The organism is Pseudomonas sp. HD57-3 (assembly GCF_056113135.1).
This window is the reverse complement of record NZ_CM148568.1, coordinates 5,934,359-5,990,048: the sequence shown is the minus strand read 5'-3', so window position 1 is coordinate 5,990,048 and position 55,690 is coordinate 5,934,359. Positions and strand designations below refer to the sequence as shown.

53 protein-coding genes (1 of these 53 only partly in view) are annotated in these 55,690 nt (G+C 62.6%); 25 read left to right on the top strand and 28 right to left on the bottom strand.

From position 1 onward, the window contains the following. The 3 genes from AC0R79_RS27190 to AC0R79_RS27180 all read left to right on the top strand — a co-directional run. Positions 1-82: the end of a GlxA family transcriptional regulator gene (locus AC0R79_RS27190; protein ID WP_474732516.1), read on the top strand. It extends 896 nt beyond the left edge of the window; only the last 82 of its 978 coding nucleotides appear in the window; its start codon lies off the left edge, out of view; its stop codon occupies positions 80-82. 178 nt (positions 83-260) lie between these two features. Then, a complete protein-coding gene (locus AC0R79_RS27185; protein WP_474732515.1) occupies positions 261-1,367 on the top strand; it encodes a DUF3182 family protein in 1,107 nt (368 codons plus the stop codon). After that, positions 1,357-2,115, top strand: coding sequence for an alpha/beta hydrolase family protein (locus tag AC0R79_RS27180; RefSeq protein ID WP_007955615.1), 759 nt, complete (start codon positions 1,357-1,359; stop codon positions 2,113-2,115). Before AC0R79_RS27185 ends, AC0R79_RS27180 begins: the two co-directional genes overlap by 11 nt. On the opposite strand, the gene AC0R79_RS27175 is transcribed toward AC0R79_RS27180, so the two are convergent. The 5 genes from AC0R79_RS27175 to AC0R79_RS27155 all read right to left on the bottom strand — a co-directional run bounded on the left by AC0R79_RS27175 (position 2,103) and on the right by AC0R79_RS27155 (position 7,419). Continuing rightward, positions 2,103-3,104, bottom strand: a complete 1,002-nt coding sequence (locus AC0R79_RS27175; protein ID WP_474732514.1) for a lysylphosphatidylglycerol synthase domain-containing protein — start codon at positions 3,102-3,104, stop codon at positions 2,103-2,105. The genes AC0R79_RS27180 and AC0R79_RS27175 overlap by 13 nt on opposite strands. Further along, complete coding sequence (gene clsB, locus AC0R79_RS27170) at positions 3,101-4,387, bottom strand: cardiolipin synthase ClsB (RefSeq protein ID WP_085609124.1); 1,287 nt, start codon at positions 4,385-4,387, stop codon at positions 3,101-3,103. The genes AC0R79_RS27175 and clsB overlap by 4 nt, the downstream gene beginning before the upstream one ends. Further along, a complete protein-coding gene (locus tag AC0R79_RS27165; protein WP_127800171.1) occupies positions 4,384-5,181 on the bottom strand; it encodes an endonuclease/exonuclease/phosphatase family protein in 798 nt (265 codons plus the stop codon). The genes clsB and AC0R79_RS27165 overlap by 4 nt, the downstream gene beginning before the upstream one ends. After that, positions 5,178-6,104 (bottom strand): DUF72 domain-containing protein, encoded by a 927-nt coding sequence (locus AC0R79_RS27160; protein ID WP_474732513.1) that lies wholly within the window; start codon positions 6,102-6,104, stop codon positions 5,178-5,180. The genes AC0R79_RS27165 and AC0R79_RS27160 overlap by 4 nt, the downstream gene beginning before the upstream one ends. Before the next feature lie 103 nt (positions 6,105-6,207). Then, positions 6,208-7,419 (bottom strand): MFS transporter, encoded by a 1,212-nt coding sequence (locus AC0R79_RS27155; RefSeq protein WP_474732511.1) that lies wholly within the window; start codon positions 7,417-7,419, stop codon positions 6,208-6,210. Positions 7,420-7,773: 354 nt separating this feature from the next. Here AC0R79_RS27155 and AC0R79_RS27150 point away from each other — a divergent pair, with 354 nt between their 5' ends. Then, positions 7,774-9,879, top strand: a complete 2,106-nt coding sequence (locus AC0R79_RS27150) for a mechanosensitive ion channel family protein (protein WP_474732508.1) — start codon at positions 7,774-7,776, stop codon at positions 9,877-9,879. Here AC0R79_RS27150 and AC0R79_RS27145 read toward each other — a convergent pair. Next, on the bottom strand, positions 9,873-14,168 hold the full coding sequence (locus AC0R79_RS27145) for a DEAD/DEAH box helicase (RefSeq protein ID WP_474732505.1): 4,296 nt from the start codon (positions 14,166-14,168) through the stop codon (positions 9,873-9,875). The genes AC0R79_RS27150 and AC0R79_RS27145 overlap by 7 nt on opposite strands. Before the next feature lie 178 nt (positions 14,169-14,346). Here AC0R79_RS27145 and AC0R79_RS27140 point away from each other — a divergent pair, with 178 nt between their 5' ends. Together AC0R79_RS27140 and AC0R79_RS27135 are read left to right on the top strand one after the other, a co-directional pair. Further along, positions 14,347-15,231: an NAD(P)-dependent oxidoreductase gene (locus AC0R79_RS27140; RefSeq protein ID WP_258712403.1), complete on the top strand. Its 885-nt coding sequence runs from the start codon at positions 14,347-14,349 to the stop codon at positions 15,229-15,231. Continuing rightward, a complete protein-coding gene (locus tag AC0R79_RS27135; protein WP_474732503.1) occupies positions 15,224-16,153 on the top strand; it encodes an NAD-dependent epimerase/dehydratase family protein in 930 nt (309 codons plus the stop codon). Before AC0R79_RS27140 ends, AC0R79_RS27135 begins: the two co-directional genes overlap by 8 nt. Before the next feature lie 189 nt (positions 16,154-16,342). Here AC0R79_RS27135 and AC0R79_RS27130 read toward each other — a convergent pair whose 3' ends face one another. The 5 genes from AC0R79_RS27130 to AC0R79_RS27110 form a co-directional block, all read right to left on the bottom strand. Beyond that, positions 16,343-17,041 (bottom strand): OmpW/AlkL family protein, encoded by a 699-nt coding sequence (locus AC0R79_RS27130; protein WP_007955593.1) that lies wholly within the window; start codon positions 17,039-17,041, stop codon positions 16,343-16,345. 222 nt (positions 17,042-17,263) lie between these two features. Next, positions 17,264-17,782 carry a DUF3299 domain-containing protein gene (locus AC0R79_RS27125; RefSeq protein ID WP_064384123.1) on the bottom strand — a complete coding sequence of 173 codons (519 nt, stop codon included), beginning with the start codon at positions 17,780-17,782 and terminating at the stop codon, positions 17,264-17,266. Positions 17,783-17,793: 11 nt separating this feature from the next. Beyond that, positions 17,794-19,059 (bottom strand): ABC transporter permease, encoded by a 1,266-nt coding sequence (locus AC0R79_RS27120; protein WP_474732501.1) that lies wholly within the window; start codon positions 19,057-19,059, stop codon positions 17,794-17,796. Between the two features lies 1 nt (position 19,060). Further along, the gene (locus AC0R79_RS27115; protein ID WP_007955587.1) at positions 19,061-19,771 is read right to left on the bottom strand and encodes an ABC transporter ATP-binding protein; all 711 of its coding nucleotides are present in this window, start codon (positions 19,769-19,771) and stop codon (positions 19,061-19,063) included. Positions 19,772-19,785: 14 nt separating this feature from the next. After that, the gene (locus AC0R79_RS27110) at positions 19,786-20,379 is read right to left on the bottom strand and encodes a DUF2796 domain-containing protein (RefSeq protein WP_258712401.1); all 594 of its coding nucleotides are present in this window, start codon (positions 20,377-20,379) and stop codon (positions 19,786-19,788) included. A 135-nt stretch (positions 20,380-20,514) separates the two neighbouring features. Here AC0R79_RS27110 and AC0R79_RS27105 point away from each other — a divergent pair, with 135 nt between their 5' ends. Then, entirely contained in the window at positions 20,515-20,874 is a 360-nt protein-coding gene (locus AC0R79_RS27105) for a hypothetical protein (protein WP_474732497.1), read from the top strand. Positions 20,875-20,878: 4 nt separating this feature from the next. On the opposite strand, the gene trxA is transcribed toward AC0R79_RS27105, so the two are convergent. The 3 genes from trxA to AC0R79_RS27090 are packed head-to-tail and all read right to left on the bottom strand — an operon-like array spanning position 20,879 to position 22,908. Continuing rightward, on the bottom strand, positions 20,879-21,751 hold the full coding sequence (trxA, locus tag AC0R79_RS27100) for a thioredoxin (protein WP_007955581.1): 873 nt from the start codon (positions 21,749-21,751) through the stop codon (positions 20,879-20,881). Between the two features lie 39 nt (positions 21,752-21,790). Then, on the bottom strand, positions 21,791-22,447 hold the full coding sequence (locus AC0R79_RS27095; protein ID WP_085747612.1) for a class I SAM-dependent methyltransferase: 657 nt from the start codon (positions 22,445-22,447) through the stop codon (positions 21,791-21,793). Next, positions 22,444-22,908: a YbaY family lipoprotein gene (locus AC0R79_RS27090; protein ID WP_273897666.1), complete on the bottom strand. Its 465-nt coding sequence runs from the start codon at positions 22,906-22,908 to the stop codon at positions 22,444-22,446. The genes AC0R79_RS27095 and AC0R79_RS27090 overlap by 4 nt, the downstream gene beginning before the upstream one ends. Positions 22,909-23,036: 128 nt before the next feature. On the opposite strand from AC0R79_RS27090, the gene nrdR reads away from it, so the two are divergent. The 12 genes from nrdR to AC0R79_RS27030 all read left to right on the top strand — a co-directional run bounded on the left by nrdR (position 23,037) and on the right by AC0R79_RS27030 (position 31,731). Continuing rightward, on the top strand, positions 23,037-23,501 hold the full coding sequence (nrdR, locus tag AC0R79_RS27085) for a transcriptional regulator NrdR (RefSeq protein ID WP_003228656.1): 465 nt from the start codon (positions 23,037-23,039) through the stop codon (positions 23,499-23,501). Continuing rightward, positions 23,498-24,631 carry a bifunctional diaminohydroxyphosphoribosylaminopyrimidine deaminase/5-amino-6-(5-phosphoribosylamino)uracil reductase RibD gene (gene ribD, locus AC0R79_RS27080; RefSeq protein ID WP_127800151.1) on the top strand — a complete coding sequence of 378 codons (1,134 nt, stop codon included), beginning with the start codon at positions 23,498-23,500 and terminating at the stop codon, positions 24,629-24,631. The genes nrdR and ribD overlap by 4 nt, the downstream gene beginning before the upstream one ends. Positions 24,632-24,678: 47 nt before the next feature. After that, positions 24,679-25,344 (top strand): riboflavin synthase, encoded by a 666-nt coding sequence (locus tag AC0R79_RS27075; protein WP_474732492.1) that lies wholly within the window; start codon positions 24,679-24,681, stop codon positions 25,342-25,344. Between the two features lie 16 nt (positions 25,345-25,360). Further along, positions 25,361-26,452, top strand: a complete 1,092-nt coding sequence (ribBA, locus tag AC0R79_RS27070; protein ID WP_065259547.1) for a bifunctional 3,4-dihydroxy-2-butanone-4-phosphate synthase/GTP cyclohydrolase II — start codon at positions 25,361-25,363, stop codon at positions 26,450-26,452. Positions 26,453-26,543: 91 nt separating this feature from the next. Then, entirely contained in the window at positions 26,544-27,020 is a 477-nt protein-coding gene (ribH, locus tag AC0R79_RS27065; protein ID WP_003228649.1) for a 6,7-dimethyl-8-ribityllumazine synthase, read from the top strand. After that, positions 27,017-27,517 carry a transcription antitermination factor NusB gene (gene nusB, locus AC0R79_RS27060; RefSeq protein WP_007955566.1) on the top strand — a complete coding sequence of 167 codons (501 nt, stop codon included), beginning with the start codon at positions 27,017-27,019 and terminating at the stop codon, positions 27,515-27,517. The genes ribH and nusB overlap by 4 nt, the downstream gene beginning before the upstream one ends. A gap of 27 nt (positions 27,518-27,544) precedes the next feature. Further along, positions 27,545-28,510 carry a thiamine-phosphate kinase gene (gene thiL / locus AC0R79_RS27055; protein ID WP_127800149.1) on the top strand — a complete coding sequence of 322 codons (966 nt, stop codon included), beginning with the start codon at positions 27,545-27,547 and terminating at the stop codon, positions 28,508-28,510. Further along, positions 28,507-29,010, top strand: a complete 504-nt coding sequence (locus AC0R79_RS27050; protein ID WP_007910933.1) for a phosphatidylglycerophosphatase A family protein — start codon at positions 28,507-28,509, stop codon at positions 29,008-29,010. Before thiL ends, AC0R79_RS27050 begins: the two co-directional genes overlap by 4 nt. 28 nt (positions 29,011-29,038) lie before the next feature. Continuing rightward, entirely contained in the window at positions 29,039-29,764 is a 726-nt protein-coding gene (locus tag AC0R79_RS27045) for a substrate-binding periplasmic protein (protein ID WP_474732488.1), read from the top strand. Positions 29,765-29,897: 133 nt separating this feature from the next. After that, positions 29,898-30,515 carry a GTP cyclohydrolase II gene (gene ribA, locus AC0R79_RS27040; protein WP_007955551.1) on the top strand — a complete coding sequence of 206 codons (618 nt, stop codon included), beginning with the start codon at positions 29,898-29,900 and terminating at the stop codon, positions 30,513-30,515. Further along, on the top strand, positions 30,512-30,931 hold the full coding sequence (locus AC0R79_RS27035; RefSeq protein ID WP_007955550.1) for a hypothetical protein: 420 nt from the start codon (positions 30,512-30,514) through the stop codon (positions 30,929-30,931). Before ribA ends, AC0R79_RS27035 begins: the two co-directional genes overlap by 4 nt. Continuing rightward, positions 30,931-31,731 carry a cobalamin-binding protein gene (locus AC0R79_RS27030; protein WP_127800145.1) on the top strand — a complete coding sequence of 267 codons (801 nt, stop codon included), beginning with the start codon at positions 30,931-30,933 and terminating at the stop codon, positions 31,729-31,731. The genes AC0R79_RS27035 and AC0R79_RS27030 overlap by 1 nt, the downstream gene beginning before the upstream one ends. Here AC0R79_RS27030 and AC0R79_RS27025 read toward each other — a convergent pair. The 5 genes from AC0R79_RS27025 to AC0R79_RS27005 all read right to left on the bottom strand — a co-directional run bounded on the left by AC0R79_RS27025 (position 31,728) and on the right by AC0R79_RS27005 (position 38,104). Next, positions 31,728-33,611 (bottom strand): TonB-dependent receptor domain-containing protein, encoded by a 1,884-nt coding sequence (locus tag AC0R79_RS27025; protein ID WP_474732485.1) that lies wholly within the window; start codon positions 33,609-33,611, stop codon positions 31,728-31,730. The two genes, AC0R79_RS27030 and AC0R79_RS27025, sit on opposite strands and share 4 nt — an antisense overlap. A gap of 151 nt (positions 33,612-33,762) precedes the next feature. Beyond that, a complete protein-coding gene (gene dxs / locus AC0R79_RS27020; protein WP_375747966.1) occupies positions 33,763-35,661 on the bottom strand; it encodes a 1-deoxy-D-xylulose-5-phosphate synthase in 1,899 nt (632 codons plus the stop codon). Positions 35,662-35,752: 91 nt separating this feature from the next. Then, positions 35,753-36,640 carry a (2E,6E)-farnesyl diphosphate synthase gene (gene ispA, locus AC0R79_RS27015; RefSeq protein WP_064599720.1) on the bottom strand — a complete coding sequence of 296 codons (888 nt, stop codon included), beginning with the start codon at positions 36,638-36,640 and terminating at the stop codon, positions 35,753-35,755. Beyond that, complete coding sequence (locus AC0R79_RS27010) at positions 36,637-36,879, bottom strand: exodeoxyribonuclease VII small subunit (protein ID WP_007894317.1); 243 nt, start codon at positions 36,877-36,879, stop codon at positions 36,637-36,639. The genes ispA and AC0R79_RS27010 overlap by 4 nt, the downstream gene beginning before the upstream one ends. A gap of 79 nt (positions 36,880-36,958) precedes the next feature. Further along, on the bottom strand, positions 36,959-38,104 hold the full coding sequence (locus AC0R79_RS27005; RefSeq protein WP_375747965.1) for a Fic family protein: 1,146 nt from the start codon (positions 38,102-38,104) through the stop codon (positions 36,959-36,961). A 277-nt stretch (positions 38,105-38,381) separates the two neighbouring features. On the opposite strand from AC0R79_RS27005, the gene AC0R79_RS27000 reads away from it, so the two are divergent. The 6 genes from AC0R79_RS27000 to AC0R79_RS26975 are packed head-to-tail and all read left to right on the top strand — an operon-like array spanning position 38,382 to position 48,554. Next, positions 38,382-39,173, top strand: coding sequence for a YfaP family protein (locus AC0R79_RS27000; RefSeq protein WP_007955537.1), 792 nt, complete (start codon positions 38,382-38,384; stop codon positions 39,171-39,173). Between the two features lie 35 nt (positions 39,174-39,208). Next, a complete protein-coding gene (locus AC0R79_RS26995; RefSeq protein ID WP_474732481.1) occupies positions 39,209-40,921 on the top strand; it encodes a DUF2138 domain-containing protein in 1,713 nt (570 codons plus the stop codon). Then, entirely contained in the window at positions 40,891-41,556 is a 666-nt protein-coding gene (locus tag AC0R79_RS26990) for a DUF1175 domain-containing protein (protein ID WP_064382202.1), read from the top strand. Before AC0R79_RS26995 ends, AC0R79_RS26990 begins: the two co-directional genes overlap by 31 nt. Beyond that, complete coding sequence (locus AC0R79_RS26985; protein ID WP_474732479.1) at positions 41,553-46,118, top strand: alpha-2-macroglobulin family protein; 4,566 nt, start codon at positions 41,553-41,555, stop codon at positions 46,116-46,118. The genes AC0R79_RS26990 and AC0R79_RS26985 overlap by 4 nt, the downstream gene beginning before the upstream one ends. 1 nt (position 46,119) lies before the next feature. Then, positions 46,120-47,739, top strand: a complete 1,620-nt coding sequence (locus AC0R79_RS26980; protein WP_474732477.1) for a DUF2300 domain-containing protein — start codon at positions 46,120-46,122, stop codon at positions 47,737-47,739. Positions 47,740-47,741: 2 nt separating this feature from the next. Next, a complete protein-coding gene (locus AC0R79_RS26975; RefSeq protein ID WP_085608781.1) occupies positions 47,742-48,554 on the top strand; it encodes a YfaP family protein in 813 nt (270 codons plus the stop codon). 59 nt (positions 48,555-48,613) lie between these two features. Here AC0R79_RS26975 and AC0R79_RS26970 read toward each other — a convergent pair whose 3' ends face one another. The 9 genes from AC0R79_RS26970 to AC0R79_RS26930 all read right to left on the bottom strand — a co-directional run bounded on the left by AC0R79_RS26970 (position 48,614) and on the right by AC0R79_RS26930 (position 55,652). Beyond that, positions 48,614-48,910 (bottom strand): type II toxin-antitoxin system RelE family toxin, encoded by a 297-nt coding sequence (locus AC0R79_RS26970; protein WP_474732475.1) that lies wholly within the window; start codon positions 48,908-48,910, stop codon positions 48,614-48,616. Further along, the gene (locus AC0R79_RS26965; RefSeq protein WP_085608779.1) at positions 48,900-49,139 is read right to left on the bottom strand and encodes a type II toxin-antitoxin system RelB/DinJ family antitoxin; all 240 of its coding nucleotides are present in this window, start codon (positions 49,137-49,139) and stop codon (positions 48,900-48,902) included. Before AC0R79_RS26965 ends, AC0R79_RS26970 begins: the two co-directional genes overlap by 11 nt. A gap of 409 nt (positions 49,140-49,548) precedes the next feature. Continuing rightward, entirely contained in the window at positions 49,549-50,289 is a 741-nt protein-coding gene (locus AC0R79_RS26960) for a S24 family peptidase (protein WP_474732472.1), read from the bottom strand. 221 nt (positions 50,290-50,510) lie between these two features. After that, positions 50,511-51,038: an inorganic diphosphatase gene (gene ppa / locus AC0R79_RS26955; protein WP_007990564.1), complete on the bottom strand. Its 528-nt coding sequence runs from the start codon at positions 51,036-51,038 to the stop codon at positions 50,511-50,513. Between the two features lie 114 nt (positions 51,039-51,152). Continuing rightward, on the bottom strand, positions 51,153-51,965 hold the full coding sequence (locus AC0R79_RS26950) for a M90 family metallopeptidase (protein WP_262159690.1): 813 nt from the start codon (positions 51,963-51,965) through the stop codon (positions 51,153-51,155). A 4-nt stretch (positions 51,966-51,969) separates the two neighbouring features. Next, on the bottom strand, positions 51,970-52,620 hold the full coding sequence (locus tag AC0R79_RS26945; protein ID WP_375747958.1) for a DedA family protein: 651 nt from the start codon (positions 52,618-52,620) through the stop codon (positions 51,970-51,972). Between the two features lie 227 nt (positions 52,621-52,847). Beyond that, positions 52,848-53,309: a GNAT family N-acetyltransferase gene (locus AC0R79_RS26940; protein ID WP_007958617.1), complete on the bottom strand. Its 462-nt coding sequence runs from the start codon at positions 53,307-53,309 to the stop codon at positions 52,848-52,850. 118 nt (positions 53,310-53,427) lie between these two features. Then, positions 53,428-54,261, bottom strand: a complete 834-nt coding sequence (gene eutC / locus AC0R79_RS26935; protein ID WP_474732464.1) for an ethanolamine ammonia-lyase subunit EutC — start codon at positions 54,259-54,261, stop codon at positions 53,428-53,430. Further along, positions 54,258-55,652, bottom strand: coding sequence for an ethanolamine ammonia-lyase subunit EutB (locus AC0R79_RS26930; protein ID WP_474732462.1), 1,395 nt, complete (start codon positions 55,650-55,652; stop codon positions 54,258-54,260). The genes eutC and AC0R79_RS26930 overlap by 4 nt, the downstream gene beginning before the upstream one ends. Positions 55,653-55,690 lie beyond the last annotated feature (38 nt).

The following is a 55,690-nucleotide window of genomic DNA, read 5'->3' as shown; positions in this document are numbered from 1 at the left end:
GGGAGCCTTTCGCGCGACGTTCAAGAAAATCACCGGGCTGGCGCCGAGTGAATACCGCACGCGATTCGGCGTGGCGAAGTAGTAAGCACCTGTCGTGCAAAATGCCGGAGCCCACAGTGCAGTCGTGCAGATTGAAACAGGCGCGGTGCCAGCACGGGTTTTTCAAGTGGCTGATTTGCAGGGCGTTTCAGGCAAGCCCCGGTTGGCCTGATCTCTGCACCCTCTGACCTACATTCAACCCGCCGTTGGAAGGGGGACGCATGACCCCGACATCCCGCAGGAAAGTGGTCGTCGCCCACTCGGTTCGACCCGGCGCGCCACAACATGAAGTGCAGACCAACAAAGCCCTCGCGCGATGGCTGGCGCAGATCCTTGGCCTCAAGTTCGGCGGCAGTTACGACGCCGAAAAGCATCGCGGCCGGGATATTTATCTGTTGCCGACCCAGACCCTCGTCGGCGCGGCGGCCCGCGAACTGGGCGTGAGCGGTCCGGATGATCTGTGGGGCGGTTTCGTCGAGCACGATTTCATCTGCACCAAAGCCATCAGCCACGGTTTGCGCAGCCATCAGGCCCATGCGCCGCAAGGCTGGTCGCCGCTGTTTTCCGAGCGGGTGCGCACCGTGGTGCTGGACGGGCTCAGCGTCTTTGCGCTGGAGGATGCACGGCCCGCCGCCGAACATCTGTTGTACAGCGGACCGATCCGGATCAAGCCGATCCACGCCTGCGCCGGGCGCGGTCAGGAAGTAATCAAGAGCCTGGATGCGTTCGACGAAATCCTCGCCCGACCCGAGGCCGGAGAACTGTTCAGCGATGGCGTGGTGCTGGAGCAGGATTTGAGTCAGGTGGTCACCCACAGCGTCGGCCAGTCGTTCATCGGCGACCGGGTGCTGAGTTACTGCGGTGATCAATACTTGACCAAAGATGCCCACGGCGAGGAAGTGTACGGCGGCTCGAACCTGCTGGTGGTGCAGGGCGGTTATGAGGATCTGCTGACGCTGGATCTGCCCGACGACGTGCGTCTGGCGATCCAGCAGGCGCAGGTCTTCGACCGGGCGGCGGACGAAGCCTATCCGCGTTTTTATGCCTCGCGGCGCAATTACGACATCGCCCAGGGCCTGGACAGCGAAGGCCGGCCGCGCAGTGGCGTGCTCGAACAGTCCTGGCGCATGGGCGGTGCCAGCAGCGCGGAAGTGGCGGCGTTGCAAAGTTTCGTCAACGATCCCTCGATGCGCGCGATCCGCGTGTCGTCGGTGGAAACCTATACCGATCAGGCCCTGCCGGCGGATGCCATCGAGGTGTATCGCGGGCCGGCCGAGAACAGCGACTTTCTTCTCAAATACGTAACGGTCAAATCCTATGACGGCTAGAAGCGAAAGCATTCAAATCGACATTGATGATGAACAGATGAGCGGGACGTTTCTCAGTCCCAAATCGAAAGTCCCCGGCGTGTTGTTCGTGCACGGCTGGGGCGGCAGTCAGGAGCGGGATCTGGAACGGGCCAAAGGCATTGCCGGCCTGGGCTGTGTGTGCCTGACGTTCGACCTGCGCGGGCACACCGGCGGCACCGGCATCCCGCTGAGCCGGGTCACCCGCGAAGACAATCTGCGTGACTTGCTGGCGGCCTACGACCGGCTGCTCGCCCATCCGGCGCTGGACACCTCGGCTATCGCGGTAGTGGGCACCAGCTACGGCGGTTACCTCGCCTCGATACTCACCTCGCTGCGCCCGGTGCGCTGGCTGGCGCTGCGGGTGCCGGCGCTGTACCGCGACGAGCAATGGCACACGCCCAAGCGCGATCTGGACAAGGCCGACCTGCGCGACTATCGCGGCACCCTGGTGCGCGCTGACAGCAACCGCGCCTTGCATGCCTGCTCGCAATTCACCGGGGACGTGCTGCTGGTGCAGTCGGAAACCGATGACTACGTGCCCCACGCGACGATCATGAGTTACCGCGCCGCGTGTCAGCAGACCCACTCGCTGACTCACCGCATCATCGATGGCGCCGACCATGCCCTGAGCGATCCGACCTCGCAGCAGGCCTACACCTCGATCCTGGTCGACTGGATCACCGAAATGGTGGTGGGCGAGCGGTTGAGCATCATTCAGTCGCGCTGATCAGATTTGGGTTTCTTCTCGATCCGCAACGCCTTGGCCTTGGCTTCCACCACCAGGTACATCAGCACGGTGATCAGCAGCGGCAGCAGGAAATAGATCGCCCGGTACGCCAGCAACCCCGCCACCAGACTGCCGCGCGAAGCCTCGTGTTGCAGCAGTGCCACGAACACCGCTTCCAGTACGCCGAGCCCGGCGGGAATGTGGGTGATGACACCGGCAATCGCGCTGATCAACAGCACCCCGAGCACCAGCGGGTAGTCGAGCTTGCTCGGCAGCAAAGTGAAAATCACCGCCGCCATCAGCGACCAGTTCAGTGCCCCGAGCAGCAATTGCAGGACCGCCATGCGCAGCGACGGCAGGTTGATTTCCACCCCGCGAATCGACCACTCGCGCCGCCGGGAAAACTGGCAGGCGACCAGATACCCGGCGCTCACCAACAGCAGCAGCACACCAATGCCCTGTAACGCATCGCTGCTGACTTTCCAGCCCGGTGGCATGCGCACCAGCCCGCTGCTGAACACCACGCCGGCGATGGTCATGTAGCCGAACCAGTTGGTCGCCAGGCTCAGGCCGAGGATCTTGGCGATGTTGCTTTTGCTCACCCCGAGCCGCGAATACAACCGATAGCGCATGGCGATCCCGCCGACCCAGGCGCTGAGATTTAGGTTGAACGCATAGCTGATGACGCCCACCGGCAGGATCTGTTTCCACGTCAGGTCCTGACGAATATAGGTGCGACCGATCAGGTCGAAACTGGCGTACACCAGAAAGCTCAGCAGGGTCAGGCTGGAGGCGATGATCAGCGTGCGCACCTTGAAGTCGGCGAGGGTTTGCAGCACCTCGGCCCATTCGATACGGCTGGCGAACATCGTCAGCAAAACGATCAGCGCGAGAAAAAACAGCAGGGTCAGCGGACGTTTCCAGCGGCTCCAGCGGGACTTGCTCGCCGGTGCCGGATGCACCGCCGCGTGGGCTTCGGAGTGGCTCATGACGGATCGCTCCCGGCGGCGTGGGTGAAGGGTTTGAGCCGTGGCTTGTGCGCCGGCAGCCAGCCGGCCATCGCCGGGAAATGCCGCAGGAAGTGAAACACCAGAAAGCCCACGGTCATGTGCCAGATCCGCCCGCGCGGCGACTTCGCGGCGTCCATCGCCTTGCAGTGGTTGTGGCTGAGATCTTCGAGGCGTTCGAACAAGTGGCGATTGAAGGCGCGGTCGCGAATCAACACGTTGGCTTCCAGGTTCAGCGACAGGCTCAGCGGGTCGAGATTGCTCGAACCGACGGTGCTCCATTCCTCGTCCACCAGCGCCACTTTGCCGTGCAGCGGCCGCTCGCAATATTCGTGAATCTGCACCCCGGCCTTGAGCAGGTAGTCGTAGGTCATGCGCGCGGCGAGTTTGGCCACCAGCATGTCCGGCTGGCCCTGCAGAATCAGCCGCACTTCGACTCCGCGCCGGGCCGCATTGCGGATTTCGCGCAGCAGGCGATAGCCGGGAAAGAAGTAGGCGTTGGCAATCACCACCCGCCGTTGGGCGCGGCGCAGCACCTGCAAATAAACGTCTTCGATGTCGGTGTTGTGCCGGTCGTTGTCGCGAAACACCAGCCGCACCTGACCGTCGTGATCATCGAAGGCCATTTCGGCGCGACGCTGCCGGCGCCTTTGCCACCAGAACCGTGCGCGTCCCGGTCGGCCGCTTTGCAGCAGGGCGAAATGATGGATGTCGGCCACCGCCGGGCCCTGAACCTCCACCGAATAATCCTGCTTCGCTTCGGGGCCGAAATCGGCCAGGTGATCGCCGGAAAAATTGATCCCGCCGATGAACGCAATCAGCCCGTCGACTACCACGATCTTGCGGTGCAAACGACGGAACCAGTTGGTGCGAATGCCCAGGCGTTTGGGGGCCGGATCGAAGATTTGCAAATGCACGCCGGCATCGCTCAACGCGGTCAGATAACCGGTGCTCAACTCACCGCAACCAAAGCCGTCGAGGCTGACGGTGGTGCGCACGCCACGGCGGGCGGCATCGATCAGGATTTCCTGCAATTCCATGCCGACCTTGTCTTCGAAGACGATGAAGGTCTCCAGCAGGATTTCGCTTTTCGCCGCGCGCATCGCTTCGAACACCCGGGGAAAATATTCCTCGCCGTTTTCCAGCAGCTCGAGCCGGTTGTTGCCCTGCCAGCGATACTCGACATCGACGGTGCCAGGCTCGCGCACGGGCGGGGTGATGCTGACTGGTTCCACGGCGGATTTCTCCAACGGTGCACTGCTCATAGTTCAATCTCCACCGATAGCGGTGCGTGGTCGGAAAGGTGTGACCAGGGACGGTTCGCCAGCACTTTGGGTTGACTGGCTTTTAGGTTGCGCACGTAGATCCGGTCCAGGCGCAGCAGCGGCATGCGCGCGGGAAAACTGCGCGCCGGTTTGCCGTGATGCGCCGCAAACACTTCACGCAGGCCACAGGGTTCAAGCAAGGCATCGGCGCGCTGGCGCCAGTCGTTGAAATCGCCGGCGACGATCACCGGCGCGTCATCAGGCAGTTCGGCCAGACGTTCTCGTAGCAGGCGCAGCTGATCGTTGCGATGGCTTTCGCGCAGGCCCAGATGGACGCAGATCGCATGCACTTCACGGTCGTCTCCCGGCAGGCGCAGCACGCAATGCAACAGGCCGCGGTTTTCATGGCCGCTGATCGAAACGTCGAGATTGTCATGGCGCACGATCTGGAATTTCGACAGCACTGCATTACCGTGATCGCCGTCCGGATACACCGCGTTGCGCCCATAGGCGAACTGCGGCCAGAGGCTGTCGGCGAGAAACTCATACTGCGGCATCGTCGGCCAGTTTTCGTAACGTTTGGGATGGTGCTCGTGGGTGCCGTGGACTTCCTGAAGAAACACCACATCGGCGGACACGCTGCGCACCGCTTCGCGCAATTCCGGCAGGATGAAACGCCGGTTCAGTGCGGTGAAGCCCTTGTGGGTATTGACCGTCAGCACGGTGAAACGGCGCACCGTGGTGATGACCGTGGTCTGCTCGTCGGTGAAGCCGACCGGCTCGGGAATGCTCATGCGAGTACCCCTTCGGCGACCGGTTCACCGGGCATGGTCTCGAGGTTTTTATCCAGGTCGAATCGCTGCAACAGGCTGCGGGCATCGAACGGCGCGCGGACCTTGATGTCGTTGTCGAAGTAGCAGAAAACCTCGCGGGATTTGCGCGCACGAGGCTTCAAGCGCGGCGCGATCAAATGGGCGTCGCCCGGTTGCCGGCCATGGTGCCAGGCGTCGATCCGTTCGGCCCAGCGTTGCAGCGCGGCGCGGGTGTAGCCGCTGGCATAAAGCTCTTCGGCACCGTGCAGGCGCAGGTAGACGAAATCGCTGGTGAGGTCTTCGCGGTACGGCCATTTGCCGGCGGTGTCGGCGATCACCAGCGCGGTGTTGTAGCGTTTGAGCAGGCGCACGAAGTCGGGGTCGATGAAACTGTCGTTGCGGATTTCCACGGCATGGCGCAGCGGTTTTTTGCCGTAAGCCTTCATGCTCGCGTGGCCGTGCAGGTGTGAGTCGTGTTGGCGGGCGAGCTCGGCGGCAGCCTGGGTGTCGTGGGGCAACTGGTCGAGAAAGGCTTCGAAGCGTTCGGGGTCGAACGTGAAGTTGGGCGGAAATTGCCAGAGGACCGGGCCGAATTTTTCCTTCAGTTCCAGCACCCCGGAGGCGAAGAAATTGGCCAGGGGTTTTTCGATATCGCGCAGGCGGCGGATGTGGGTGATGAAGCGGGGCGCCTTGATGCTGAACACGAAGTCATCCGGTGTTTCGGCGTACCACTGGGCGTAGCGTTCCGGCCGTTGCAGGGCGTAGAACGATCCGTTGATTTCGATGCTGTTGACCGCCCGTGAGGCGAACTGCAATTCGTGTTTCTGCGCCAGCCCCTTCGGGTAAAAGTCCCCGCGCCACGGGGCGTAACGCCAGCCTGAAATACCGATATGAATCGTTGCCATGCCGCCCTCCCGTCGAAAGTCCCCGTACGGCCTCTGTCTGTGGATGACTGCGGGCGGTTCGGGAAAGTTTCGACGGGATTACGGACGGTCAGGCTGCGCCGGATCAGTGCCCGGTGACGATTCGAACCGAGCCTTCGGCAGGTTCGGCGTACACCGGGCCCAGGCGATCGAGGCGACCGCTCCATGCCGTCAGGGCCAATGCCACCAGCACCACCAGTCCGCCGATCCACGCGGTATGGATCAGACCAATGTGCTCGACGATCAAACCGCCACCCCACGCGCCGCCGGCAATCCCGAGGTTGAACGCGGCAATGTTCAGCCCCGATGCGACGTCCACGGCGTGCGGCGTGTGATGTTCAGCCTGACGCACCACATACACCTGCAAACCCGGCACGTTGCCGAAGGCAACTGCGCCCCAGACCAGCACGGTGGCCAGCGCCAGCCAAGGGTTGCCAGCGGTGAAGGTGAGCACGAACAGCACGGCGGCGAGCAGGGCGAAGATGATTTTCAGCGCGCTGATCGGCCCGCGTTTGTCCGCCAGTTTTCCGCCCCAGATGTTACCGACTGCCACTGACACGCCGTACACCAGCAACACAAGGCTGACGGTGCCGGCGCTGAAGCCGGAGATGTCCTGAAGGATCGGCGCCAGGAACGTGAAGGCGATGAACGAGCCGCCGTAACCGATGGCCGTCATGGCGTACACCAGCAACAGACGCGGTTGCTTGAGCACCTGCAATTGCTGCAACAGCGAGGCCGGTTTGCTGTGGGCGATGTTTTTCGGCACGTACAGCAAGCTGCCGATGAACGCGATTACGCCGAGTGCCGACACCGCGAGGAAGGTTTCACGCCAGCCGAAATGCTGACCGATGAACGTGCCCAGCGGCACGCCGGTGACCAGGGCCACAGTCAGGCCGGTGAACATGATCGCAATCGCACTGGCGGCTTTTTCCTTGGGCACCAGGCTGGTGGCGATGGTCGAGCCGATGGAGAAGAACACGCCATGGGCCAGACCCGTGACGATCCGCGCCAGCACCAGCGATTCATAACTCGGCGCCAGCCAGGCCAGCAGGTTGCCGAGGGTGAACAGCACCATCAGCGACAGCAGCAACAGTTTGCGCGGGACTTTGCCGGTGAGGGCGGTCAGCACCGGCGCACCGATGGCTACGCCGAGGGCATACAGACTGACCAGCAGACCGGCGGACGGCAGGCTGACGCCGAGATCGGCGCCGATGGTGGGAAGCAGGCCAACGATGACGAACTCAGTCGTCCCGATGGCGAAAGCGCTGAGGGTCAGCGCGAGCAGGGCAATGGGCATGACGGCACTCCGGTTGAGGATTGAATGGAGCGCAGTGTCGGGGTTTGGTGGGGGTGGAAAAATACAGGGATGGGCATTTGATATTTGCTTGCCACGCAAATATCAGCCCCTAAGGTGATCGCAAGGTGATCGTTCCCACGCTCTGCGTGGGAATGCCTCCGTGGACGCTCTGCGTCCGCTCTTCGAGACGCGGAGCGTCTCTGGCTGCATTCCCACGCGGACGGTTCGACGCCTCGACGTGGGAACGATCAACGAGGGGAGTGGAGCGTGGGAGAGATCAAAAGGGCGCTCTTGAACTTTGCCGGTCAAATGTCGATCAGTTCCTTACAGGTTCAACCAAGGGAGCTCTGCGTTTTGACCAGGTTCAGGATCGCGATTCTATTGGGGGCATTGCTGTTGTTCGGTGGCAATGCAGTGCAAGCCGCCAGCCTGCCGGGCGTTCCGGCGGCCAGTGAAGAGCCGGCCGAGCCGGAACCGATCGTGCAAGGCGGACTGCTCGGCGCCATCAGTTCCAGCATCGACGACGTGCAGGACAAACTCGATCTTAACGAGCATCTGGTCGACGCCTGGCGCCTGCGTGCCGACCGGGCGGCGGATGAAGTCGACAGGCTGGTCAATCAACCTTCGAACCGCTCCGGCTGGAGCGTGGCGGGGGATTTCCTGATGCTCTCCGGCGTGTGGCTGGGCACCTTTGCCGTATTGACGGTGCTCGGCAGCGTGCTGGGCAAACGTCTGCGCGAAGGGCGCTGGTTGCGCACTCGCCAGCGCAGTCAGGACCTGCTCGGTTACCTGTTGCCCTACACACTGCCTGCGCTGATCTGCCTGCCGCTGACCCTATACGTCAGCCATTTTCTGTCGGCCTCGGTCGGTCGCGCGCTGGCGCTGTGTTTTGCCTACGCCACCAGCAGCGGGATATTTTCCACGTCGATGCTGTTGTGTGTGGTGGTGATGTTCAACACCGGCCACAAGCGCCGTGCCGTGCAGATCATTCGCGACTACTGCCCGAAACCGCTGTTCCTGATCGGTTTTCTCGCCGCCCTCAGCGATGCCCTGACCAGCCCGCAGATCGCCCGGCAACTGGGCGGCAACATCACCAGCAGCATCGCGGTGTTCACCGGTCTGCTGGCGTCGATCATCTTCGGTCTGCTGGTGATTCGGCTGCGTCGGCCGGTGGCGCACCTGATCCGCAATCGCCCGCTGGCCCAGCGTCTGAAACAGCCGTCGCTGCAGGAGTCGCTACGGATTTTTTCCGGGCTCTGGTACTGGCCGATCGTGCTGATGGTGCTGGTCTCGGCGGTCAATCTGATCGGCATCGGCGAGGACAACCAGAAAGCCCTGCGCTGCGCGTTGCTCACCACGGTGTTGCTGATCGGCACGGTGTTTCTCAGCACCGTGCTGCAACACCTGTTCAAGTCGCGCAAGGCCGAGGCGATCCAGCGCAGCAGCGCCTACAAGGAGCGTTTTCTCAGCCTGTTGCACGCCTTGTTGCGGATCGTCATCGCGATTGCTTTCATCGACATTCTCGGGCGGATCTGGGGCGTGTCGCTGCTCGACTTTGCGCAAAGCAGCACGGTCGGCCGGGCGATCAGCAATGCCCTGAGCAGCATCGGCCTGATCTTCCTCGTGACGTGGCTGCTGTGGGTGGTGCTCGACACGGCGATTCAGGAAGCGCTGAAACCACCGGTCAGCAAACGCTCGGCGCGCCAGCCCAGCACCCGGGTGAAAACCATCCTGCCGCTGTTGCGCAACGCGATCAAAATCATCCTGGTGGTGATCTGCGCGATCACCACCATGGCCAATCTCGGGATCAACGTCGCACCGCTGCTGGCCGGTGCCGGGGTGGTCGGCCTGGCCATCGGTTTCGGCTCGCAGCAACTGGTGCAGGACGTGATCACCGGGCTGTTCATCATCATCGAAGACACCCTGTCGATCGGCGACTGGGTGGTGCTCGATTCCGGGCACGCCGGCACGGTCGAAGGCCTGACCATCCGCACCCTGCGCTTGCGCGACGGCAAGGGCTTCGTGCACTCGGTGCCGTTCGGCCAGATCAAGGCCGTGACCAATCAATCGCGGCAGTTTGCGTTCGCGTTTTTCTCGGTGCAGTTCACCTACGACACCGATGTCGACAAGGCCATCGAGCTGATTCGCGAGGCAGGGGATTCGATCCGCGAAGACCCGTTCCTCAAGTACAACCTGCAAGGGCCGCTGGATGTGTTCGGGGTGGACAAGATGGACCTGAACGGCGTGGTGCTGACCGCGCAATTTCGCACGGTTTCCGGTGGGCAATATGCGGTGAGCCGCGCGTTCAACCAGCGTTTGAAAAAGCTTGTGGATAACAGCCCGTGGGTGCATTTCGCGCAGACTTATCCACAGCAGGTTTTGCTGCCCAAGCGCCAGGAAGAGGAGGTGGTGCCGGCGCATTCGTCGGTGGTGTTGCCGGAGCAGGCGCGCACTCAGTGACGGGTCAGCCTGTTACGAATTTCGCTCATGGCGGTGGGGTCCAGCTCCAACCAGAATTGCTGTTTGCCCGCGACCTCGGCAGCGACCGGCAGGCCGTCGCGATACACCAGCCGATTGCTCGCCAGCGCCGGTACTTTCGCGCCCGGTAACAAGGTGCCGGCGAGGTTCAGCGGATCGACGCCGCACACTGCAATCAGGCTGCCGTCATGGGGGCGACGGCGGACTTCGCGCAACAGCGGAATCGCCTCGGGCAGGGCGAATTGCTCGCCCGCCAGACCGCTGACAAACCGCCCGCCACGAATCTCGCCCCGGGCTTCCAGCCGATGGAATGTGCGCAGCAGTTCGCGCCAGCTCGGCAGCCAATCAGCCTCGCGTTCCAGCAGGCGCCAGAACACCACGCCGTAGCGACGCAACAAGGTCATGGCGACGTGTTCAAGTGTTTCGGGCGACGCTGTTTGTCTGTTTTCCACAACCGGCCCGCGACGCAATAACGCCCAACGCCCGGCATCGTCCATACCGCCGACAAACGCCCCGCGCCCGCGTCGACTGCTGCGTTGCTGGCGCTTGCTCGCCGGAGTGATCAATGCCCGCAATCCGGCAAAGCTGTCGGCATTTACCAGACCGGCGCCGACCAGTTCCTGCAAGGCGATTTCCAGCTCGGTGCGCAGCAGGTGCGCGTCATGGATCAGCTCATCGAAAAACAACGCGCCGTGTTGGCTCAGCGAGTCGAAAACCTTGCGGGTCTTGGGCGAGAGTTCGCTGACCGGCGTCTGCTCGCCCAGTGCACTCCACAAGCCGACCTGACTGCGCGGCAGCAACACGATCGGCGTGCTGCGCAATGCCGTTCCGCTGATGTTTTGCCGGGCGCTGAGTCGCGTCCACACCAGTTTGCCGCTGCGGCACAGATCGTCCAGCCAGCTCGGTGAGTAGTCCTTGAGCCGCGCGGGAAGGAGGTCGCTGTCCCACGCCGAAGCGGCAGCCGGGTAGCCTTCGAACTGACCGACAATCGCCGGCAACGCACCGCTGCCCTGACCACGGGTTGACGGGGACAAGTGCTGCCAGTCGAACAGAAACCGCATGAAATCCTGCAACGCCACCGGCTCGATTTCCCGGCGCAGACGCTTGACCGTGTAGCGGTGAATGCGCGCCAGCAGATGGCGTTCGCACCACTCTTTAACGGTCGATCCGGGCGTGAACTGGCCGCGCAGTACGTAACCTTCGCGCTCCAGATGAGCGAGGGCTTGAAGAGCAGAGGCCGGCATCAAGGCCAGGGGTTCGGCAATCGCCGCCAGCGGTAGCGGGCCGAAGGCGCCGAGCCGCGCGCGGATCACTTCGATCAGTGCCTCATCGGCGGTCCATGCTTCGTCGAAACCGGGCAACGCGGCCAGTTCAGAATGCGCCTGTGGATAAAGCGCTTGCAGGCAGGTCAGGCGTTCTCTCGCCAGCCACAGTGAATGCTCGGGATCGATCTGCAACTGGCAGGCTCGCCCGGTTTCGGCCAGGGCATTCAGCCAATCGCGCCACTGCGGATTGGCCTCGGCTTCGCGGTCGCTGATGCAGGCCAGGCTCATCAGCGCTTCGTGCATTTCATCGGCACTGTTCGGCGTCGGCCACGCTTCTTCGCGCACGGCTTCGATCGCATCGGCGTCCAGCGCGCCGAGGTCATCGGTGGATTGCGGATCGCTCCAGCGACGGTTGAGCACAGCCTGGGTGCGACGCTCTTCCAGCGGCGCATCGTCGAGAAAGGTGTAGGGCCGGGCGCTGAGGATTTCCGCCGCCAGCGGCGAGGGCGCCGGAAGGTCACGGGCAATCAGGCGCACTTCGCCGCGCTCCATGCGTCGCAGGAGTTCGAGCCAGCCTTCGCTGTCCATTGCCTCGTGCAGGCAATCGTCGAGGGTCTGTTCCACCAGCGGATGCTCGGGAATTTCCCGTTCACCGGCGAGGTTTTCCAGGCAGGCGATCTGATCGGGAAACACGTTGGCGATCAGGTCTTCGCTTTTCATCCGCTGCAATTGCGGCGCGACCTTGCGTCCGCCCGTGTAACGCGGCAGGGCCAGCGCCACCCCGGCATTCCAGCGCCAGCGCACACCGAACAGCGGCGCATCCAGCACCGCTTGAATCAGGATGTGCTCGGCGCTGTTGCTGTGCAGGTAACGCCAGACCTCGTCGAGTTCGAAACTGTGGCTGGTGGACAGCGACAGCACGATCGCGTCTTCGCTGGCGGCGGCCTGCAATTCGAAGTTGAAGGTGCGGCAGAAACGCTTGCGCAGGGCCAGGCCCCAGGCGCGGTTGATACGACTGCCGAACGGCGAATGGATGATCAGCTGGGTGCCGCCGGACTCGTCGAAAAACCGCTCCATCAGCAGCGTGTCTCGCGACGGCAAGGCGCCGAGGGCGAGGCGGGCGCGGGCCAGGTAATCCACCAGTTGTTCGGCGCTGGCCAGGTTCAGGCCGAGGGTGTGGGTCAGCCAGTCGAGGGCCGGTTGCAAGACACCGGGGCTGGCGCTGAGCAATTGATCGAGCTGCGCGTGCAGGCGCGCCACGGCCGCCGACAATTCGTCACTACGCCCCGGCGCCTCGCCGAGCCAGAACGGAATGGTCGGCGGCTGACCCTGGGCGTCCTCGACCCGCACCTTGCCGGTTTCCACCCGCAGGATGCGATAGGAGGCGTTGCCGAGCTGGAACACGTCGCCGGCAATGCTTTCCACAGCGAAGTCTTCGTTGACGCTGCCGATGTTCAGGCTCTGGGGTTCGAGCAATACGCTGTAGTCGGCGTTGTCGGGGATGGTGCCGCCGCTGGTGACGGCGGTCAGCCGAGCGCCGCGTCGTCCGCGCAGGGTTCGGCTGACGGCGTCACGATGCAGATAGGCGCTGCGGATGCCCTGACGGCCGTTGTAACCCTCGGCGAGCATGCCCAGCAGCGCCTGATAATGTTTTTCGTCGAGACGGGCGTAGGGCTCGGCCCGGCGGAACAGCGCGAGCAAATCGTCCTCAGCCCATTCCTGGCAACTGACCTCGGCGATGATCTGCTGCGCCAGCACATCGAGCGGTGCTTCGGGAATGTGCAGCGTATCGAGTTCACCCCGGCGCACGCAGTCGAGCAGGGCGGCGCATTCGATCAGATCGTCGCGAGTCGTGGCGAACAGTCGCCCCTTGGGCGTGCCGCCGACCTGGTGCCCGGAGCGGCCGACCCGTTGCAGAAAACCGGCGATCGAACGTGGCGAGGCGATCTGGCAGACGAGGTCGACTTCGCCGATGTCGATCCCCAGTTCCAGCGACGCGGTGGCGATCAGCACTTGCAGTTCGCCACGCTTGAGCCGCTGCTCGGCGTCGAGGCGGAATTCCTTGGCCAGACTGCCGTGGTGCGCCGCCACCGCGTGTTTGCCGAGGCGTTCGCTCAGGTGCCGGCTCAGGCGTTCGGCCAGACGCCGGGTGTTGACGAAAATCAGCGTGGTGCGGTGTTCACGGGCCAGTGCGGCGAGGCGGTCATAAACCAGTTCCCAGACGTCATTGGCCATCACGGCTGACAACGGCACCGGCGGCACTTCGATGCCCAGATCCCGTGGGCGCGCGTGGCCGATGTCGATGATTTCGCACGGGCGCTCATGACCCACCAGAAAACGCGCCACCGCATCGATCGGTTTCTGCGTGGCCGACAGGCCGATGCGGGTCAGTGGTTCAGGACACAGCGCCTGCAAGCGTTCGAGGCTCAAGGCCAGGTGGCTGCCGCGTTTGCCGGCGGCGATGGCGTGGATCTCGTCGACGATCACCGTGCGCGTGGTGCCGAGCATTTTTCGGCCGGACTCGGAGCCGAGCAGCACGTAGAGCGATTCCGGGGTGGTCACCAGAATGTGCGGCGCGCTCTTGCGCATGGCGGCGCGGTCTTTTTGCGGGGTGTCGCCGGTGCGCACGGCGGTGGTGATTTCCAGCGGCGGCAGGTTCATTTGGCGTAACTGGTCGGTAATCCCCGCCAGCGGATTCTGCAGGTTGATGCGAATGTCGTTGGACAGCGCCTTGAGCGGCGAAACGTAGACCACCAGGGTTTCGTCCGGCAAACCGTCCGGGGTTTCCAGGCCACGATGGACCAGATCGTCGAGCACCGCGAGGAACGCGGTGAGGGTCTTGCCGGAGCCGGTGGGCGCGGCGATCAGTGTCGAGCGGCGCTGGCGGATCAACGGCCATGCGCGGGCCTGGGCGGCGGTCACCGTCGGGAATGTGCTGCTGAACCAGGCGCTGACGGCGGGGTGGAAGCCTGCCAGGGCCGCGTCCTTGGGGAGGGGCAGATTCATGGCTTCAGTTATGCGGGTGGGCGGGCGAAGTTGCAAGTACCGCTCGGGATCTACACTTTACGGGTGACGGTTGCGCACTAAACCCGCAAAATGCAACGATTCCGGCAATTATCGACGACGCTGCCACGAGCATCGTCGCCAAAGCCATCGTTCCAATCAGACTGGGCCTGCTGACTCTATGCGAATGCGCCTTATGTTACTGGGCGGCGGAAATGCCCTTGGGCAGGCGCTGATTCGCCTCGGTGCAGAGGAAGACATCGGTTTCCTCGCCCCCCGCCCGCCCGAAGACGGCTGGGATGCCGCGAGCCTGACCCAATTGCTCGACGACACCCGTCCCGATGCATTGATCAACCTTGCCTACTATTTCGACTGGTTCCAGGCCGAGGCCGTCAGCGAAAGCCGTCTGGCCGGGCAGGAACGCGCCATCGAGCGACTGGCCGAACTGTGCCAGCACCACAACATCGTGCTGGTGCAGCCGTCCAGTTATCGGGTGTTCGACGGTTCCCGCGCCACCGCCTACAGCGAAAAGGACGAGCCAGTGCCGTTGGGCCTGCGCGGTCAGGCCCTGTGGCGGATCGAGCAGAGCGTACGTGCCACTTGCCCGCAACACGTGCTGTTGCGCTTTGGCTGGCTGCTCGACGACAGCCCGGAAGGCACCCTCGGGCGCTTCCTGGCCCGTGCCGAACAACCGGAAGAATTGCTGCTGGCCGATGACCGCCGTGGCAATCCGACCCCGGTCGACGATGCCGCGCGGGTGATCATCTCGGTGCTCAAGCAACTCGATTGCGCTGCGCCGCTGTGGGGCACTTACCACTACGCCGGCCACGAGGCGACCACGCCGCTGGCGCTGGGCCAGGCGATTCTCTCCGAAGCGCGCAGCCTGCACCCGCTGGCCATCGAAGCGCCGACCGCCCAGGCCCACGCCGCGCGGCCGGATGCCGCCGAAGAACCGCAACACGCGGTGCTCGCCTGCAAGAAAATTCTGCACACCTTCGGGATCAAGCCGCGCGCCTGGCGTGCCGCGCTCCCGGGCTTACTGGATAGGTTTTATCGTCATGGCTGAAGGCCCTGTTCTCATCACCGGCGGCGCCGGTTTCATCGGCTCGCACCTGACGGACGCGCTGCTTGCCAAGGGCCATTCGGTGCGGATCCTCGATGATCTGTCGACCGGCAAGCGCAGCAATCTGCCGCTGGATAATCCCAAGGTCGAGTTGATCGTCGGCGATGTGGCCGACGCCGCTTTGGTCGCGCAAGCGATGCAGGGTTGCAGCGCTGTCGCCCATCTGGCCGCCGTGGCCTCGGTGCAGGCGTCGGTGGACGATCCGGTGAAAACCCACCAGAGCAATTTCATCGGCACGCTGAACGTCTGCGAAGCCATGCGCGAGGCCGGCGTCAAACGTGTGCTGTATGCCTCCAGCGCAGCGGTCTACGGCAACAATGGCGAAGGCGAGTCGATTGACGAAGACACACCCAAGGCGCCGTTGACGCCTTATGCGTCGGACAAACTGGCCGGCGAGCAGTACTTTGATTTCTACCGCCGCCAGCACGGTCTGGAACCGGCGATCTTCCGTTTCTTCAACATCTTCGGCCCGCGTCAGGATCCGTCCTCGCCGTACTCCGGGGTGATCAGCATCTTCAGCGAACGCGCGCAGAAAGGCCTGCCGATCACCGTGTTCGGCGATGGCGAGCAGACCCGGGATTTCATGTACGTCGAAGATCTGGTCGATGTGCTGGTGCAGGCGATCGAAAAGCCGCAAGTGGATGTCGGTGCGGTGAACGTCGGCTGGAATCAGGCGACCAATCTCAAGCAGATGCTGGCCGCGCTCGAAGCGGTGGTCGGCGAGTTGCCGCCCGTCAGCTACGGCCCGGCGCGATCCGGTGACATCCGTCATTCGCGGGCGAACAACAGTCGGTTGCTTGAGCGATTCAAGTGCCCGACGCCAACGCCGATGAACGTCGGCCTGGCCCGTTTGCTCGGCCGCTGAGCTTCTCGCAGACATGAAAAAGGCGCCTTTTGACAGGCGCCTTTTTCACGGCCGGAATTCGGGTTTCACACCGGTTTCCTGTAGCGAGGGAGCTTGCTCCCCGGTCGATGGCGTAACATCGCCGTCAGTTCTGAGCCTGCCCGCCACCAAGCCTCATTCACCACCACGTGAACGTTCTTTGATTGCTGCTTAGAACTTGTAGCCCAGACCGACCATGTACACAAATGGATCGACGTCGACATTCACTTTTGCGCGAGTGCCCGGAGCCACGGCGTTGTTCTCGACTGTGGCGCGGGTATCGATGTCGATGTAGCGCACCTGGGCGTTGAGCATGATGTTGTCGGTCAGCATGTAGTCGGCGCCGACCTGCCAGGCCAGCCCCCAGGAGTTTTTCGCCTTGAAGTTGCTGAAGCCGTTGGACTGGGCTTCGCTGCCGACGTGCTCGTCGTAGATCCAGGTGTAGTTGATGCCGCCGCCGATGTACGGCTGGAAGGCCGACTTCGCGTCCAGCGGGTAGTAGACGACGCTCAGGGTCGGCGGCAAGTGTTTCAGAGTGCCGAGCTTGCCGTTGGCGGCTGGCAGGGCAGTGCCCTTGAGCTTCACGTCATGTTCGAACGGGGACGCGGCCAACAGCTCGATACCGATGTTGTTGGTCAGCATGTAGGCGAAGTTCAGACCCAGTTGGGTGTCGCTGCTCATGGTCGCCTTGCCGCCCAGGTTGGTGCCGCTCAGCGGACCCTGATCGACCTTGACGCTGGAGCTGTCGGCCTTCGGGTTGACGGTGATCGCACCGGCACGAACGATGATGTCGCCGGCTTCGTGGGCGTGGGCGAGCGGGGCTGCGAGCGCGAGGGCAAACAGCGAGGCGCTGAGCAAGGACTTGTTCATGGAAGCTCCCAAAGGACGTTAAAAATGTTTGATGTCCTATGGTACGAATCCGTCTGATACGGTCTTTTGACTCAGCTCAATGAAACAGTGATGGCGGGTTTATTTGTGGAACCTTTGCCGACTCCTTCGCGAGCAAGCTCGCTCCCACATTAGAGCTCGGTCAACTGTGGGAGCGAGCTTGCTCGCGAAGACAATGGGCCAAACAGTACAGAATTACCGGAGTTACTCCGGCAGTTCGTAGACGTAAATCTTGTCCGCTTCCATCTGATACCCGGCGTCGGCCAGTTCGCTGGTGGACTGCTTGACCTGTAACGGTCCCTCGACCCAGTACGGCTGATACAGCTCGTCGAGCTTCACGCCGAGTTCGCTTTTTACGTGCACGATCTGGTTCGACGGCGGTGGCGGCACGTGGATGCAGGCGCCGAAGTACGGCACCAGCAGGAAGTCCGTGGTGCGGCCTTCTTCGCTTACTTCCAGCGGCACGATGTAACCCGGCAGGCGGATGTTCTGGCCGTCGAGGCTTTGCACCACCGGAGCGTTGGGCATGTCCTGTTTCGCCGCTGGCGCGGACTCGGCTGATAGTGCATCGCTCATCTTCGACAGGTCGTGCAGCGGCGTCATGTTCGGCACTTCGGGCGCCGCGTCCGGCGGGATCATCTCCGACCAGGTCAGGTCTTTCGGCGCCGCCGCCCACACGGGCAGGGCGACCAGCAACAGCAGCGCAAGCACGGCGCGGGGCATGGTGAACATCCTCATAAACGGATCGACAGGCCATCGGCCAATGATTGGCGATACGCGCGCCAGGCCGGTACGCTGCCCATCAGCAGCGCGGCAGCCAGAATGCCACCGAGCAGCGTCCATTCATACTCGCTTGGCCAGGCCAGCGGCAGATACAGCCCGTAATTGGCCTGCACATAACCCTGAGCAGCGGCGATGCCGAGGTACAGCAACGCCAGCCCGGCGATTACCCCGGTCAGCGCCAGAGCAAATGCTTCCAGCACCAGCAGGCTCGCGATATGCCACGGCCGCGCGCCCACCGAACGCAGGATCGCCATCTCGCGGCGGCGTTCGTTGAGGCTGGTGAGAATCGCCGTGAGCATGCCGATCAACCCGGTCAGCACCACGAACAGCGAGACCACGAACAACGCTTTTTCAGCGGTGCTCATCAGGCTCCACAACTCCTGCAAGGCCACGCCCGGCAGGATCGCCAGCATCGGCTCGCCACGGAATTCGTTAATCTCCCGTTGCAGGGCGAAGGTCGAAATCTTGCTGTTGAGGCCGAGCATGAACGCAGTGATCGCTTGCGGCGTCAGGTCCATGTTGCGCGCCTGATCGGCGCTGATCCGCCCGTTGCCACGGGCCGGCACACCGTTGTGCCAGTCGATGTGGATCGCCTCCATGCCGCCGAGGCTGATGTGCAGCGTGCGGTCCACCGGGGTGCCGGTGCGCTTGAGAATCCCGACCACGGTGAACGGTTTGTCATCGTGTTTGACCAGGCTGATCGCCGCCACGCCGTGGGCCAGTACCAGTTTGTCGCCGAGCTTGTAGTGCAGCGCCTCGGCCACTTCGGCACCGAGCACCACTTCGAACGGATCGGTGGCGAAGGCGCGTCCGTCGGCCAGTTCCAGATGCTGCTGGCGACCGTACTGGTAATGCTCGAAATAGGCTTCGGTGGTGCCCATCACCCGGTAGCCGCGATGGGAGTCGCCGAGGGACATCGGGATCGTCCACTTCACCTTGGGGTTGCTGGCGAAGTGTTCGAAGCTGTCCCAACGGATGTTGTTGGTGGCGTTGCCGATGCGAAACACCGAGTACAGCAACAGGTTCACCGAGCCCGAGCGGGCGCCGACGATCAGGTCGGTGCCGCTGATAGTGCTGGCAAAACTGGCTTTGGCTTCAGTTCGCACCCGCTCGACTGCCAGCAGCAGGCAGACAGAAAGCGCGATGGCGAAAGCGGTGAGCAGGGCGGTGAAACGCCGGTTGGCGAGGCTGGCCATGGCCAGACGGAACAGATACATCTCAGACCTCGGCAGACGTGGCGGCGCGATTGAGTTCGGCCAGGGACAGGTGACGGTCGAACAGCGGCGCCAGACTCTGGTCGTGGCTGACGAACAACAGGCTCGAGCCGGCTTCGCGGCACTCGGCGAACAGCAGGCGAATGAAGTTTTCCCGGGCGTCGTAATCCAGTGCCGAAGTCGGTTCGTCGGCGATCACCAGTTCCGGCTGACCGATCAACGCGCGAGCAGCGGCGACCCGCTGTTGCTGACCGATCGACAGCGAATCGGCGCGGCGACTCAGGATGCTTTCGTCCTTCAGACCCAGGTGGGCGAGCAGGGTGGCGGCGGCCTGATCGACGCTGCCGTGGCGTTGCTTCGCACGTTCTGCACGCAGCTTCGAAAAGTGGCACGGCAGCTCGACGTTCTCGCGCACCGAGAGAAACGGCAGCAGGTTGAACTGCTGGAAAATGTAGCCGGTGTGATCGACGCGAAAGCGATCACGGGCGCCGGCACCCAGTTCGGTCAGTTCCTGGCCGAGCAGGCGAATGCTGCCGCGACCGGGTTTCTGCACCCCGCCGAGCAGGCCGAGCAGGGTGGTCTTGCCGCTGCCGCTGGGGCCCTTGAGGAACAGGGTTTCGCCGGCTTCCAGACGAAACGCCGGGATGTCCAGCAGCGGCGGGTGACCGGGCCAGTTGAAGCCCAGGTCGGACAGTTCGATGAGTGCTTGGGTCATGGCGCCGTTTCGTGTCAGAACTTCAGGGCGGCGGCCTTGGCCGTCACTTCCGTGCCTTGCTGGCCGCTCGGGCTGATCAGTTGTACCTGAATTTTCTGGGTGGCCGGGAAGGTATTGAACAGGTTCGCCAGATCCAGGGTTTTCAACGCACCCGGCGCCGCGCAGCTGAACTGGTAGTGGGCGTGGATTTCGCTGTGGTCGTGATGATGCTCGTGACCGTCCTTGCCGGCTTCCTCTTCGTCATGGTCGTCGGCATCCGGCTTGCCGCCGAACAGCGGGCTTTCCAGTTCCTGGCTGGTGACTTTGCAACCGGCGGCGGCCGGTAGGCTGAACAGCGCCAGCGGTTTCTCGAGTTGCGCGCGAGCGGCTGCGACCTTGGCCTTGTCGGCATCGCTGGTGGCGACGTGCTCAAAACCCACGAGGTTCATCGCCGGGCTTTCCAGTTCCAGCTCCAGGGTCTGGCCGTCGAGTGCGGCGTTCAGGCGACCAACGCCATGTTCGTGGGCACCGAGGCTGCCGTGCTCATGGTCGTGATCATGCTCATCGGCGGCATGGGCGATGGCCAGCGGCAACAGGGCAAACGGCAAAGCGAGCAGCAGACGACGCATGGCGGTCTCCGGGAAGTAAAGTGAAGAGTTTGTTATGTAATCTTATAACGAAAGTGCGCAGAGTTTGCCCGCCCGCTTGGCGTTACACAAGTCCCATGGGAGCATGCAGGTCAGAAATGTGCGGGAGCGAAGCTTATGTTGCGGATACGCGGAACCGTCGGCGAGTTGCCGGTGGATTTGACCCTGGAACTGGATGAAAGTGACTGGGCGCGGCTCGGTGCGCAGTTTGGCGTGCAGGTGCAGACGGCCCAGCCGCAGGCAGCAGCGGCGGCGCCGGTGGCGAAACCGGTGAATCAGGATGACGCGTTGTGGCACGTCGCCAGGGATCTGTTGCGCAAGGCCGGACAACTCAGCGGGCCGGAATTGCTGGATCAGCTCGAAGGGCTGACCGGCAGCGCGGCGGCGGGCAAGCGCCTGCTGGTGCGCCTGCGTCATTCATCCGATGTGAAAGTGCTGAGCGGCGGGGACACGCCGCTCTACAGCTGGATCGAGTAAGCGCTTAGTACAGCGCCGCAAACACCTTGCGCCGGTAAGCGGTCACCAGCGGGTGATCGTTGCCCAGCAGTTCGAATACTTGCAGCAAGGTCTTGTGCGGCAGGCCTTCGCCGTAGCTGCGGTTGCGGATGAACAGCTTGAGCAGTGCGTCCAGTGCCGCTTCGTATTGCTGACGGGCCAGTTGCTGGATCGCCAGTTGATACACCGCTTCGTCGTCCTGCGGGTTTTGCGCCAGACGGCTTTTCAGGTCGGCGGCATCCGGCAGGTCACGGGCCAGGCCGAGGAACTTGATCTGCGCCTTGGCGCCGGCCAGTGCAGCCTTGTGCTCGTCACTCTTGACCGCGTCGAGCACGGTTTGCGCTTCGCCCAGCTCACCGCGTTCGGTCAGGCAGCGAGCGTAGAGGATCAGCGCCTTGGCGTTGGTGTTGTCTTCGCCCAGCAGCGTAACCAGTGTCGCTTCCGCGTCGGCGTAACGGCCTTCATCGAACAGTGCCTGAGCCTGTTCGAACGGATCGGCGGCGGACGGCGCCGGCATCTGCACATGCGGTTCGAGCAGGGCGCGCACGGCGGATTCCGGTTGCGCACCGGCAAAGCCGTCCACCGGTTGACCGTCCTTGAACAGCACCACAGTCGGCAGGCTGCGGATGCCGAAACGGGCGACGATGTCCTGCTCGATATCGCAATTGACCTTGGCCAGCAGCAACTCGCCCTGGTAGCTCTCGGCGATGCCTTGCAGCATCGGCATCAGCGCCTTGCACGGCGCACACCATTCGGCCCAGAAATCCACCAGCACCGGTTTTTGAAAGGAAGCCTCGATCACCGACTGGTCGAAGTCGGCCGTCGTGGCGTCGAAGATGTACGGCGTTTGCTGACTCATGGGATATCTCGTAAAAGCGTGAATGGGGCAACTATACGGTCAGGCGCGGGCCGCATGGTAGAGGCTGACATGGCGAAACTCTTCGGGCTCGGCCAGATCCGGCAGGGTCATGGCTTCAAGCATTTCGATGCGCCGATACAGCGGATGACGGAAATCCCGAACCCGCGAATCCGCCACCAGCGCTTCGCGGCCACGGCTCAGGAAGGCATCGAGCAGCGGCAGGTTTTCCCGGTCGTAGAGAACGTCGGCCACCAGGATCAGATCGAAGCGATCCGCCTCGGCGAAGAAATCCGTGGAATAGCTCATCTGCACATCATTGAGTTCGGCATTCGCCCGACAGGCGGCAATCGCCAGCGGGTCGAGGTCGCAGGCCACCACTTCCAGCGCTCCGGCTTTCACCGCGGCGATGCCGGCGATCCCGGAACCGGCGCCGAAATCCAACACCCGCTTGCCTCGAACCCACTCGGGAAACTCCGCCAAATAGCGCGCCACCGCCAGACCGCTGGCCCAGCAGAAACTCCAGTACGGCGGTTCATGCAGGATGCGTTGGGTTTCCTCCTGGCTGAATTCGCGCGCCATGTTGTCGCCGTCAATCAGCCACAGCTGCAAATCGGTGTCCGGCAACGCACAGGCTTTCAGTCGGGCGTCGCCGAGCAATTCGCCCAGCGACTGTTGCAGGTCTAGCGGAGCATTCATGGTGCTTTGACAAATTGCAGCTGGCCCAGCGCCTGGGTGGTCGGCTGAGTGATGGTCTGCGACGGCAGGTGCAGGATCAACTGGCCGGACTGGCTGGCGCGGCCGCGCAATTCAACCCGCGCCCCGGCCGGAAAGGCCTCGGGGTTGAAGCGCAGATGGAACGGCAGAATCTGGTTGTTGCCGATCAGGCTGGAACTGGCGAGCAATTGTTGCGGGCGATCCTTTGCGTCGATCACCAGCAGCGCCAGTTCGACTTCGGCACCGGCCGGCACGCCTTGCAGGGTGCCGCTCAGTTCCCGTTGATACGCGGGCAGCGGGCCGAGGTCGGCGGCTTCGCGGGCTTTTTTCTGCGCCTGTTGCGGCGCCGGGCCCGGCGTGGGCGGCTGAGGCTTGGGCGCATCGCTGCCACAGGCCACCAGCAGGCTGAAAACACTGAGCAAAACGAGCGGTCGTAGGGACATTGGCGGCTCCAGCAAAATGAAATCCATGGATCAAACGATCATGGCAGTCTGTATACCGCAAAGCCTATGGCTTGTCTTGCCACCGGGATGCGCTACCATGGCCCTCCCTTTTTTTGTTGCCAGCCACCATGCACTGTCCCTTCTGCGGTGCCAACGACACCAAGGTCATCGACTCGCGTCTGGTCGCCGAGGGCGAACAGGTGCGCCGCCGGCGTGAATGCCTGGCCTGCGGCGAACGTTTCACGACGTTCGAGACGGCCGAACTGGTGTTGCCGCGCCTGATCAAAACCGACGGCAGCCGCCAACCGTTCGACGAAGAAAAACTCCGCGCCGGCATGCAACGCGCCCTGGAGAAACGTCCGGTGAGCGTCGAGCGCCTCGAATCCTCGCTGGTCCATATCAAGCACAAGCTGCGCGCCACCGGCGAGCGCGAGGTCAAGTCCCTCGTGGTCGGCGAACTGGTGATGGCCGAGCTGCAAAAGCTCGATGAAGTCGCCTACATCCGTTTCGCTTCCGTGTACCGCCGCTTCCAGGACCTCAACGAGTTCCGCGAAGAGATCGACCGCCTCGCCCGCGAACCGGTGAAAGAATGACCACCGCCGCCGAGCAGGCCATTCTCGACGCCCACTTCATGGCCCGGGCCCTGGAGCTGGCGCGCAAGGGGCATTACACGACGCACCCCAATCCACGGGTTGGCTGCGTGATCGTGCGCGACGGGCAGATTGTCGGTGAAGGCTGGCATGAACGGGCCGGCGAACCCCATGCCGAAGTCCACGCCCTGCGCGCCGCCGGTGAACTGGCCCGGGGCGCCACGGCTTACGTGACCCTCGAACCTTGCAGCCACCACGGCCGTACGCCGCCGTGCGCCGATGCGCTGGTGAATGCCGGTGTTGGCCGGGTGGTCGCGGCGATGCGTGATCCGAATCCACAAGTCGCCGGACGTGGTCTGCAGCGTCTGGCCGATGCGGGCATCGCCACCGAAAGCGGCGTGCTGGAAGGCGAAGCCCGCAAGCTCAATCAAGGTTTTCTGAAGCGCATGGAACACGGCTTGCCGTTCGTGCGGGTCAAGTTGGCCATGAGCCTCGACGGCCGCACGGCGATGGAAAGCGGCGAGAGCCAATGGATCACCGGCCCTGCCGCGCGTTCGGCGGTGCAGCGTTTGCGCGCTCAGGCCAGCGTCGTGCTGACCGGCGCCGACACGGTGCTGGCCGATGGCGCACGCCTGACTGTTCGCGGTGACGAGCTGGGACTGGATGCCGAACAAACCGCGCTGGCCCTGAGCCGTCCGCCGCTGCGGGTGCTGATCGACGGGCGTCTGCGGGTGCCGCTGGATGCGCCTTTCTTCAAGGCCGGTCCGGCGCTCGTCGCCACCTGCGTGGCCATCGAAGAACAGTACGCCCACGGTCCGGAATGCCTGATCGTGCCGGGCGATGACGGTCAGGTCGATCTGCATCAACTGCTGATCGAGCTGGCCAACCGTGGCGTCAACGAAGTGCTGGTCGAGGCCGGTCCGCGACTGGCCGGCGCGTTTGCCCAGCTCGGTCTGGTCGACGAGTTCGTGATCTTCATCGCCGGCAAGTTCCTCGGCTCCACGGCGCGTCCGCTTCTGGACTGGCCGCTAGCCTATATGAAGGATGCGCCGGAGCTGAAAATCACTGAAATTCGCGCGGTTGGCGATGACTGGCGAGTCACTGCAATCCCTGTCCCATCGGCGAGCGTATAATTCCCGGCCATCGCGTTAGCGCTGGCTTCGTTCTCAAGGAGAACCCCATGTTTACCGGCATCATCGAATCCATCGGCAGTATCCGCGCACTGACCCCAAAGGGCGGTGATGTGCGGGTGCATGTCGCAACCGGCAAGCTCGACCTGAGCGACGTCAAACTCGGCGACAGCATCGCGGTCAACGGCGTGTGCCTGACCGCGGTTGAACTGCCGGGCAACGGCTTCGCCGCCGACGTCAGTCGCGAAACCCTCGACTGCACCGCCATGAATGACCTGAAAAGCGGCAGCCCGGTCAACCTGGAAAAAGCCCTGACCCCGACCACCCGTCTCGGCGGCCATCTGGTCAGCGGTCACGTCGACGGTGTCGGCGAAGTGGTTTCGCGCAGCGACAATGCCCGCGCCGTGGAATTTCGCATCCGCGCGCCGAAGGAGCTGGCCAAGTACATTGCCCATAAAGGCTCGATCACCGTCGACGGCACCAGCCTGACCGTGAACGCGGTCGATGGCGCCGAATTCCTGCTGACGATCATTCCGCACACCCTGAGCGAAACCATCATGGCGTCCTACAAGCCAGGTCGCCGGGTGAACCTGGAAGTAGACCTGCTGGCGCGTTATCTGGAGCGTCTGTTGTTGGGCGACAAGGCTGCCGAGCCGGCTGCCGGCGGAACGATCACTGAAAGCTTTCTGGCCGCCAACGGCTACCTCAAATCCTGACTGAAGGGGGTGCCTTGTGGCGCTCAATAGCATCGAAGAACTGGTTGAAGACATCCGCCAAGGCAAGATGGTCATTCTCATGGATGACGAAGACCGCGAGAACGAAGGCGACCTGATCATGGCCGCCGAATGCTGCAAGGCCGAGCACATCAACTTCATGGCCAAGCACGCCCGTGGCCTGATCTGCATGCCGATGAGCCGCGAGCGCTGCGAAACCCTGAAGCTGCCGCTGATGGCGCCACGCAACGGTTCCGGTTTCGGCACCAAGTTCACCGTCTCGATCGAAGCCGCCGAAGGCGTGACCACCGGCATCTCCGCCGCTGACCGCGCACGCACCGTGCAAGCGGCCGCCGCGAAGGACGCGAAGGCCGAAGACATCGTCAGCCCGGGCCATATCTTCCCGCTGATGGCCCAGGCCGGTGGCACCCTGGCCCGCGCCGGTCACACCGAAGCTGCCTGCGACCTGGCGCGCATGGCCGGTTTCGAGCCGAGTGGCGTGATCTGCGAAGTGATGAACGATGACGGCACCATGTCCCGTCGCGCCGAACTGGAAGCTTTCGCCGCCGAACACAACATCAAGATCGGCACCATCGCCGACCTGATTCACTACCGGATGATCCACGAACGTACCGTTCAGCGGATTGCCGAGCAGCCGCTGGACAGCGAACTGGGCCAATTCAACCTGGTGACCTATCGTGACTCCGTGGAAGGCGACGTGCACATGGCACTGACCCTGGGCACCGTTTGCGCCGAAGAACCGACCCTGGTTCGCGTGCACAACATGGACCCTTTGCGCGACCTGCTGATGGTCAAGCAACCGGGCCGCTGGAGCCTGCGCGCCGCCATGGCTGCGGTCGCCGAGGCCGGCAGCGGTGTGGTGCTGTTGCTCGGTCACCCACTGGATGGCGACGTGTTGCTGGCGCACATCCGCGAAACCGGCGATCAGGCGGCGGTGAAAAAACCGACCACCTACAGCATTGTCGGTGCCGGTTCGCAGATCCTGCGTGACCTCGGCGTGCGCAAAATGCGCTTGATGTCTGCGCCGATGAAGTTCAATGCGATATCCGGTTTCGATCTGGAAGTTGTAGAATACGTGCCCTCCGAATAATGACCGGTTGTTTCCGGATCCGAATTCGCGGCAAATAAATCACTGAGGGACGCGAAACAGACGCGTCCCGGCTCTTTAAGAGATCTGACGAATGACCCTGAAGACCATCGAAGGTACCTTCATCGCCCCTAAAGGCCGCTACGCTTTGGTAGTGGGCCGCTTCAACAGCTTCGTGGTTGAAAGCCTGGTCAGCGGTGCAGTTGATGCCCTGGTTCGCCACGGCGTGAGCGAAAGCGACATCACCATCATCCGCGCACCTGGCGCCTTCGAAATCCCGCTGGTTGCGCAGAAAGTCGCCCAGAAAGGCGAGTTCGCAGCAATCATCGCCCTGGGCGCGGTCATTCGTGGCGGTACTCCGCACTTCGAATACGTGGCTGGCGAGTGCACCAAGGGCCTGGCCCAGGTGTCCATGGAGTTCGGCGTACCGGTCGCTTTCGGCGTCCTGACCGTTGATTCCATCGAGCAGGCCATCGAACGTTCCGGCACCAAGGCCGGCAACAAAGGTGCTGAAGCTGCCCTGTCCGCTCTGGAAATGGTCAGCCTGCTGGCGCAGTTGGAGGCCAAGTGATTAGCGACGAAAGCGATCGTTTCAACCCGCGCGATCCGAAACCTGCGGATGCCGGCAAGCCATCGAAAAGCGCCAAGCGCCGCGAAGCCCGTCAGCTCGCGACCCAGGCCCTGTATCAGTGGCACATGGCTCGGCAGTCGTTGAACGAAATCGAAGCGCAGTTCCGGGTCGATAACGATTTCACCGATGTCGACGGTGCTTACTTCCGCGAAATCCTGCACGGGGTTCCGCAGTTCAAGACCGAAATCGACAACGCGCTCACGCCTTGCCTGGACCTGGCGATCGAAGAACTGGACCCGGTTGAGCTGGCGGTTCTGCGCCTGTCCACCTGGGAGCTGCTCAAGCGCGTCGACGTGCCGTACCGCGTTGTGATCAACGAAGGTATTGAACTGGCCAAGGTGTTCGGTTCGACCGACGGCCACAAGTTCGTCAACGGCGTGCTCGACAAGCTGGCTCCGCGCCTGCGTGAAGCTGAAGTGAAGGCGTTCAAGCGCTGATCCGCGCTTGAATACTTTTTTTCGGCCATGGGCGAGTTTGAGCTGATCCGCAATTTCTTCGCCGCCGCGCCTTGTGCGCAGGGCGGCGAAGGCGTTGCACTGGGGATCGGCGATGACTGCGCCTTGCTGGCGGTTCCTTCCGGGGAACAGCTGGCGGTTTCCACCGATACGCTGGTGGCCGGCGTGCATTTCGCCGATCCCTGCGATCCGTTTCTGCTCGGTCAGCGCTCGCTGGCCGTGGCGGTCAGCGACCTCGCTGCCATGGGCGCCACGCCCGTCGCCTTTACCCTTGCCCTGACCTTGCCGACGGTGACCGCCGATTGGCTGCAAGCCTATGCCCGCGGTTTGAACCGCATGGCGCAGGGCTGCGGCGTGGCACTGGTGGGCGGCGATACGACGCGCGGGCCGTTGAGCCTGACCGTCACCGTGTTCGGCCGCGTCCCGGCCGGCAAAGCGCTGACCCGCAGCGGCGCGCAGCCGGGCGATCTGCTGTGTGTCGGCGGCGAACTGGGCAATGCCGCCGGCGCTTTGCCGCTGGTGCTGGGTCAGCGTGACGCCGAACCCCATATCGCCCAGCCGCTGCTCGATCATTACTGGTCGCCGCAACCGCAACTCGCCCTCGGTCAGGCCCTGCGTGGCAAGGCCACTTCGGCGCTGGACATCTCCGATGGCCTGCTCGCCGATTGCGGTCATATCGCACTGGCCTCAAAGGTTCGACTCGAAGTCGAGCGCGAGCGTGTTCCGCTGTCGGAGGCGCTGGTGGCGTTTCTCGGTCAGCGCGGCGCCGAGCGTGCGGCGTTGAGCGGTGGCGATGATTACGTGCTGGCCTTCACCCTGCCGTCCGTCGAGTTGCCGGCGCTGATCGCCGATGGCTGGCCGATCCATGTGATCGGCCGCGTTACGCAAGGGCAGGGCGTGGTGCTGCTGGATCGCGACGGGCACGACATCACCCCGCAAATCCGGGGTTATCAACATTTTCAGGAGTCACCGTGACAGATCACCCGAAACAGGTTCCGGCCGAATTCGTTCCGCCGTCGGTCTGGCGCAATCCCTGGCATTTCCTCGCGTTCGGCTTCGGCTCGGGCACCTTGCCCAAGGCGCCGGGCACCTGGGGCTCGTTAGTTGCGCTACCCTTTATCCCGTTGTGGCAGATGCTGCCCGACTGGGGGTACTGGCTGATGCTCGGAATCACCATGCTGTTCGGCTTCTGGCTGTGCGGCAAAGTGGCCGACGATCTGCGGGTGCACGACCACGAAGGCATCGTCTGGGACGAAATGGTCGGGATGTGGATCACCCTGTGGCTGGTGCCGGAAGGCTGGTACTGGTTGCTCGCCGGGTTCCTGGTGTTCCGCTTCTTCGACATTCTCAAGCCGTGGCCGATCCGCTGGATCGACCGGCATGTTCACGGTGGCGTCGGCATCATGCTCGACGACGTGTTGGCCGGCGTATTTGCCTGGCTGGCAATGCAGGGACTGGTGTGGATTTTCGCCTGATTTCCAGGCGTGGATGAGGGGCACAGGGATGACTCGACGCTGGTTGGCGATAGTGTTTTTGACCTTGCTTGGCGCCATGGCCCAGGCACAGGACGCACCGCCGTCGGTCATTCACCTGGCCAGCGAAGACTGGGAAGACTACACCGCCGCCGATGGCCATGGCCTGGGCTGGGACGTGTTGCGCAAAGTCTTCGAGCCGGCCGGCGTGACCCTGGATATTCGCACCGTGCCCTACACCCGCTCGGTCGGGTTGGTGCAGTTGAAGGAAGCCGACGCACTGGTCGGTTCCTATCGCGGTGAAGCCGAGCAGGTGTTGTACCCGAAATGGAATTTCGACTCCGACCACATCTACGCGCTCGGCCTGGCCAGCAATCCCTCGCCGACCCAGGCGACGCTGGGCAAATACCGACTGGCCTGGGTGCGCGGCTATCGCTACGAAACCTACCTGCCGAACGTCAAACGCTTCAACCAGATCGAGCGCCGCACCGGCATCCTGTCGATGCTCAAACAGGGGCGGGCGGATTACTACATCGATGCGCTGACGGAAATCGAAGCGGTGGTGAGAAACGCCGCCGATCCGTCACAGTACCGTTATTCACACCTGGCGGAATTGCCGCTGTACCTCGGTTTCGCCGACACCCCGCAAGCCCGCGCACTGATGTCGATCTACGACCAGCGCATGGAGCAGTTGGTGAAAAGCGGCGAGTTGAAGCCGATCTTCGAGCGCTGGAAACAACCCTATCCCTTCGAATGAACGCGATAAGGGCGAGCCTGTTATCAAACTTTTTGATCGTTATGGCCGATAATTCAGCCTAAGCGCCTGCGGGAACCTGCTGTTACAATGCCGCCCAGCGAATCTTCAGACTTTTCAGATCAGGAGCACACCGGTGCCTGTCGTTTTTGTCGCCGCTTCCAAGCTGCCAACGCCTTTTGCGCAATTCACCATGCACGGTTTTCTCGATGAAGCCACCGGCCGCGAGCACGTCGTGCTGAGCCTGGGTGAGATTGCCGACGGTGCCCCGGTACTCGGCCGTCTGCACTCCGAATGCCTGACCGGCGATGCCTTGTTCAGCCAGCGTTGCGACTGCGGTTCGCAACTTGAGGGCGCCCTCAAAGCCATCGCTCGCGAGGGTCGTGGCGTGTTGCTGTACCTGCGTCAGGAAGGACGCGGCATCGGTCTTTTGAACAAGATCCGTGCCTACGAATTGCAGGACGGCGGCGCCGACACCGTTGAAGCCAACGAGCGTCTGGGCTTTGCCGCCGACCAGCGTGACTACGCCATGTGCCTGCCGATGCTGGAGCATCTGGGCGTCAAATCCCTGCGTCTGATGACCAACAACCCGCGCAAGGTCAAAGCCTTGACCGACATGGGTATCGTCGTCGCCGAGCGCGTGCCGCTGCACACCGGCCACAACCCGCACAACAAACTCTATCTGGCGACCAAGGCCAGCAAGCTCGACCACATGATGGGCAACGAGCATCAGGGCGAGGTAGACCGGGCGTGACCCGCGGGCAAGTGCGGCGCCGTCTGTCGATCGCCTGGTGGAAATACCTGGCGCTGGCGCTGGTGCCGCTGTTCGTGATCAACGCTGTGTTCGGCCAGGGCGAGGCAATTCTGCCGGTGCTGGCGATGCCTTTCTTTATCGCTGGCGTGGCCTCGATGTTTGTCAGCCTGAAGTTTTTCGGGCGCTACAAACATGCGCTGATCGCCACGCAAAAAGCCCTCGATACCCCTGAAGAGCCCGCTGCCTGGATTGCCCTGGCGGCGAGCCTTCGCAGTGCATACGTGGTCGCGGCGCTGCCGGCATGGATTGGCGCGCTGGCGGTGTTCGTCGGCCTTGAAGCGGTGCCGCTGATGTTGCTGGCGCTGTCCACGGCGGTGCTGTTCTACCTCTACCGTATCCCGCGTCAACTCGCTTGATGCGGCGTCTCTGGCTGGCGGTTCTGCTGCTGGCCGTCAGCGGTGAAACGCTGGCCGCCCTGCGTGTGGTCAGCCTCGCGCCATCCCTGTCTGAAATCGTTATTGAACTGAATTCGGCCGACCTGCTGGTCGGGGTGCTGGATGCCGGTGAGCGTCCTTCCGCGATCAAGGACGTGCCTTCGGTGGGCCGTTACGGCCAGCTAGACATGGAACGGTTGCTCAGCCTCAAGCCTGACTTGTTGCTGTTATGGCCCGGCAGTGTCGGCCCGGCTCAGCGCGATCAGCTCAAACGCCTGACCATCCCTACTTTCGTTGCAGAGCCCCACAGCCTCGAACAGCTGACCGCGCAGATTGAGGCCATCGCGATACAGCTCGGTCGTCCTGAGCGTGGGGTCGAAAGGGCTGGGGAGTTGCGGCGCAACCTTGATGAGCTGCGCCAGCGCTACCGCCGTGAAGCGCCTCTGCGGGTGTTTTATCAGGTCTGGGACAAGCCGCTGTACACCGTCGGCGGCGGGCAGATCATCAGCGATGCGCTTGAAGTGTGCGGCGCGCGCAATGTGTTTGCCGACCTGAGCCTGCCGGCGCCGCAGGTGAGCATCGAAGCGGTTTTACAGCGTGATCCCGAAGTGATTCTGGCCGGCGATCAGCCGCAACTGGACGCGTGGAACGCCTGGCCCCAAGTCGCAGCGGTGAAGCGTCGGCTATTGCTGCTGGTCACCGATAAAGGCCTTGAGCGTCCGAGCGGGCAGATGATCGATGCGACTGCCAAGCTCTGCCAGCTGATTGCGCCAGATCGTTAGAGCTGCGGCGTCCAGGTCACGCCGAACATGAACGCGCGACCTTCCTCGCGATAGCCATACTGACTGCCGTCATGGCTGTACAGCGCCCGGCTGTAACCCTTGTCCAGCAGGTTGTCGACCTTGAAATCCAGTTTGATCTCGCGGTTCAGCGCCCAGCTGCTGCGCAGTCCGAGCAGTGCATAACCGCCCAATGGTTGCTGATTGTTCAGATCGTCGTAACTGCTGCTGACGGCCTGCCAACTGGCGCCGAGGCCAAGGCGATCGAACTGTCGATCCAGATCCCAGCTCAATGTCCGCCGTGCACGACGTGCCAACGTGTGGCCGGTGTCGCGGTCGCGGGGATCGATGATCGCCACGCCGAGGTTGCTCTGCCAGCCGAACAGTTCCTGTTTCAGCGCTGCTTCGAAACCGTTGATCCGCGCCGAGGCGACGTTTTCCGGGCGTGAGTTGCTGCCGAAGATGATCGCGTCTTCCAGATCGGTCCGGTACAGCGAGGCTTCGAGGCGAGTGCTGTCGCTCAACTGGCTGCGCCATTGCAGCTCGTAGCTTTTCGAGGTTTCCGGTTTCAGGTCGGGGTTGCTGAAGTCCGGGTAATACAGATCGTTGAAGGTCGGCGCGCGGAAGCCTTCGCTGTAGCTGAGCAGCAGATCGTTGTCCGGGTTGACCGGCAATGTCAGCGTGCCGCTCCAGCTGTTCTGGCCGCCGAACTGCTGGTTGTCATCGCGACGCAGACCCAGTTCGGTGGAGAAGCTGTCGGCCTGGAAACGATGCTGGATGAAGGCTGCGCGGTTCCAGCGGCTGTCTTCGTCGAACGCCGTGCTGCTGTTGATGCGGTCTTCGTACCAGTCGCCGCCAAGGATCAGGCTGTTGCGCGCATCGAGGGTCAGGTCGTTCTGCCAGGTCACCGAATCACGGTAGGTGTTGAACACTGAGCGTTCGTCGCTGAGCTTGTCGAAGGACTTCTCGCGGTTTTCGCTGTGGCCGAGTTCCAGGCGCGACTTCCAGCGCTCGTTGATCCGCGCGTCGATGTAGCTGCTGAAACTGCTGACGGTGAAGTCGCTGTAGGGCTGCTGCTGGAGGGAGTCGAAAGTCACCGGGTCGAAGCGCCCGAACGGGTTGTCGAACTCGCTTTTGCCACGGTTATCGAGCAGGTTGGCGCCGACTTCGATGTCATCGGTCAGCTCATGGCTGAGGCTCAGGCTGATGGATTTATTGCGGTAGGCGTCATGATCGCTGTCGCTGGGATACGACTCGTGGGTGCGGTCGAGGCCGGCGGTTTCATCGAGGCTGGCGCCGAGGTTGAAACGGGTTTTCTCGTCACCTCCGGAGAGGCCGGCACTGCGTTCCCAGGTCTGGTTGCTGCCGAATCCCACATGCATCCGGGGCTGCAAGCCTTGTTCGCCGCCGCGCCGGGTGAAGATCTGAATCACCCCGCCAATTGCATCGCTGCCGTAGATCACCGAACGCGAACCGCGCAGCACTTCAACCCGTTCGATCTGCTCGATGTTCAGGTGTTGCAGGTTGCTGTCGCCGGAGGTGGAGTTGCCGATGCGCTGACCGTCGACCAGCACCAGGCTCTGCGCCGATTGCGTGCCGCGAATGTAGATTCCCGGCAGGCTGCCGCGTCCGCCGGTTTGCGCGACTTGTACGCCCGGTACCCGTTGTAGCAGATCAGTGACGCTGCGCGGTTGCAGACGCTCGATGTCATCGCGGGTGAACACGGTGTTGGCGGCGCTGCTGTCGTTGCGCGCTTCGACCTGACGGTTGGCGCTGATCAGCACGTCCGGCAGCTTCAGGGCCTGGTCGCGTTCGAAGGTGTCGGCGAGGGCGTTGGCGGTTGGCAGCAGCAGGAGGGGCAGGGCGAGGCGCGAGAGGTTCATCGGAGTCCGTTGGTATTTCTGGTGTGCACAAATCAAATGTGGGAGCGGGCTTGCTCGCGAAGGCGGAGTGTCAGTCAACTCATCATCGACTGATCCGACGCTTTCGCGAGCAAGCCCGCTCCCACATGGGGTTTTGCGTGTATCCAGCGAGTTAGCGGCTGAGCAATTCCAGGCGTTCACGCACCGCCGCTTCGATCCCCACTTCATCCAGCCCACACTCGGCCAGCATCTGCGCCGGTTTGGCGTGCTCGACGTAAACGTCCGGCAAGCCCAGGTGCAGCACCGACTTGAGGATGTTTTCGCGGGCGAGAAATTCGCTGACCGCGCCACCGGCGCCGCCCATGATCGCGTTCTCTTCGATGGTTACCAGCAGCTCGTGGCTGTTGGCGATCTCGCGCACCAGCGCTTCGTCCATCGGCTTGACGAAGCGCATGTCGACCACGGTCGCGTCCAGCGTCTCGGCGACCTTCAGGGCTTCGGCCATTTGCACGCCGAACACCAGCAGGGCGACCTTGCTGCCCTGACGGCGGACCACACCCTTGCCGATCTCGATCGGTTCGAGGTCTTTCTCGATGGCCGCGTTCGGGCCGGTGCCGCGCGGGTAACGCACCGCCGCCGGGCCGTTGTACAGGTGGCCGGTGGTGAGCATCTTGCGCAGTTCGTTTTCATCGCTCGGGGTCATGATGACCATGCCCGGGATGCAGCGCAGGAACGACAGGTCGAAGCTGCCGGCGTGGGTCGGGCCGTCTTCGCCCACCAGGCCGGCGCGGTCGATGGCGAACAACACGTCGAGGTTTTGTACTGCGACGTCATGCACCAACTGGTCATAACCGCGCTGCAGGAATGTCGAGTAGATCGCCACCACCGGTTTCGCGCCTTCGCAGGCCATGCCGGCGGCGAGAGTCACGGCGTGTTGCTCGGCAATCGCCACGTCGAAGTAGCGCAGCGGGAAGCGTTCGCTGAACGCCACCAGATCCGAGCCTTCCTTCATCGCCGGGGTAATGCCCACCAGACGCGGGTCGGCAGCGGCCATGTCGCACAGCCATTCACCGAACACGCCGGAATACTTCGGCCCGCCGGCCTTTTTCGGCGCAGCGGCCGGGGCGTCCAGCGGTTCGAGTTTGGTGATGGCGTGGTAACCGATCGGGTCGACTTCCGCCGGGGCGAAGCCTTTGCCTTTCTTGGTGACGATATGCAGGAATTGCGGGCCTTTCAGATCGCGCATGTTGCGCAGGGTGGCGATCAGGGTCGGCAGGTCGTGGCCGTCGATCGGGCCGATGTAGTTCCAGCCCAGTTCTTCGAACAGGGTGCCGGGAACCAGCATGCCTTTTGCGTATTCTTCGGTGCGACGGGCGATTTCCCAGGCGCCGGGCAGGCGCGACAGCACTTTCTTGCTGCCTTCACGCATGCTCGCGTAAGTGCGGCTGGAAAGAATCTTCGCCAGATAGTTCGACAGCCCGCCGACGTTGCGCGAGATCGACATGTCGTTGTCGTTGAGGATCACCAGCATGTTGGCGTCGACTTCCGGCGCGTGGTTCAGCGCCTCGAATGCCATGCCGGCGGTCAGTGCCCCGTCGCCGATCACCGCAATCGCCTTGCGATCACTGTTCTGCAGGCGGGCGGCGATAGCCATGCCCAGCGCGGCACTGATCGAGGTGCTGGAGTGGCCGACGCCGAAGGTGTCGTACTCGCTCTCGGAACGGCGCGGGAAAGCCGCGATGCCGTCCTTCTGGCGCAAGGATTCCATGCGCTCGCGACGACCGGTGAGGATCTTGTGCGGATAGGCCTGATGACCGACGTCCCACACCAGCCGGTCGTCCGGGGTGTCGAAGACGTAATGCAACGCGATGGTCAGCTCGATGACGCCCAGGCCGGCACCGAAATGCCCACCGGTCTGGCCGACCGTGTAGAGCAATTCCAGGCGCAACTCATCAGCCAGGGTTTCCAGCTCGGCTTCGCCTAACCGGCGCAGGCCGTCCGGCGTGTTCGCGCGGTCGAGCAGGGGCGTGGTCGGGCGCTTGCGGGGAATCTCATGAAACGTCGTGGGCATCAGGCGAATCGTTATAGGTATAAAAGATGCGGCAGTTTACCTGATGCATCGCCCCCTGCCCACGCGTTGGTCTTTTTTGGCTGATTAGCCTTCAGTTACGCCGATCGACGATATACCGGGCCAGATCGCGCAACGGCTCGGCAGCCGCGTCAAACGGTCGCAGCGCGTGCAGGGCCTGATCGCGCAGTTCCAGCGCGTAGGCCTTGGCCGCGTCGAGACCGAGCAGGGCCGGGTAGGTTGGCTTGTCGCGGGCGATGTCGGCGCCCTGGCGTTTGCCGAGGGTTTCGGTATCGCTTTCGACGTCGAGGATGTCGTCCTGGACCTGGAATGCCAGACCGATGGCCTGTGCATAAGTCTGCAGGGACTTGAGTTCATCCTTCTCGGCACGGCCGCTGGCCAGGGCGCCGAGCTTGACGCTGACTTCGATCAGCGCGCCGGTCTTGTGCCGGTGCATCTGTTCCAGCGCTTTCTGGTCGAGCTTGAGGCCGACCGAACCGAGGTCGATGGCCTGACCGCCGACCATGCCGGCCGGGCCCGCCGCGTGCGCCAGCGCCGTGACCTGTTGCAGGCGGATGTCCGCGCTCAGATCGCTCAGACGCGGGTCAAGCAGGGCGCTGAATGCCAGGCTCTGCAAGCCGTCGCCGGCCAGAATCGCGCAAGCTTCATCGAATTTCTTGTGAGTGGTCGGCTGGCCGCGACGCAGATCGTCGTCGTCCATCGCCGGCAAATCGTCGTGCACCAGCGAATACGCGTGGATCAGCTCAACCGCACACGCCGCGCCGTTGGCCTGTTCGGCCTTGCCGCCAAGGGCTTCGCATGCCGCGTAGGCCAGCAGCGGACGCACGCGTTTGCCGCCGTTCATCACGCTGTAGCGCATGGCTTCATAGAGACGCGCCAGTTCTGGCAGCGGGGCGTTGAACAGGGTTTCCAGTGCCGCGTTGACCCGCGCCTGGCTGGTGGCCGAATACGCTGCAATCATTCTGGCTGATCCGCGTCGAAGGGTTCCTCGGCGAGTTCGCCATCGCGCTCCAGCAACACCTGGACCTTCTGCTCGGCCTGGGCCAGCGCCGCCTGGCAGTCACGGGTCAGGCCGATGCCCTGCTCGAAAGCGGTCAGCGAGTCTTCCAGCGACAATTCACCGTTCTCCAGACGCTCCACCAGCGTTTGCAGGTCGGCGAGGGACTGTTCGAAATCCAGTGCAGCTTTTTTGCGGGCCATGGCGGCTAATTCCGGTTGACGTTAAACCGGCGCGACACTAGCAGATAGGGGGGGTATGGGCAAATGAGCGGGGCTTGGATCACTCTGCGGATTTGCCTGGAAAACTGATCTGATAGCGCGTGCTGCGCCCACCGCCGGGCAGGCGTTCGAGACAACCTTTTTCCAGCAGCTCCGCCAGATGTCGGGTCGCCGTCGCCTTGGAGACTTTTGCCACGGCCTGATACTGCGCCGCACTGATACCGTGCTCGAAACCACGCTCACCACCGTCGAGCAAGCGGTTGAGCACTTTGATCTGCTCCACTGACAGCTCGGATTCCCGGTGCGTTTGCCAGAAGCGTGACTTGCCCAGTACGCCTTCAATCCGCGCAATCGCCTGTTGCAGGCTGCGCAGCAGGGTTTGCAGGAACCATGCGAGCCAGTCGGTGATGTTCAGCGTGGCTTTCTGGCTGGATTCGAGAATCCGGTAATAGCCCGCACGATCATCGAGAATGCTGGCGGACATCGCATAAAAACGAATCGCCTGCGCTTCGCCTTGAGCCAATGCCAGATCGGTGAGGGTGCGAGTCAGGCGCCCGTTGCCGTCGTCTAACGGGTGCAAGGTGACGAACCAGAAGTGCGCGATGCCTGCCCGCAGTACAGGATCGAGGCCTGCCTGATGTTGACTGGCGTCGAACCACTTGAGAAAACTGTCCAGTTGTCGTTCAAGGCCCTGTCGCGGTGGCGCCTCGAAATGCACGGTCGGGCGGTCGATTCGCCCGGAAACCACCTGCATCGGCTCATCGCCGCGTAAAGCGCCGACATTGATCGCGCGTGAAAAGAAGCCGTTTTCCTGTTCCGGAAACAGCCACGAATGCCATTCCAGCAAACGCTCCTGCGTCAGCGGTTCGGCGAAGCGCCGGGTCGCATCAAGCATGAGCTGCGCCAGCCCCTCGCTGCGTTGACTGACTTTGTCGCCATCGGGTAATTCCAGCCCCAGACGTCGAGCCAATGAAGATCGCACCGATCCGACATTCAACTGCTCACCCTCGATGGCCGAGGAGGTCACGATGTTTTGCAGCAAAGCGTCCAGCTCTGTCTGCGCGCTCAGTGAATGGCTCACCGATCCCGCCATGCCCATCAATTGACCTTGTGCCTGAACACACTCGCGCAACAACGGTGCCAGGCGTTCCGCCTGCCAGTTGAAGTCGGGCCAATCAGGCTGTTGCCAGATCCAGTGAGTCGCCATTGATTGCTGATCCTGAGTGCGTGAGCCGATTGGAAACGCTATTCGGCTCATTTCGTGAGCCGAATATGACGCCTATTCGGCTCATCGTCCACTGGACGCCGTGATTCCCACCGCAAATCGACATGTATCCGATTGTTAAAAAACTGCCGAATCGCTAACCTTCGCGCCTTCTACGACCCGACAGTCACGGGTCTTTCAGACGAAACGCAGTATCGCCCACTGTGAAGCGCCGAGGATCGGGTGCAAGGTTTCGTTCAGGCATGGCAGGAGGCATCACATGCGTTCACTTCTTTTGCTGCTGATCGGCCTGGCCTGCGTGCCGGCGCTGTCGGCTGCACCGAGTGCCGAGATGTCGGAACCGGTGGGCGGCTGGCGCTATCACGGGTTGCTCGATCGCACGGAAAACCCGCAAGTCGCTTATCCCACGCCGCCGATTGATCGCGGCATCCAGCGCAATCGCACGATGATCGAGGGGCAGCTCAAGGCCATCGGGCATCTGCGCCCGCCGCACAGTCTGGCGGTGAATGGCAATCCACTGAATCTGTACACCGACGACCAGGGCCGTTTCGCCCGGCCGTATGCGTTTGGCGCCGGTTCCAACAGCGTCGAGGTGATCAGCGCCGACGGCCAGTCGCTCAAGCGCGTTCAATTCTACGAAGCCAACAATTTGCGCACGCCGGCGCGGATTCGCGTGGTGCTCGGTTGGGACGACCCTAAAGCCGAACTCGACCTGCACGTCATTACGCCTGACGGCCAGCACGCCTTCTGGGCGCGTCCGGCGATGAGCAACGGCGGCGGCCTCGATCCGGACGGCGTCGATGGCCCCGGCCCGGAAATGTTCACCATGACTGCGCCGCTGCACGGCACCTATCTGGTTTACGTCAACTATTGGGGCAACTTCGGTAACGGCGGCTATAACTTCGAGGAGACCAGCAACCAGAACGAGGTCATCACCTCGCAGATCACGCTGGTGCTCAACGAAAACACCGTCGACGAAAAACGCGAAACGTTCATCGTGCCCCTGCGGGCCATCGGTGATCTGCTGCTGGTCAAGACTTTCAACTATTAAGCATCCCGCCACGGATGAACTCGGGTTCTGGAAAGATGAGCGATAACACTGCTACACCGGCCGCCGTAACACCTGCGGGCAAACCTTCCCGGCGCTGGCCGTTGCTGGCGGTCGGGCTGTGCCTGGTGGCCGGCGTGGCGGGCGGGCTCGGCTGGCTGATGCACAAACCGAAGGCGCCGCCGGCGGAATTGGCCAGCGACAAGCTCGGCCTCAGCCGCCCGGACGCGCTGCTGGAAACCCGCTCCCTGAGCCAGTTGCCCAAGGACCTGCTGACGGTGCCGTTCCTCAAGGCCACGCTCACCGAGGATTTCGTCTTCTATTACGAAACCCACGCCGACCGTCTCGGCTTGATCGGCAGTCTGCGGCGGATCATCTACGAGCATGACCTGAAGCTGCAGGACAGCCTGATCGAGCAACTCTTCGATCAACCGGCAGACGTGGCGCTGTGGCGCGGCGCCGACGGTCGCTTGAAGGATTTCCTGCTGGTAATGGATCGCGGCGGGCTGGCTAAAGTGCTGGAGCCGCTGGCGAAAGTCGCGCTGGATGATTCGCAACTGAGCGTGTTCAGCACCCTGAAGGTCGGCGGCGATGAAGTGCCGCTGTATCAACTGACCTACAACGCCGGCAAATCCCTGCTGTTCGCCTCCCGTGGCGACAAACTGGTAGTGCTGTCCAACCCGACCAAATTCTACGATCCGGAAAGTGGCGCTTCCGAAGAGTCCGGCCACGTCTCGCCGCAAGCCCTCGCTGCGCTGCTCAACGGCGAAAAGCTGTTCCCCGAAGCGTTCGGGCTCTCGGCCAAGACACCTGAAACCAAACAGCGCCTGTCGGTCAATTCCAGTGTCCTGGCCATGGGTTACCAGCGCTTCATTCCGAACTTCGCTGGCCTGCGTTTCGACATGGATGACAAGGGCTGGCACAGCTATCTCGCCATGGACGAACTGGAAAACCAACCGGACTTCGATTTCAAACCGGTGTGGCAAGCCATGCCGCTGGGCGCCAGTGCCTGCGTGACCTTGCCGGTGGCGGCCGAGCCGCAGAAACCGCTGCTGGTGAAACTCGGCGCCGAAGAAGCCGTGGCGCAGAAACTCACCGAGCACGTGGCCGGCGCGGCAGGTCTGTGCTGGTACGCCGATTCGCGGCTGTACACGCCGTTGCTGGTGGCCAGTCTGAACGACGAAGACAACGGCAAGCTCGACGCGGATATCGGCACGTTGTTCGATTCGATGGTCGGCGCCTACGAAGGCAAAGTCGACGAGCACGCGTTCCCGGTGGTCGAGAAACAGGAAGGTCAGAGCCACCTCTGGCAGCGTCAGGTCAGCTCCAACTTCGGCCCGTACGCGGCCAAGGATGCCGAGAACCCGGACGCGATCACCGGCCGTGCTTTCATGAAAGTCAGCCTGGCGCGTCACGGTTCGACGCTGCTGTTTTCCCTCGACGACAAACTGGTCGACAAGGCCCTCGGCACCCTCGACAAGCGCTTCCCGCCGATGGCCGATGTGCTGCCGAAAGACGTGCTGATGCCGATCTACTTCGGCCCGGATTCGATGGCACAGCTGATCCAGCAAGAAACCCTCGACAGCCTGCCGCAGGACATGGAGCCGGTGTTCTACAACGCCGCGCAGACCTACCTGATCCCGAAACTGCGCACTCTCGGCGGCATGGGCAAATACGCCCTGACCCTGCCCGAAGGCAGCGAGCCTGACGGTCACTGGCAATGGCTGCCGCTGGAGTGGAAAGCGCTGTGACCGGACTGATTCGCAGCCTTGGCCTTCTGGCGCTGTTGCTCAGCGCCGGTGCCCGAGCCGTTGAGGCGCCGGCCCTCGATCCGCAGCAATCCCAGGTGTTTCGCGCCTGGTTCGTGCGCATCGCCCAGGAACAATTGAGCAAAGGCCCAAGCCCACGCTGGTATCAGCAGGACTGCGCGGGGCTGGTGCGCTTCGCCGCCAACGAAGCGCTGAAAGTCCACGACGATAAATGGCTGCGCAGCAATGGCGTGTCCAACCGCTACCTGCCGCCGGAGCTGGACCTGAGCGCCGATCAGCGCAAGCTCGCCCAGCAATGGCAGCAGGGCGGCGGCAAGGTCGGGCCCTACGTCAACGCGATCAAACTGATTCAGTTCAACAGCCATCTGATCGGCCGCGACGTGTCCCAGGCACGGCCCGGCGATCTGATGTTTTTCGATCAGGGCGACGACCAGCACCTGATGATCTGGATGGGCCGCTACATCGCCTATCACACCGGCACGACCACCCCAACCGACAACGGCATGCGTTCGGCAAGCCTGCAGCAACTCATGACATGGAAGGACACCCGATGGATACCCGACGCAGCCAACCCCAACTTCATCGGCGTCTATCGACTGAACTTTCTCTCCCAATGACCGGTGCCCGCATGCTGCGTTTACTGCCTTTTCTGTTGCTGTTAGCCCTGCCGTTTTCGGCCGTGAATGCCGAAGACACCGTGGAGCCAAGCGGCTATACGCCGGTGTCCGGTGAGAGCTTTTTCCTGCTGGCCGACAGCAGTTTCGCCGCTGACGAACAGGCGGTGGTGCGCCTCGAAGCACCGGGTCGCGACTATCGCCGTTTCCGCATGGAACCCTACGGCGGCGCCGATATCCGCGTGTACAAGATCGACAAGCCGCTGGACTTCCTCAAGCGCCAGAAGAACCTGCACCGCGTGGTCAGCGACGGCCAGTTCAAGGGTGAAGGCCTGTCGAACACCCTCGCGTACCTGTGGGACAACTGGTACCGCAAATCCCGTCGGGTGATGCAGCGTGCGTTCTCCTACGAGTCGCGTCAGCAAGTCACCGAGGAAGTGCCGGAGCTGAAGATGGGCAACGCCATCGCCGCGCCGACGCCGTACGACGCGCAACCGCAGTTCGCCCTGATTCCGGGTCTGCCGGTGGTCAGCCAGTTCCGCTATCCGCTGTGGCAGGCCAAACCGATCCAGCCACCGACAGGCGTCAATCTGGCCGGGTCTTCCAGCGAGTTCGTCAGCGTCGCGCCGGGTAACGTCTACATCCCGCTGGGCAATCTGAAACCGGGCCTCTATCTGGTCGAAGCGCTGATCGGCAAGTACCGCGCAACCACCATGGTGTTCGTTTCCAACACCGTGGCGGTGAGCAAGATTGCCGGTGATGAATTGCTGGTGTGGGCCGCGCGCAAACACGAAGGCAGCTCGGTGCCGAAGGTCAATGTGCTGTGGACCGACGGCCTCGGCGTGATGAGCAGCGGCGCCACCGACACCGATGGTCTGCTGCGCCTCAAACACGTCAGCCCGGAGCGTTCGTTCGTGATTGGCGAGGACGAAGAGGGTGGCGTATTCGTCTCGGAAAACTTCTATTACGACAGCGAAATCTACGACACCAAACTCTACGCCTTCACCGACCGGCCGCTGTATCGGCCGGGCGATTGGGTGTCGCTGAAAATCGTCGGCCGTGAATTCAAGAACGCGCGGGATTCGGTATTGCCGGGCGCGGCGGACGTCAATGTCAGCGTGCTCGATGCTACCGGCACCGAGTTGCAGCGGCTCGATCTCAAACTCGATTCCAAGGCTGGCACCCAGGGCCGTTTCCAGTTGCCGGACAACGCCGTGGCCGGGGGTTACGAGCTGCGTTTCAACTACAAGGATCAGGCCTACAGCAGCGCGTTCCGTGTGGCGGAGTACATCAAGCCGCACTTCGAAATCTCGCTGAATCTGGCCAAGCAGGATTACCGCACCGGCGAACCGGTGAAGGGCAGCCTGGTGCTGCTTTACCCGGACGGCAAACCGGTGGCCAACGCCAAACTGACCCTGAGCCTGCGCGCCCAGCAACTGTCGATGGTCGACAACGAGCTGCAATACCTCGGGCAATTCCCGGTGGAGCTGACCAGCACCGAACTGACTACCGACAGCAAGGGCAACGCGACCCTCGACCTGCCGGCCGCCGACAAACCGAGCCGCTACATGCTCACCGTGTTTGCCAGCGATGGCGCAGCGTATCGGGTCAAAACCACCAAGGAAATCCTCATCGACCGCGGTGCCGCCAGCTTCCGCCTGACTGCGCCGCAGCGCTTCAGCGCGGTCGGTGACAAGGTCGCGTTCAGCTACGCCAACGAGGGCGGCAGCCAACAGGCCCAGGCCGTTGTGCCGAGCAGCTACAGCTGGGTGCGTCTGGAAGACCAGACCACCGGCGAAGGCAAACTGGCGGCGAAAGACAAAGGCTTCAGCGTGGCGTTCGATCGCCCGGGCACCTACAACCTGTCGCTGAAAGATCAACACGGCCGGGTGCTCGGTGCGACCGGTCATTCGGTCACCGGCGACGGCGTCAAGGCAGTGCCGGGCACTGTGGAAATCGTCCTCGACAAACCCGAGTACAAGGCCGGCGACGAAGCGCTGGCGCTGATCACTTTTCCGGAGCCTGTCAGCGATGCGCTGCTGTCGCTGGAGCGCGACAAGGTCGAGGCCACCGCGCTGCTGGCCAAGGGCGGCGACTGGTTGAAACTGGAAAAACTCAGCGAAACCCAATACCGCGCACGTATCCCGGTGAAGGACAACTTCGCACCGAACCTGACGTTCTCGGTGCTGTACACCAAGGGCGGTCAGTACAGCTTCCAGAACGCCGGGATAAAGGTTGTTGCGCCGCAGATCGACGTGGCGATCAAGACTGACAAAGAGACCTATCAGCCGGGCGATACCGTGACAGTCGACCTGACCACCCAGTTCGCCGGCAAGGCTGTGCCGGCGCACCTGACGGTCAGCGTCGTGGATGAAATGGTCTACGCGCTGCAACCGGAAGTTGCGCCGACCATCGACCAGTTCTTCTATCACCCGCGCCGCAACAACGTGCGCACCAGCGCCAGCCTGTCGTTCATCAGCTACGACGTGGCGCTGCCGGGCAGCCCGAGCGCACCGGGCAAGGCCAACCGCAGCGAACGCGGGGTGAAAGTGCTGGAGCGGCCGCGCCGCGAAGACGTCGACACCGCTGCATGGCAACCGGAATTGCTGACCGATGCCGACGGTAAAACCCGTTTCACGTTCAAGATGCCGGACTCGCTGACCCGCTGGCGCATCACCGCGCGGGCGATTGCCGATGACGGTCAGGTCGGGCAGAAGAAGCAATTCGTCCGTTCGGAAAAACCGCTGTACCTGAAGTGGAGCGGGCCGAGCAAATTCCGCAAGGGCGATCAGCCGCAACTCGGCGTGTTCGCGTTCAGCCAGGCCGAGAAACCGGTCAAGGCTGAATTGGTGACGCACTACGCCGGCGCCGAACAACGCCTGCCGGTGACCCTCAATAACGGCATCAACTACCTGCCGCTGCCGGCCTTCGCATTGGCCACCGGCGAATGGACCGCCGAACTGGTGCAGGACGGCAAGACCGCCGATGCCCTCGCTGTGCGCCTGACCGCGACTGGCGAAGGCTGGCAAGTGACACAGACCCAGAGCCTCGACGTGGCCAGCGGCGACACGCCGTTGAGCCTGCCGGCAGATGCCACCGACATTCGCCTGCGTCTGGATGACAGCCCGCAAGCGCTGTTCCGTTCGGCCCTCGACGATCTGCTCAGCTATCCGTACGGCGGCGTCGAACAGACCGCCAGCCGTTTGCTGCCGCTGAGCATCGCTTATCCGTCGCTGGCGTCGAGCCCGCAGATTCGCGACCGCTTGCGCCTGATCATGCAGAACAGCCGTCTGCGCCTGGTGCAAATGGCCGGCCCGTCGGCGAGCTTCACCTGGTGGGGCTTTGATGGTGAGCCGGATGCGTTCCTCACCGCTTACGCCTACTACGCCGACTGGAACGCCAGTCAGGTGCTCGATCTGACCTTGCCGCCGGAGCACTGGCAGCGGGTGCTGGAGGTCTACGCCAAGCAGGCGCCGAACACACCTTTGCTGCAACGGGCGCTGATTCTGTCGTTTGCCAAGCAGATGCATTTGCCGGTCAACACGCTGCTCAGCGGTTTGCTGGAGGATCTGGCCAAGGCCGGAGAAGGCAATGCCGAAACCCTGATGGACGACGGCGAAGACAGTCTGGTGATGAGCGATCCGGATTCGGCGCTCGGTCTGGCGGCGGCGCGGGTCTTGACCGCATCGCTGGCGACCCAGTCGAAAGTTGCTTTGCCGGACGCGTTCAATCGTCAGTTGGGCGCAGCGCAACAGCGCTTGTCCGTCAGTTCGCAGCCGTTTGCCGAAGCGCTGAACCTGTCGCTGCAACCGTTCGATCAGGCTCGCGCGACAGCGTTGTTGCAACGTCTGTTGCCACAGCAATCGACCCTTGAACGTGCGCTTGCGCTGACCTGGCTGCAACGCAGCATCGCCCAGGCGTCGCCGACCATCGCGCTGGCACCGGGCGAAGGCTGGAAGAAAAACTATGGCGCGACCGGCGAGATGTACTGGACGTGGCAGGGTGCTACGCCGGTGCCGAGCGTGTTGACGGTGGCGGGCACTCAGGAGCGTCCGTTGCGTGCCGCGCTGAGCTTCCAGACCCAACAACCGGCGGTCGATCCGATGGCGGTGACCATCACTCGTCGCCTGTCGCGCCTGGTGCCGGGTGACGAAGCCTTTACCTTCAAACTGGAGCCGGTCGGCACCAAGCCGTTGTCCAGCGACAGCCTGTATCTGGACGAGGTGATCATCACCAGCAAGGCACCAAAACCGCTGCGCTACGGCATGCTCGAAGTACCGCTGCCGCCGGGTGCGGATGTCGAGCGCACCACGTGGGGCATCAAGTTGCAGGGCAAGGACGGCACCGAACCGACTGCGCTGGAAAAAGCACGGTTCGAACCGGGCCAACTGGCCTACGCGGTGCCGGTGGATGCGTTGAGCGGTGAATTGCGTCTGCGGCATCTGGTGCGCTTCTCGCAGAAGGGCCAGTTCAACCTGCCGCCGGTGCGTTTCACTCAGGTCTACGCGCCGCAGCATCAGGCCCGCGAAGCGAAAGCGGCCCTCGGTCAGGTCACGGTCAACTGACATGACCCGGCCGCTGGTCTGGCTGCTGATGTGTGTGATTCCTGCGCTGGCGACGGCGCAGGATGAACCGTTGCGCGTGGCCTACAAGGGCGAATTGCTGTCGCTGAACACCACGCAACTGACCGCCCGCGAGCCATTGCCTTCGTCGCTTGATACGCCGCTGGGTAGTTTGTGGAAGGTGTTCGTCTACGCGTGGCTGGTGGATACCGGCGCGCAGGAACCGGCTTATGAATGTCGCGGGCAGACGAAGGAAGAAGTCTATTGCTGCACGGCGGGCGGGAAGATTGAGCGTGATCAGGCGCTGGTGAAATCCTGCGGGTTGTATTTCGAGCCGGCGCGGTTGGGCATAGCCGCTGGCGATTGGAGAACCTATTGGCAGGCGCGACAGGCGCCGTCGTGGTTGCTGGATTTGCCATCGGTGCAACCGGCTACTCGGGTTTCCGTGGCTGACCTGCTGAAGGTTTTGTCTCTGCTGCCGGCTCAGGGTCAGATGCGCCGTGTGCTGCTCGACGTGGTGCTGAATGCGGCGGACGGCAATGTCGTCGGTGAACTCGGCGGGCGCTTGCGGGTGAAAACCTGGAGCTGGCTCGGCGATCAGGACCCGCAATCACGTCAGGGCGGGTTCGCTGGGTGGACGGCGGATGGCTCGCCGATCTGGGCCGGTGGCCGGGGCACCAGTCAGATGGTTTTGCGGCATTACGGTGCTGCGTTGGCGACAGTGTTGCCTGCTTCCTGGCCGGCGGAAGCGGGGCGTTGTGTTGAGGTGGGATTGTTCTCACGTTATCCGGTTTCGCGAGTGCTGTCGGGTGAGCGCGTTGCTGGCTCCGGCCCGTTGCAGGGCGATTACCGCGTGGAATTCGCCAACGGCAATGCGCTGGATATCCACAGCGACGGCGAGCTGTTTCTGCTCAACGACAAACTGGTCGCCCGGCTGGATCGCGAGGAGTACGTCGCCCGTGTGCTGGAGCGTGAAGCCAAACCCGAACCGGCCGAAGCCGCCAAAGCGTTGGCCGTGGCGATCCGCACGTATCTGCTGCAGAACGCCACACGTAACGGCGAATGTTTGAGCATCGACGACAGCAGCACCCGCCAACGGGTCGCCCCGCGTCCGGCCTCCGCCGAATCCCGCAACATAGCGGCGTGGACGGCGGATCTGGTGTTGGCCGGCAGCACCGTCACCTATCACTCCGATCAACCCGGCCCGGACAAGCTCGCCTGGCAGCAGGCCGTCGAACAAGCCAATGCCGGCCAGCGTTACGACGCGATTCTGCTGCACGCTTACCCGCGCGCCAGCCTCAGCCGTTGGGACAACCCGGTGGCGTCCTGCGAAGCGCTGCCCGCCGCGCAGGACTGGCTGCAAAAACAACGTCGCGGCTGGCGTCCGAGGCTGGAAAGCGAAACCGGCTACAACGAAGTCAGCACTTTCGCCGTCTGCAAGCTCGCCTTCGGCCGCCCCTTCGTCGACCGCGAACGCCAGCGCATCTACGTGCGCGGCGTGCTGTCCTTGCAGGACCGCCTCGACCTGACTCACGAATACCTGCACCTGGCCTTTGAAGCACATCCCAACGGCCAGGATGAAACCTATATCGAAGGGCTCGCCCGTCACCTTTTGCTGGAATAGACATGACACTCCGTTATCCACAGGTCTTGCTGTTGCTCTGCGTCTTTGCCGGTGTTTCGCCAGTGATAGCCGCTGACGGCGTCAAACTCGACACCCCGGTCGGCGGCTGGCGCAGCGGCGCGCCTGAAGGCGAGGGCGAAAGCTTCCGCCAGACCGTCAACTACCCGGCCTCCTCGGTAAACACTCCGCTCGGCCAGGCCAACACCGCCCGCATCAGCGGCGAAATCAAAGCCACACCGAAAAACAAAGAGCCCGGCCGCCTGATCGTCAACGGCGTCAGCATGCCGCTGAAAATCGACGACAGCGGTCGTTTCGATCGCCCTTTCTCGTTCCCCAACGGCAGCAACAGCGTCGAAGTCCGCAGCCCGGACGGCCAGCAACGGCACCGCACGCAGTTTCTCAACACCAGCGGCGGCGCTACTCCGGCGAAACTGCGGGTGTTGCTGGCGTGGGACAGTGATGGCACCGACCTCGACCTGCACCTGATCACACCCGACGGCGCGCACATCTGGTACGGCGACCGCGTCGCGCCCAATGGCGCTGCTCTGGATGTCGACGTGACCACCGGTTACGGCCCGGAAATCTTCGCCATGCCTGCACCGATCAAGGGGCAGTATCTGGTGTATGTGAACTACTTCGGCGGTGGTTATCGCGGGGATGATGAGGGTGGGGAAGAGGCGGTGCAGCCGTTGACTACCGCGCAGGTGACGGTGATTACCGAGGAGGGGACGCCTAGCGAGAAGATGGAGACGTTCCTGGTGCCGATGCGGGCGGTGGGGGAGTTGACGTTGGTGAAGTCGTTTAGTTATCCGTGACGGTAATCGGGCAGCAGGTTGCTGCCCAATTTCAGAATCGATCCTGATGATTAACTGGCTCAGGGTTGGGACGACAATCGATCCAGTGCAGCGTCATAAGCCGCCTCTCGCTCTCTCTTTCCGATAGCGACTACGAACACCACAATTTCGTGATCAATCACCTGATAAATCAGGCGATACCCAGCGCTTTTCAGCTTCACCTTGTAACAATCTGGCAGCTCGCGAAGCTTGTTGGCTTCTATGCGAGGGTTTTCGAGAACCTCGGAGAGTTTCTTTTTGAACTGCTCGCGAATCGTATCGCCCAGCTTGTTCCATTCCTTCAATGCACGACGATCAAACTCGAGGTTATAGGTCATCCAGGCTTACCTTGACTCGCTGAGGAGCGGCAAGGCGTTCAGTGACCACGGCGATAAGCGCTTCATCCTCTTCACTGAGCAATGCCGCTTTGAAGGGCAATTTGCCTCGGTCCGCGACGTATTGAAGCGTTTGGCGCAGAAGCTCTGAGGGCGAAAGCCCCAGCTTTTCCAGCTCTGCGAAGGCGCGTTTTTTCAGTTCGTCGTCGATCCGAATATTGATGGATGCCATGATGGATTACCTGTAATGACGTTTGTCTTTACGTTACAAGCCTGTTTGTTATCCGGCAAGCGGCGGTTCAGATTTCGGACGGTAGGTTTGGCTTTTTGGCAGGCATTAAAAAGCCGGCTTGTGGCCGGCTTCTCGGGGACTGGCTTGGTTTATTTTTGGTAAACCGCGCCAGCCTTCAAAACGTACATCCGGATCTTGCGTCCGGCTGTGGGACTTGGTCAGACAGTGGTCTGCCGCGTCAGGCGTCATCTGGGCCGCTTGGCGGGTCGATGCGCGAATGTGGGGCGCAGGATACTGAGTTTTGTTGGGGATTCCCAGTGCGAAGTGCGGGATAGAGCGTTCAATCCGGGAAAAATCCCGAATTTGTACCGACTATCCGGGCCGGTTGCCCCTCACGACATAAGCTGGCTCAGAGAAACGGCACCACCGGCCGGCGCTTGCCCAGTGTCGACCACCAGAACACCCACCCCAATACATGAATCCGCTGCTCTTCAATTTGCGAGGCCCGGAAGATCTCGTCCGGGTATTCCGCGCTGTTGTGGCTGCGCAGGCGCAGGGCGTTGCCGGGCATGCGGTGCAGGTATTTGATGCGCAGCATGCCGTCGTGTTCGATGGCGTAGATTTCGCCGTCCACCACCTGGGTGAGGCCGCGGTCGATGGCGAGGGTGGAGCCGTCTTCGATTTTCTCGGCCATGCTGTTGCCGATCATGTGGGTGCAGATGGCGTCGGTGTGGCGGATTTCCAGTGTTTCGAGGTGGCTGCGGGGCAGGCGGATGGTTTGTTCCGGGTCCTTGATGACGTGGGTCTTGCCGGAGCCGGGAGCGGTCGGGGTTTCCTTGTAGAGGGGCAATTCGATGTCGTTGGTTTCGAGCACCGTGTAGACGCCGCGAATGGCATGGGCATCGAGGATGTCGCCCGAGTCCGTGTGCAGGTGCGGGGCGTCTTTCGGGCCTTCGCCGGTCTTCAGCCATTGGCTGTTGACGGACAGCAGGCGCGCAACTTCTTCCATGCGGTACGCGGGTACGCCCCGGGTGTACCAGTTATGAACGTTTTGGGCTTCCGTGCCCCAGAACTTTGCGAATCCCGTGGTGGTGATGTTCGCAGCTTCCAGGAGTGCCTTGAATCTTGGACCGCTAGTGTTCTTTCTCATAAACACGAGTCTACGGCCGGCCTAGAGCGGTTTGAATAAACCTTGCGTTCAAAATCAGGGCAAATTTTGCGACGGGATGTAAGACGCCCTTGTGGGAAATTACACACGCTAAAACTTTTCTGTAGGTCGCTATAAACAAGCTGTTTAAGCACCTATCGGGCAGGCACAAAAAACCCCGGATCAACCGGGGTTTTCTTCAAGCGTGTCGCAGGTCGCGAGGCTTAGCCTTTGTAGGCAGCAACCGACTTGGTGATCGCTTCGCGGGCGGCGTCTGCACCGGCCCAGCCTTCGATTTTCACCCATTTGCCTTTTTCGAGATCTTTGTAGTTCGCGAAGAAGTGCTCGATCTGCTGGATCAGCAGGGCTGGCAGGTCGGTGTATTCCTTCACGTCCACGTACAGCTGGGACAGCTTGTCGTGTGGAACTGCGATGACTTTTGCATCGCCGCCGCCGTCGTCGGTCATGTTCAGGATGCCGACCGGACGCGCGCGGATCACCGAACCTGGAGCAACCGGGTAAGGGGTTACAACCAGCACGTCGAGGGGATCACCGTCGTCAGCCAGGGTGTTCGGGATGTAACCGTAGTTGGCCGGGTAGAACATCGGGGTGGCCATGAAACGGTCAACGAACAGGCAATCGCTGTCTTTGTCGATTTCGTATTTGATCGGCGCGTGGTTGGCCGGGATCTCGATCGCGACGTAGATGTCGTTCGGCAGGTCTTTGCCAGCCGGAATCTTGCTGTAGCTCATTGGGCGTTGCCCCCGTTAGTTGACCAAAAACACTTGGCCGGATTGACCAAAAAGTGGCGGCGATTATAGGCATATTCTGCCGTGGACGCCACGTACCGGAAGTCGTGCAGACCTTTACTCGTGAGCCTGATAGACCGGGTCGGTGGCCTGAAGTTGCTTCAGGCGCGCCAGCGGATCCTGGCGGTAGAAAAGCTGCAACTGCGCATACACCTGTGGATAAGCCTCGTGCAGCAGATCCGGAGCGCTGAAGAAGTACTCGCTGGTGACGGCGAAGAATTCTGCCGGGTTCTCGGCGGCATACGGGTCGATGGCGGTTTCGGCATCGGGGTTGCGGTCGAGCTGGCGGTTGAGATCGTCGTACGCCGCCTGCATCACCTCGGCCCAGTCGCTGACCCGCATGTCGGCGTGCAGCGGCGGCAGGCCGTTGGCGTCGCCGTTGAGCATGTCGAGTTTGTGCGCCAGTTCGTGGATCACCAGGTTGTAGCCTTCCCAGCCACCACTGGCCATCACGCCGGGCCAGGCGAGGATGATCGGCCCTTGTTGCCACGCCTCGCCGCTGTGTTCGCCGTCCCACTCGTGCTCGACGCCGCTGGCATCGCGATGGCGCTGGGGGCTGAGGAAGTCGTCGGGGTAGAGGACGATTTCGTGGAAACCCTGATACCAGTTCAGATCGCCGAGATGCAAAAGCGGCAATTGGGCCTGGGCGGCGAGCAGCAGGCGTTGTTCCTGGTGCAATTCGACGCCGGGCAGGGCGGTCAGGTGTTTGTCTTCGAGGAACAGCACGCTGGCTTCGCGCAGCCACTGGTCTTCAGCGGGACTGATGCCATCGAGAAAGCTCAGGTGATGGCGCACCCGCTGCCACAGTTCGTCGGCAATCGGGTGCCGGGCCAGAATGCGCCGGCGGCGCCAAGCGCTCAGCGACCACATCGGCTTAATGCGATTGGGCTTTGGCGCCGCCGAAACGGCTGCGCACCAGACCGAGGATCATCGGAATCAGCGACAGCAGGATGATGCCGACCACCAGCAACGACAGGTTTTTCTTGATGAACGGTACGTTGCCGAAAAAGTAACCCAGGGTGACCAGACCGCCGACCCAGAGAATTGTCCCGAGGACACTGAAGCCGAAGAAGCGCGGGTAGGGCATTCTCGCCACGCCAGCGACGAACGGTGCAAAGGTACGGATGATCGGCAGGAAGCGCGCCAGCGTAACGGTTTTGCCGCCGTGCTTGTCGTAAAAGTCGTGAGTTTTCTGCAGGTAGTCGCGGCGGAAGATTTTCGAGTTCGGGTTGCTGAACAGCTTCTCGCCCGCCGTTCGTCCGATCACGTAGTTAGTGCTGTCGCCGAGGATCGCCGCCAGCATCAGCAGGCCCGCCAGCAATACCGGGTCCATGCCGCCGCCCGCAGCCACTGCGCCGGCGATGAACAGCAGGGAATCACCCGGCAGGAATGGCATCACCACCAGACCGGTCTCGCAGAAGATCACCAGAAACAGGATGGCGTAGATCCATGGCCCGTAATTATTCACCAGCAGGTCGAGATAAACGTCGAGATGCAGGATAAGGTCGAGCGGGTTGAAATCCATGGAGGCACCTGTGGTGACGGCCTGACTCGGCAGACCTGTGCGGATGACTTCGTGTAAGCCTACAAGCAGGTGTAGTTTTTCTTACAAGCCGGAAAGCTCGGGATTATACGGTTTGAGAGGTGAAAAGCGCGTTGGTTTTGTAGCGGGGGATGTCGGTGTGAACAAATGTCGGGTTGGCATTCATTTTGGGGAGGGAGTCTGCTCCCTCCCCGCAAGGCACTCCGCGATCAGAGCTCGTCGCTGATCGGCAGTACGTAGTTCTTGAACTCGGTGTCTTCCTTGAATCCGATGGATTCATAGGTTTTCTGCGCCACTTCGTTGTCGGCACTGGTGGAGACGCGCATGCGCACGGCCTGGGTTTCCTTGGCCATTTTCTTGGCGGTGCGGATCAGGTTGTCGGCTACCAGCTGGCGGCGGGCGTCTTCGGCGACATAGATGTCGTTGAGAATCCACACGCGCTTGAGCGACAGGGAGGAAAAGCTCGGATAGAGCTGGCAGAAGCCCATGAGCTTCTTGTCGTCGTCATCGGCCAGGGCCAGGTAGATCACCGATTCCTTGCGTCGCAGGCGCTTTTCGAGAAAGGCCCGGGACGAGTCCGGATAGGGCAGGGAGCCGTAGAACTCGCGGTACTTAACGAACAACGGGGTCAGCAAATCCAGGTGTTCGAGGGTCGCTTGGATAATCCGCATGGTAGGTCTCGTCCTTCAATTGGCTGTCTTCACGTGGGGCTGACGGCATCGGGAAACCTTGGGCGGCCGTGCGTCGATCCTGCCTCAAACCGGCGCAGAAAGGCAATGCGGAAACGGTTCAGGCTGGGGGCGGATCGAGTAGGAAATTACTCTTCATGTCTGCACCGGCTTCCGATTCCAGCGTCTGAACCTGCGCTTCATCCTTCAGATTGACGCCCGACAGCTGGCGCCGACAGGCTTCGCGCATCAGATACAGCAAGCGATGCGCCGCCATGCCGTAGCTGAGCCCTTCCAGCCGCACATTGGAGATGCAATTGCGGTACGCATCCGTGAGGCCGACCTTCGGATTGTAGGTGAAATATAAACCCAGGCTGTCCGGCGAACTGAGGCCCGGACGCTCTCCAATCAGCATCACGACCATTTTGGCGCCCAGCAACTGGCCGATTTCATCGCCAATTGCCACTCGACCCTGTTCCACCAGCACTACAGGTGCGATCGACCATTCGTCGGCGCTCATCTGTTCTTCCAGACGGGTGAGAAACGGCAGGGTATGCCGATGCACCGCCAGCGCCGAGAGACCGTCCGCCACCACAATCACCAGATCCACGCCGCCCGGATGCGCCTGGGCGTATTCGCGCAGGGCCTGCGCCGATTGATCGCTCAACTTGCGCCCCAGATCAGGGCGTTGCAGATAGCTGTTGCGATCCACCGCCGCGCTGTGCAGCAGCAGACTGTCGCGCTGGCGCTCGGTCAGTTGGGCGCTGAGCCCGGCGTGATCGAACGGCAGATGCACGGCGTCCCGGGCCTGGGCGTGGGCGTACTGGAAATCCAGCTGTGCGCTGGTCGGCAGGCTGGTGCCGGTGCGGCCGAGGGCAATGCGCGCCGGGGTCAGACGACGCAGCTCGAGCCATGGGTTGTGCGGATCGACGGGCGGTTTTTCCATCTGACTCATCCCAGTTGCGCCAAGGCCTGGCGGAAGGCCGGCGGCAGGTTGTTGCCGAAGCGGACCTTGCCGTCCGCCTGAGTGAAGATGCCCATGTTCGCCAGCCACTGCTCGAACTCTGGCGCCGGTTTCAGGCCCAGGGTCTGGCGCGCATAGAGCGCGTCGTGGAACGAGGTGGTCTGGTAGTTGAGCATGATGTCGTCGGAGCCGGGAATGCCCATGATGAAGTTGATCCCCGCCACGCCGAGCAGGGTCAGCAGGGTATCCATGTCGTCCTGGTCGGCCTCGGCGTGGTTGGTGTAGCAGATGTCGCAGCCCATCGGCACCCCAAGCAATTTGCCGCAGAAGTGGTCTTCGAGGCCGGCGCGGATGATCTGTTTGCCGTTGTAGAGGTATTCCGGGCCGATGAATCCTACGACGGTGTTCACCAGAAACGGCTTGAAATGGCGCGCCACGGCGTAGGCCCTTGTCTCGCAGGTCTGTTGATCGACGCCGTGGTGGGCGTTGGCTGACAGCGCGCTGCCCTGGCCGGTTTCGAAATACATCAGGTTCTGCCCGAGCGTACCGCGATTGAGGCTCAGGCCCGCGTCATAACCTTCCTGCAAGATGTTCAGGTTGATACCGAAACTGGCGTTGGCCGCTTCGGTGCCGGCAATCGACTGGAACACCAGATCCAGCGGCACGCCACGGTTGATCGCTTCTATAGAGGTGGTGACGTGGGTCAGCACGCAGGCCTGGGTCGGAATGTCGTAGCGCTGGATGATCGCGTCGAGCATTTCCAGCATCGCGCAGATCGAGGCGATGCTGTCGGTGGCCGGGTTGATGCCGATCATGGCGTCGCCGTTGCCGTACAGCAGACCGTCGAGAATGCTCGCAGCGATGCCGGACGGTTCATCGGTCGGGTGATTGGGTTGCAGCCTTGTGGATAACCGCCCACGCAGGCCGAGGGTGCCGCGAAATTGGGTGACCACACGGATTTTCTGCGCCACCAGCACCAGATCCTGCACGCGCATGATCTTCGACACGGCAGCGACCATTTCCGGCGTCAGGCCGGGGGCGAGGGCACGCAGGCTGGATTCATCGGCCGCTTCGCTCAACAGCCAGTCGCGAAAGCCGCCAACCGTGAGATGGCTGACGACCGCGAAGGCCTGCTTGTCATGGCTGTCGATGATCAGCCGGGTGACTTCATCGGATTCGTAGGGGATCAGCGCTTCCTGCAGGAAATGCGTGAGCGGGATGTCGGCCAGCGCCATTTGCGCGGCCACCCGCTCGCCATCGTTGAGCGCGGCGACGCCGGCCAGGAAGTCCCCGGAACGCGCGGGGCTGGCCTTGGCCATCACGTCCTTGAGACTGTCGAAGCGGTAGGTCTGGGCGCCGACGGTATGGGCAAATGCGGCCATGGGGCGCGTTCCTCCTGAATGAATGCTTTTAGTGCGGG

Excerpts from the sequence above, each read along its gene's own strand:
- AC0R79_RS27185 (WP_474732515.1), top strand. The coding sequence starts at position 261 with ATGACCCCGACATCCCGCAGGAAAGTGGTCGTCGCCCACTCGGTTCGA.
- AC0R79_RS27180 (WP_007955615.1), top strand. The coding sequence starts at position 1,357 with ATGACGGCTAGAAGCGAAAGCATTCAAATCGACATTGATGATGAACAG.
- AC0R79_RS27175 (WP_474732514.1), bottom strand. The coding sequence starts at position 3,104 with ATGAGCCACTCCGAAGCCCACGCGGCGGTGCATCCGGCACCGGCGAGC.
- clsB (WP_085609124.1), bottom strand. The coding sequence starts at position 4,387 with ATGAGCAGTGCACCGTTGGAGAAATCCGCCGTGGAACCAGTCAGCATC.
- AC0R79_RS27165 (WP_127800171.1), bottom strand. The coding sequence starts at position 5,181 with ATGAGCATTCCCGAGCCGGTCGGCTTCACCGACGAGCAGACCACGGTC.
- AC0R79_RS27160 (WP_474732513.1), bottom strand. The coding sequence starts at position 6,104 with ATGGCAACGATTCATATCGGTATTTCAGGCTGGCGTTACGCCCCGTGG.
- AC0R79_RS27155 (WP_474732511.1), bottom strand. The coding sequence starts at position 7,419 with ATGCCCATTGCCCTGCTCGCGCTGACCCTCAGCGCTTTCGCCATCGGG.
- AC0R79_RS27145 (WP_474732505.1), bottom strand. The coding sequence starts at position 14,168 with ATGAATCTGCCCCTCCCCAAGGACGCGGCCCTGGCAGGCTTCCACCCC.
- AC0R79_RS27140 (WP_258712403.1), top strand. The coding sequence starts at position 14,347 with ATGCGAATGCGCCTTATGTTACTGGGCGGCGGAAATGCCCTTGGGCAG.
- AC0R79_RS27135 (WP_474732503.1), top strand. The coding sequence starts at position 15,224 with ATGGCTGAAGGCCCTGTTCTCATCACCGGCGGCGCCGGTTTCATCGGC.
- AC0R79_RS27130 (WP_007955593.1), bottom strand. The coding sequence starts at position 17,041 with ATGAACAAGTCCTTGCTCAGCGCCTCGCTGTTTGCCCTCGCGCTCGCA.
- AC0R79_RS27125 (WP_064384123.1), bottom strand. The coding sequence starts at position 17,782 with ATGCCCCGCGCCGTGCTTGCGCTGCTGTTGCTGGTCGCCCTGCCCGTG.
- AC0R79_RS27120 (WP_474732501.1), bottom strand. The coding sequence starts at position 19,059 with ATGTATCTGTTCCGTCTGGCCATGGCCAGCCTCGCCAACCGGCGTTTC.
- AC0R79_RS27115 (WP_007955587.1), bottom strand. The coding sequence starts at position 19,771 with ATGACCCAAGCACTCATCGAACTGTCCGACCTGGGCTTCAACTGGCCC.
- AC0R79_RS27110 (WP_258712401.1), bottom strand. The coding sequence starts at position 20,379 with ATGCGTCGTCTGCTGCTCGCTTTGCCGTTTGCCCTGTTGCCGCTGGCC.
- AC0R79_RS27105 (WP_474732497.1), top strand. The coding sequence starts at position 20,515 with ATGTTGCGGATACGCGGAACCGTCGGCGAGTTGCCGGTGGATTTGACC.
- trxA (WP_007955581.1), bottom strand. The coding sequence starts at position 21,751 with ATGAGTCAGCAAACGCCGTACATCTTCGACGCCACGACGGCCGACTTC.
- AC0R79_RS27095 (WP_085747612.1), bottom strand. The coding sequence starts at position 22,447 with ATGAATGCTCCGCTAGACCTGCAACAGTCGCTGGGCGAATTGCTCGGC.
- AC0R79_RS27090 (WP_273897666.1), bottom strand. The coding sequence starts at position 22,908 with ATGTCCCTACGACCGCTCGTTTTGCTCAGTGTTTTCAGCCTGCTGGTG.
- nrdR (WP_003228656.1), top strand. The coding sequence starts at position 23,037 with ATGCACTGTCCCTTCTGCGGTGCCAACGACACCAAGGTCATCGACTCG.
- ribD (WP_127800151.1), top strand. The coding sequence starts at position 23,498 with ATGACCACCGCCGCCGAGCAGGCCATTCTCGACGCCCACTTCATGGCC.
- AC0R79_RS27075 (WP_474732492.1), top strand. The coding sequence starts at position 24,679 with ATGTTTACCGGCATCATCGAATCCATCGGCAGTATCCGCGCACTGACC.
- ribH (WP_003228649.1), top strand. The coding sequence starts at position 26,544 with ATGACCCTGAAGACCATCGAAGGTACCTTCATCGCCCCTAAAGGCCGC.
- thiL (WP_127800149.1), top strand. The coding sequence starts at position 27,545 with ATGGGCGAGTTTGAGCTGATCCGCAATTTCTTCGCCGCCGCGCCTTGT.
- AC0R79_RS27045 (WP_474732488.1), top strand. The coding sequence starts at position 29,039 with ATGACTCGACGCTGGTTGGCGATAGTGTTTTTGACCTTGCTTGGCGCC.
- AC0R79_RS27030 (WP_127800145.1), top strand. The coding sequence starts at position 30,931 with ATGCGGCGTCTCTGGCTGGCGGTTCTGCTGCTGGCCGTCAGCGGTGAA.
- AC0R79_RS27025 (WP_474732485.1), bottom strand. The coding sequence starts at position 33,611 with ATGAACCTCTCGCGCCTCGCCCTGCCCCTCCTGCTGCTGCCAACCGCC.
- dxs (WP_375747966.1), bottom strand. The coding sequence starts at position 35,661 with ATGCCCACGACGTTTCATGAGATTCCCCGCAAGCGCCCGACCACGCCC.
- ispA (WP_064599720.1), bottom strand. The coding sequence starts at position 36,640 with ATGATTGCAGCGTATTCGGCCACCAGCCAGGCGCGGGTCAACGCGGCA.
- AC0R79_RS27010 (WP_007894317.1), bottom strand. The coding sequence starts at position 36,879 with ATGGCCCGCAAAAAAGCTGCACTGGATTTCGAACAGTCCCTCGCCGAC.
- AC0R79_RS27005 (WP_375747965.1), bottom strand. The coding sequence starts at position 38,104 with ATGGCGACTCACTGGATCTGGCAACAGCCTGATTGGCCCGACTTCAAC.
- AC0R79_RS27000 (WP_007955537.1), top strand. The coding sequence starts at position 38,382 with ATGCGTTCACTTCTTTTGCTGCTGATCGGCCTGGCCTGCGTGCCGGCG.
- AC0R79_RS26995 (WP_474732481.1), top strand. The coding sequence starts at position 39,209 with ATGAGCGATAACACTGCTACACCGGCCGCCGTAACACCTGCGGGCAAA.
- AC0R79_RS26990 (WP_064382202.1), top strand. The coding sequence starts at position 40,891 with ATGGCTGCCGCTGGAGTGGAAAGCGCTGTGACCGGACTGATTCGCAGC.
- AC0R79_RS26985 (WP_474732479.1), top strand. The coding sequence starts at position 41,553 with ATGACCGGTGCCCGCATGCTGCGTTTACTGCCTTTTCTGTTGCTGTTA.
- AC0R79_RS26980 (WP_474732477.1), top strand. The coding sequence starts at position 46,120 with ATGACCCGGCCGCTGGTCTGGCTGCTGATGTGTGTGATTCCTGCGCTG.
- AC0R79_RS26975 (WP_085608781.1), top strand. The coding sequence starts at position 47,742 with ATGACACTCCGTTATCCACAGGTCTTGCTGTTGCTCTGCGTCTTTGCC.
- AC0R79_RS26970 (WP_474732475.1), bottom strand. The coding sequence starts at position 48,910 with ATGACCTATAACCTCGAGTTTGATCGTCGTGCATTGAAGGAATGGAAC.
- AC0R79_RS26965 (WP_085608779.1), bottom strand. The coding sequence starts at position 49,139 with ATGGCATCCATCAATATTCGGATCGACGACGAACTGAAAAAACGCGCC.
- AC0R79_RS26960 (WP_474732472.1), bottom strand. The coding sequence starts at position 50,289 with ATGAGAAAGAACACTAGCGGTCCAAGATTCAAGGCACTCCTGGAAGCT.
- ppa (WP_007990564.1), bottom strand. The coding sequence starts at position 51,038 with ATGAGCTACAGCAAGATTCCGGCTGGCAAAGACCTGCCGAACGACATC.
- AC0R79_RS26950 (WP_262159690.1), bottom strand. The coding sequence starts at position 51,965 with ATGTGGTCGCTGAGCGCTTGGCGCCGCCGGCGCATTCTGGCCCGGCAC.
- AC0R79_RS26945 (WP_375747958.1), bottom strand. The coding sequence starts at position 52,620 with ATGGATTTCAACCCGCTCGACCTTATCCTGCATCTCGACGTTTATCTC.
- AC0R79_RS26940 (WP_007958617.1), bottom strand. The coding sequence starts at position 53,309 with ATGCGGATTATCCAAGCGACCCTCGAACACCTGGATTTGCTGACCCCG.
- eutC (WP_474732464.1), bottom strand. The coding sequence starts at position 54,261 with ATGAGTCAGATGGAAAAACCGCCCGTCGATCCGCACAACCCATGGCTC.
- AC0R79_RS26930 (WP_474732462.1), bottom strand. The coding sequence starts at position 55,652 with ATGGCCGCATTTGCCCATACCGTCGGCGCCCAGACCTACCGCTTCGAC.